The organism is Bowmanella yangjiangensis (assembly GCF_017255015.1).
Lineage (GTDB): Bacteria > Pseudomonadota > Gammaproteobacteria > Enterobacterales > Alteromonadaceae > Bowmanella > Bowmanella yangjiangensis.
The window spans coordinates 57,672-115,342 of the sequence record NZ_JAFKCS010000005.1 but is presented as its reverse complement, the minus strand read 5'-3'; the positions used below and the strand labels follow the sequence as shown (position 1 = coordinate 115,342).

General features: G+C 51.3%; 52 protein-coding genes (2 of these 52 cut by a window edge). 32 read left to right on the top strand and 20 right to left on the bottom strand.

The window, feature by feature from the left end; translation table 11 throughout:
* Both J0A65_RS07440 and J0A65_RS07435 read right to left on the bottom strand, forming a co-directional pair.
* Positions 1–216: the beginning of a hypothetical protein gene (locus J0A65_RS07440; protein WP_206593504.1), read on the bottom strand. Its footprint begins 471 nt before the window's first position; only the first 216 of its 687 coding nucleotides appear in the window; the start codon lies at positions 214–216; the stop codon falls past the left edge of the window.
* Positions 216–995, bottom strand: a complete 780-nt coding sequence (locus J0A65_RS07435; RefSeq protein ID WP_206593503.1) for a MipA/OmpV family protein — start codon at positions 993–995, stop codon at positions 216–218. The genes J0A65_RS07440 and J0A65_RS07435 overlap by 1 nt, the downstream gene beginning before the upstream one ends.
* Before the next feature lie 148 nt (positions 996–1,143).
* Here J0A65_RS07435 and J0A65_RS07430 point away from each other — a divergent pair, with 148 nt between their 5' ends.
* Complete coding sequence (locus J0A65_RS07430; RefSeq protein ID WP_206593502.1) at positions 1,144–2,277, top strand: sensor histidine kinase; 1,134 nt, start codon at positions 1,144–1,146, stop codon at positions 2,275–2,277.
* The gene (locus J0A65_RS07425) at positions 2,274–2,909 is read left to right on the top strand and encodes a response regulator transcription factor (protein ID WP_206593501.1); all 636 of its coding nucleotides are present in this window, start codon (positions 2,274–2,276) and stop codon (positions 2,907–2,909) included. Before J0A65_RS07430 ends, J0A65_RS07425 begins: the two co-directional genes overlap by 4 nt.
* Here J0A65_RS07425 and J0A65_RS07420 read toward each other — a convergent pair.
* Positions 2,881–3,531: a UPF0149 family protein gene (locus J0A65_RS07420; RefSeq protein ID WP_206593500.1), complete on the bottom strand. Its 651-nt coding sequence runs from the start codon at positions 3,529–3,531 to the stop codon at positions 2,881–2,883. The genes J0A65_RS07425 and J0A65_RS07420 overlap by 29 nt on opposite strands.
* Positions 3,515–4,387 (bottom strand): zeta toxin family protein, encoded by an 873-nt coding sequence (locus J0A65_RS07415; protein WP_206593499.1) that lies wholly within the window; start codon positions 4,385–4,387, stop codon positions 3,515–3,517. The genes J0A65_RS07420 and J0A65_RS07415 overlap by 17 nt, the downstream gene beginning before the upstream one ends.
* Positions 4,388–4,553: 166 nt before the next feature.
* Here J0A65_RS07415 and J0A65_RS07410 point away from each other — a divergent pair, with 166 nt between their 5' ends.
* Positions 4,554–6,773: a TonB-dependent receptor domain-containing protein gene (locus tag J0A65_RS07410; RefSeq protein WP_206593498.1), complete on the top strand. Its 2,220-nt coding sequence runs from the start codon at positions 4,554–4,556 to the stop codon at positions 6,771–6,773.
* A gap of 444 nt (positions 6,774–7,217) precedes the next feature.
* On the opposite strand, the gene J0A65_RS07405 is transcribed toward J0A65_RS07410, so the two are convergent.
* Together J0A65_RS07405 and J0A65_RS07400 are read right to left on the bottom strand one after the other, a co-directional pair.
* Positions 7,218–9,119, bottom strand: a complete 1,902-nt coding sequence (locus tag J0A65_RS07405) for an alpha/beta fold hydrolase (RefSeq protein WP_232849797.1) — start codon at positions 9,117–9,119, stop codon at positions 7,218–7,220.
* 135 nt (positions 9,120–9,254) lie between these two features.
* On the bottom strand, positions 9,255–10,202 hold the full coding sequence (locus J0A65_RS07400; protein WP_206593497.1) for a LysR family transcriptional regulator: 948 nt from the start codon (positions 10,200–10,202) through the stop codon (positions 9,255–9,257).
* A gap of 314 nt (positions 10,203–10,516) precedes the next feature.
* Between J0A65_RS07400 and J0A65_RS07395 the strand changes: the two genes are divergently transcribed.
* From J0A65_RS07395 to J0A65_RS07360, 8 genes are all read left to right on the top strand, one after another.
* Positions 10,517–11,977 carry a 2-hydroxymuconic semialdehyde dehydrogenase gene (locus J0A65_RS07395; RefSeq protein ID WP_206593496.1) on the top strand — a complete coding sequence of 487 codons (1,461 nt, stop codon included), beginning with the start codon at positions 10,517–10,519 and terminating at the stop codon, positions 11,975–11,977.
* Between the two features lie 9 nt (positions 11,978–11,986).
* Positions 11,987–12,784: a 2-keto-4-pentenoate hydratase gene (mhpD, locus tag J0A65_RS07390; protein ID WP_206593495.1), complete on the top strand. Its 798-nt coding sequence runs from the start codon at positions 11,987–11,989 to the stop codon at positions 12,782–12,784.
* 9 nt (positions 12,785–12,793) lie between these two features.
* Positions 12,794–13,576, top strand: coding sequence for a 2-keto-4-pentenoate hydratase (locus tag J0A65_RS07385; protein WP_232849796.1), 783 nt, complete (start codon positions 12,794–12,796; stop codon positions 13,574–13,576).
* Between the two features lies 1 nt (position 13,577).
* Positions 13,578–14,015 carry a RidA family protein gene (locus J0A65_RS07380; RefSeq protein WP_232849795.1) on the top strand — a complete coding sequence of 146 codons (438 nt, stop codon included), beginning with the start codon at positions 13,578–13,580 and terminating at the stop codon, positions 14,013–14,015.
* Position 14,016: 1 nt separating this feature from the next.
* Complete coding sequence (locus tag J0A65_RS07375) at positions 14,017–14,532, top strand: 3-hydroxyanthranilate 3,4-dioxygenase (protein WP_206593493.1); 516 nt, start codon at positions 14,017–14,019, stop codon at positions 14,530–14,532.
* A gap of 9 nt (positions 14,533–14,541) precedes the next feature.
* Complete coding sequence (locus J0A65_RS07370; protein ID WP_206593492.1) at positions 14,542–15,540, top strand: amidohydrolase family protein; 999 nt, start codon at positions 14,542–14,544, stop codon at positions 15,538–15,540.
* An 11-nt stretch (positions 15,541–15,551) separates the two neighbouring features.
* Positions 15,552–17,294, top strand: coding sequence for an LVIVD repeat-containing protein (locus J0A65_RS07365; protein WP_206593491.1), 1,743 nt, complete (start codon positions 15,552–15,554; stop codon positions 17,292–17,294).
* A 197-nt stretch (positions 17,295–17,491) separates the two neighbouring features.
* Complete coding sequence (locus J0A65_RS07360) at positions 17,492–18,154, top strand: DUF4097 family beta strand repeat-containing protein (protein WP_206593490.1); 663 nt, start codon at positions 17,492–17,494, stop codon at positions 18,152–18,154.
* A gap of 73 nt (positions 18,155–18,227) precedes the next feature.
* Here J0A65_RS07360 and J0A65_RS07355 read toward each other — a convergent pair whose 3' ends face one another.
* Positions 18,228–20,891: a TonB-dependent receptor gene (locus J0A65_RS07355; protein WP_206593489.1), complete on the bottom strand. Its 2,664-nt coding sequence runs from the start codon at positions 20,889–20,891 to the stop codon at positions 18,228–18,230.
* Between the two features lie 161 nt (positions 20,892–21,052).
* Here J0A65_RS07355 and J0A65_RS07350 point away from each other — a divergent pair, with 161 nt between their 5' ends.
* Positions 21,053–21,838 (top strand): glutathione S-transferase family protein, encoded by a 786-nt coding sequence (locus J0A65_RS07350; RefSeq protein WP_206593488.1) that lies wholly within the window; start codon positions 21,053–21,055, stop codon positions 21,836–21,838.
* 7 nt (positions 21,839–21,845) lie between these two features.
* Here the strand turns inward: J0A65_RS07350 and J0A65_RS07345 are convergent, their stop codons facing one another.
* Entirely contained in the window at positions 21,846–22,517 is a 672-nt protein-coding gene (locus J0A65_RS07345) for a malonic semialdehyde reductase (RefSeq protein ID WP_206593487.1), read from the bottom strand.
* A 122-nt stretch (positions 22,518–22,639) separates the two neighbouring features.
* Between J0A65_RS07345 and J0A65_RS07340 the strand changes: the two genes are divergently transcribed.
* The 7 genes from J0A65_RS07340 (at position 22,640) to J0A65_RS07310 (ending at position 29,999) form a co-directional block, all read left to right on the top strand.
* Positions 22,640–23,464, top strand: a complete 825-nt coding sequence (locus J0A65_RS07340; protein ID WP_206593486.1) for a sulfite exporter TauE/SafE family protein — start codon at positions 22,640–22,642, stop codon at positions 23,462–23,464.
* 156 nt (positions 23,465–23,620) lie between these two features.
* Positions 23,621–24,559, top strand: coding sequence for a fumarylacetoacetate hydrolase family protein (locus J0A65_RS07335; RefSeq protein WP_206593485.1), 939 nt, complete (start codon positions 23,621–23,623; stop codon positions 24,557–24,559).
* A gap of 16 nt (positions 24,560–24,575) precedes the next feature.
* Positions 24,576–25,112: a VOC family protein gene (locus J0A65_RS07330; protein WP_188690505.1), complete on the top strand. Its 537-nt coding sequence runs from the start codon at positions 24,576–24,578 to the stop codon at positions 25,110–25,112.
* 12 nt (positions 25,113–25,124) lie between these two features.
* On the top strand, positions 25,125–25,946 hold the full coding sequence (locus tag J0A65_RS07325) for an alpha/beta fold hydrolase (RefSeq protein ID WP_206593484.1): 822 nt from the start codon (positions 25,125–25,127) through the stop codon (positions 25,944–25,946).
* A gap of 23 nt (positions 25,947–25,969) precedes the next feature.
* Positions 25,970–27,595, top strand: a complete 1,626-nt coding sequence (locus J0A65_RS07320; protein ID WP_206593483.1) for a thiamine pyrophosphate-binding protein — start codon at positions 25,970–25,972, stop codon at positions 27,593–27,595.
* 1 nt (position 27,596) lies between these two features.
* Positions 27,597–29,051 carry an aldehyde dehydrogenase family protein gene (locus J0A65_RS07315; RefSeq protein ID WP_206593482.1) on the top strand — a complete coding sequence of 485 codons (1,455 nt, stop codon included), beginning with the start codon at positions 27,597–27,599 and terminating at the stop codon, positions 29,049–29,051.
* Between the two features lie 291 nt (positions 29,052–29,342).
* Positions 29,343–29,999 (top strand): GntR family transcriptional regulator, encoded by a 657-nt coding sequence (locus tag J0A65_RS07310; protein WP_188690517.1) that lies wholly within the window; start codon positions 29,343–29,345, stop codon positions 29,997–29,999.
* 97 nt (positions 30,000–30,096) lie between these two features.
* Here the strand turns inward: J0A65_RS07310 and J0A65_RS07305 are convergent, their stop codons facing one another.
* The 8 genes from J0A65_RS07305 to J0A65_RS07270 all read right to left on the bottom strand — a co-directional run bounded on the left by J0A65_RS07305 (position 30,097) and on the right by J0A65_RS07270 (position 37,588).
* Positions 30,097–30,903 carry an alpha/beta hydrolase family protein gene (locus J0A65_RS07305; protein ID WP_206593481.1) on the bottom strand — a complete coding sequence of 269 codons (807 nt, stop codon included), beginning with the start codon at positions 30,901–30,903 and terminating at the stop codon, positions 30,097–30,099.
* A gap of 229 nt (positions 30,904–31,132) precedes the next feature.
* Positions 31,133–31,363 (bottom strand): DUF2798 domain-containing protein, encoded by a 231-nt coding sequence (locus tag J0A65_RS07300; RefSeq protein WP_206593480.1) that lies wholly within the window; start codon positions 31,361–31,363, stop codon positions 31,133–31,135.
* Positions 31,350–31,688 (bottom strand): 2Fe-2S iron-sulfur cluster-binding protein, encoded by a 339-nt coding sequence (locus tag J0A65_RS07295; RefSeq protein ID WP_206593479.1) that lies wholly within the window; start codon positions 31,686–31,688, stop codon positions 31,350–31,352. The genes J0A65_RS07300 and J0A65_RS07295 overlap by 14 nt, the downstream gene beginning before the upstream one ends.
* Before the next feature lie 7 nt (positions 31,689–31,695).
* Positions 31,696–32,418, bottom strand: a complete 723-nt coding sequence (locus J0A65_RS07290; protein ID WP_206593478.1) for a sulfite exporter TauE/SafE family protein — start codon at positions 32,416–32,418, stop codon at positions 31,696–31,698.
* A 12-nt stretch (positions 32,419–32,430) separates the two neighbouring features.
* Positions 32,431–32,883, bottom strand: a complete 453-nt coding sequence (locus J0A65_RS07285; RefSeq protein ID WP_188690534.1) for a VOC family protein — start codon at positions 32,881–32,883, stop codon at positions 32,431–32,433.
* Between the two features lie 17 nt (positions 32,884–32,900).
* Complete coding sequence (locus J0A65_RS07280) at positions 32,901–33,713, bottom strand: aspartate dehydrogenase (RefSeq protein ID WP_206593477.1); 813 nt, start codon at positions 33,711–33,713, stop codon at positions 32,901–32,903.
* Between the two features lie 128 nt (positions 33,714–33,841).
* Positions 33,842–35,134, bottom strand: a complete 1,293-nt coding sequence (locus J0A65_RS07275) for an MFS transporter (protein WP_206593476.1) — start codon at positions 35,132–35,134, stop codon at positions 33,842–33,844.
* Positions 35,135–35,284: 150 nt separating this feature from the next.
* Positions 35,285–37,588, bottom strand: a complete 2,304-nt coding sequence (locus J0A65_RS07270) for a TonB-dependent receptor (RefSeq protein ID WP_206593475.1) — start codon at positions 37,586–37,588, stop codon at positions 35,285–35,287.
* Positions 37,589–38,036: 448 nt separating this feature from the next.
* On the opposite strand from J0A65_RS07270, the gene kynU reads away from it, so the two are divergent.
* The 6 genes from kynU to J0A65_RS07240 all read left to right on the top strand — a co-directional run bounded on the left by kynU (position 38,037) and on the right by J0A65_RS07240 (position 45,502).
* Positions 38,037–39,275, top strand: a complete 1,239-nt coding sequence (gene kynU, locus J0A65_RS07265; RefSeq protein ID WP_206593474.1) for a kynureninase — start codon at positions 38,037–38,039, stop codon at positions 39,273–39,275.
* Between the two features lie 65 nt (positions 39,276–39,340).
* Positions 39,341–40,726: a sodium-dependent transporter gene (locus tag J0A65_RS07260; protein WP_206593473.1), complete on the top strand. Its 1,386-nt coding sequence runs from the start codon at positions 39,341–39,343 to the stop codon at positions 40,724–40,726.
* A 13-nt stretch (positions 40,727–40,739) separates the two neighbouring features.
* Positions 40,740–41,624, top strand: a complete 885-nt coding sequence (locus J0A65_RS07255) for an acetaldehyde dehydrogenase (acetylating) (RefSeq protein ID WP_206593472.1) — start codon at positions 40,740–40,742, stop codon at positions 41,622–41,624.
* Between the two features lie 10 nt (positions 41,625–41,634).
* The gene (gene dmpG, locus J0A65_RS07250; protein WP_206593471.1) at positions 41,635–42,663 is read left to right on the top strand and encodes a 4-hydroxy-2-oxovalerate aldolase; all 1,029 of its coding nucleotides are present in this window, start codon (positions 41,635–41,637) and stop codon (positions 42,661–42,663) included.
* Positions 42,664–42,778: 115 nt separating this feature from the next.
* Positions 42,779–44,170 carry a winged helix-turn-helix domain-containing protein gene (locus J0A65_RS07245; RefSeq protein WP_206593470.1) on the top strand — a complete coding sequence of 464 codons (1,392 nt, stop codon included), beginning with the start codon at positions 42,779–42,781 and terminating at the stop codon, positions 44,168–44,170.
* Positions 44,171–44,278: 108 nt separating this feature from the next.
* Positions 44,279–45,502, top strand: coding sequence for an outer membrane protein assembly factor BamB family protein (locus J0A65_RS07240; protein ID WP_206593469.1), 1,224 nt, complete (start codon positions 44,279–44,281; stop codon positions 45,500–45,502).
* Positions 45,503–45,582: 80 nt separating this feature from the next.
* Here the strand turns inward: J0A65_RS07240 and J0A65_RS07235 are convergent, their stop codons facing one another.
* Positions 45,583–45,732: a hypothetical protein gene (locus J0A65_RS07235; RefSeq protein WP_206593468.1), complete on the bottom strand. Its 150-nt coding sequence runs from the start codon at positions 45,730–45,732 to the stop codon at positions 45,583–45,585.
* A gap of 98 nt (positions 45,733–45,830) precedes the next feature.
* Here J0A65_RS07235 and J0A65_RS07230 point away from each other — a divergent pair, with 98 nt between their 5' ends.
* Together J0A65_RS07230 and J0A65_RS07225 are read left to right on the top strand one after the other, a co-directional pair.
* Complete coding sequence (locus J0A65_RS07230) at positions 45,831–46,751, top strand: LysR substrate-binding domain-containing protein (RefSeq protein ID WP_206593467.1); 921 nt, start codon at positions 45,831–45,833, stop codon at positions 46,749–46,751.
* Between the two features lie 249 nt (positions 46,752–47,000).
* Positions 47,001–47,765, top strand: a complete 765-nt coding sequence (locus tag J0A65_RS07225; protein ID WP_206593466.1) for a substrate-binding periplasmic protein — start codon at positions 47,001–47,003, stop codon at positions 47,763–47,765.
* Between the two features lie 7 nt (positions 47,766–47,772).
* On the opposite strand, the gene J0A65_RS07220 is transcribed toward J0A65_RS07225, so the two are convergent.
* Entirely contained in the window at positions 47,773–48,606 is an 834-nt protein-coding gene (locus J0A65_RS07220; RefSeq protein ID WP_206593465.1) for a LysR family transcriptional regulator, read from the bottom strand.
* Positions 48,607–48,735: 129 nt separating this feature from the next.
* Between J0A65_RS07220 and J0A65_RS07215 the strand changes: the two genes are divergently transcribed.
* The 5 genes from J0A65_RS07215 (at position 48,736) to J0A65_RS07195 (ending at position 55,994) form a co-directional block, all read left to right on the top strand.
* Complete coding sequence (locus J0A65_RS07215) at positions 48,736–49,911, top strand: acyl-CoA dehydrogenase (protein WP_206593464.1); 1,176 nt, start codon at positions 48,736–48,738, stop codon at positions 49,909–49,911.
* Between the two features lie 18 nt (positions 49,912–49,929).
* Positions 49,930–52,155: a dehydrogenase E1 component subunit alpha/beta gene (locus J0A65_RS07210; protein WP_206593463.1), complete on the top strand. Its 2,226-nt coding sequence runs from the start codon at positions 49,930–49,932 to the stop codon at positions 52,153–52,155.
* Positions 52,155–53,195 carry an ACP S-malonyltransferase gene (locus tag J0A65_RS07205; protein WP_206593462.1) on the top strand — a complete coding sequence of 347 codons (1,041 nt, stop codon included), beginning with the start codon at positions 52,155–52,157 and terminating at the stop codon, positions 53,193–53,195. The genes J0A65_RS07210 and J0A65_RS07205 overlap by 1 nt, the downstream gene beginning before the upstream one ends.
* 294 nt (positions 53,196–53,489) lie before the next feature.
* A complete protein-coding gene (locus J0A65_RS07200) occupies positions 53,490–54,290 on the top strand; it encodes a PEP-CTERM sorting domain-containing protein (RefSeq protein WP_206593461.1) in 801 nt (266 codons plus the stop codon).
* 162 nt (positions 54,291–54,452) lie between these two features.
* Entirely contained in the window at positions 54,453–55,994 is a 1,542-nt protein-coding gene (locus tag J0A65_RS07195) for an amidase (RefSeq protein ID WP_332874309.1), read from the top strand.
* 59 nt (positions 55,995–56,053) lie between these two features.
* On the opposite strand, the gene J0A65_RS07190 is transcribed toward J0A65_RS07195, so the two are convergent.
* The gene (locus J0A65_RS07190; protein ID WP_206593460.1) at positions 56,054–57,085 is read right to left on the bottom strand and encodes a WD40/YVTN/BNR-like repeat-containing protein; all 1,032 of its coding nucleotides are present in this window, start codon (positions 57,083–57,085) and stop codon (positions 56,054–56,056) included.
* Positions 57,086–57,101: 16 nt separating this feature from the next.
* Positions 57,102–57,671, bottom strand: the 3' portion of a protein-coding gene (locus J0A65_RS07185) for a peptidase M42 (protein ID WP_206593459.1). Its footprint extends 486 nt past the window's final position; the window shows 570 of its 1,056 coding nt (coding positions 487–1,056); the start codon falls outside the window, past its right edge; the stop codon is at positions 57,102–57,104.

The following is a 57,671-nucleotide window of genomic DNA, read 5'->3' as shown; positions in this document are numbered from 1 at the left end:
GTCTCTTTCATCGCCGTCAAGTTCTGAGTTGGCCATGTAAAAATCCAGCTCAAGATTTGTGGCATTTACCAATTGATAGTCACTCTTGTAGTAGTCACTGCCAAAGTTGGCGGTTTCCACATCGTCACTGGAGCAGGCTGACAACATCAGCATCAGCATCAGCATCAGCATCAGCATCAGCATCAGCATCAGCGATATGCTAATGACTTTATTCATTACATTTTCCTATAGGTGAAAAACACCATGACTTTGCCAACACCGGACTTATCCACCAGCGGGCTGTCCTGTATGGTTTGATCCAACCATTCATAGCTGGCCTGCGCACTTAGGCTCCATTGACGATTGAAGGGGTAAATTAACTGCATGGTGAGCTGGTAGTTGGTTGCGGCTTCGGCTTGATAGGTAACACGGCCATACTGCGGCGCGATATTGTCGCCATAAACACCATACAGATAGTCACTGTATTTCTCACTCAGCCAACGTGCACCGCCGCCCATAAGGAACTGCACGCCGCGATCTCCCTGATAAAGCGGATGCATATAGGATAGATCGGCAACGGTTCCCGAAGAGTGGTCGGACACATCCTGGCTCACCGACAAGGATAAATGCTGCCACTTCGCGTTTAGCTGGGCTGTCACTTCCCCATCGGGCGACTGATAACCTGTGAAGACAGGATCATCGGACAGCTTATCGTTAAAACTAAACACGCTGTCATAGGTTTCATCGCGGTAATTCAGCCCGGCAGACAGGCTAACTGGCCAGTTGTCACCGCTCAGCCGATACTGAAAAATCCCATGTTTAACACCCAACCGCCAACGACCATATTCGGCATTGATGTAGGGTAGTGTGATGTATTGAATCGGCATATCCACCCAGGGTGTGTCATAAGCCGCCAGCCCTCCTCCGAACTCCAATTTCCATGTCTCATCTGCCTGCACCCAGCCTGAGAAAATCAGCAGTAATAGCAGTTTGCATCCGTAGAATAAGCTCCTCATGATCATAGTCTCCTTGATTAAACTATGGGCAGCTTAGCGAGCGTATTCGGTGCGTACATGTGACAAATGTCATGGCCTAATAACACCTCGAGGAGATCGTGACATTTGCCCTATTCGAGGCATACTGCGGTTATGCGATACTGCCGTCATGAAGTTATCGAACCGTTTGAACAGCAAATTTTTTGAAATCGGCCTGGGTTTTCTAACCTGGGGATTTATCCTTTGTTTCACCCTGTATTTCTGGCACCTGAACGATCCCAATATTCAGCATCGTTTTGCTCCCACTCCCGGTGCCGTGCTGCTGGTGTGCAGTTTGTTGCTACTGTTTCTGGCGGGGTATTTGTGGCGTATGTTGCGCTCCGACTACATTTGGCTGGGGCCGTTAGTCCAGGCCTTATGTCTCCTGCTATTAATGTGGCTGTTCCCCAATGGCATGATTCTTATCCTAGGTATTATGTTGGTGGCACACCTTAGCGAATTATTCAGGCCACTCATCTGCGTATTGGTTTGCTTATTGTTGCCAATGCTGAACTTTTTGCTTTCACCAGCCGAATATGGACTGGTCAACGCCCTGCTGTTTTCCACCTTGAACCTTTTTGCGCTTTTCATCGCCACACGCTTACAGGCCGAACGTCAGGCCAAGGAAGCCAACGCTCACTTGCTGAGAGAATTAAGGGCCACCCAAAGCTTGCTCTATACCACCACCCGTCGTGATGAGCGACTGCGCATAGCGCGAGACTTACATGATGTGCTTGGGCATCACCTGACCGCATTGAGTATCCAGTTGGAAGTCGCCAACCAGCTTAGTAAGGACAGTGCCAGTCAACATATTAAACGTGCACAGGAACTGGCCAAGTTGCTTCTCTCTGATGTTCGTGAAGCTGTAGCGGACATTCGCCGGGCAAATCAGCTGGATATCGTATCCGCACTGCAAGCTCTGATTCAGGATCTGGATGGTCTGGAAATTAACCTTGATATAGACCCTGACGTGGTGATCACCGATGCACGTGTTGCAGAGGCGCTTTTCCGCTGTGCCCAGGAGGCGCTCACTAATGTTCTCAAGCATAGTGGTGCCAACCAATGTCGATTAAGCCTCAACAAACATGAAGGAATTTTGCATCTGCAGGTGGATGATAATGGCCGCCATACAAAAGATATCACACCTGGCCATGGCTTAACTGGTATGCAGGAGCGGCTGAACAAACTGGATGGCGAATTGAAAATAGAAGCTGGCCCGGCTGGCTTCAGCCTGCTTGCGATACTCCCGGATAGCCGTACATGAACATTAAGATCTTATTGATAGACGACCAGAACCTGGTTCGTGAAGGCATCAAAAGTCTTTTACAGCTTAAACCTGGTTTAGATGTTGTTGCCGAAGCTGACGACGGTAGTGAGGCCCTGGCGCTGGTTTTGGCCCATCAGCCGGATGTCATGCTGTTGGATATCCGCATGCCTAAAGTCACAGGACTGGATGTACTTAAACAGCTTAAATCGGCCAATATTCAGTTACCTGTGCTGATACTGACCACCTTTGATGATCATGATTTGGTGCTTGAGTGCATTAAGTTGGGTGCCAAAGGCTACCTGCGCAAGGACGTAAGCTTTGACGCGCTGACAAACGCCATCATTAATCTGGCGAAGGGTAAAAGCTGGTTGCAACCCGCAGTGACCTGTCGGGTGGAAAAAGCCAGGGACAACCAGGATTCCCCAAGCGCACTGATAGAACAACTCACGGATATAGAAGTGCAAGTGCTCAGGCTGGTCGCCGCCGGGTACTCCAATCACGAGATTGCCGATGCGCTGCATCGCTCAGTAGGTACCATTCGCAATCAGGTTTCCGCTATTCTGGCCAAGCTGAATGTACGAGACCGCACACGTGCAGTGCTCAAGGCGCTGGATCTTGGCCTGATATAAAAGTTTCAAACTGGTGAGGAAGGTAAGCGGCTAGCTTGCCAGCCAAGCTCACGTACTGTCGCAATGCTCTGGGCAGGGTTTCAGCAATAGCCGCCAACTGAGCGGCAAGCTGTATATTACCACCAGCCGCAGCCTGCTCCAGCGCCATAGGTACATTGGCAAAAGTGCTAAACAAACGTAATAAGTGGCTAAGTTCTTTGGCGGCCTGGGGGGCATCATCAGGCGCTTGCAGTTGCATCTGTGACCAGGCCTGCTGCCACACTTTCTGCAGGTGCTGATGACCCAATAAACAACCGCTCATCCACTGGCTCAGGGCATCTTCCAGCGTTAATCCAGCATGATAAACACAAACCCTGGGTAATAAATTGCCTTCATCCCGCATGATTAACAACTGCGCTTTGAAGCAATCCATTAAGCTTTGGGTGAGCTTTTCAGCGACCTCTGCAGACATCTCGTCACTGATCAGTACCCAAGGCATCCATTGTTGAGGGGCTGGGATCTGCGGTGCAGCAGCTACCGAAAACAGCAGCCCACAAACCTCATGATAGCTGCGTAGCAACTGAGGATGATCTTCGCAGAGTGTTTTTAAGTCCTGCCCCATCACTTCAGATTTGCCAGTCATGCGTGTATTGCCCTTTGACGGCAGTGACCCGTCGATTAGCGTCCAGTTGGAAAAGCTGCCAAGCATCGCGTGCCGGGCTCTGTAGTTGATGGCAAGTTAATCGTTGATAATGCAGCATAAACCTGGCCAGTTGTTGCTCATTCATGGCCCTTCCACCTCGTTGCATCAATTTTTGCTCCTGCTCTGCCCGCCACGTCAGCACACTCTGCCAATCTGGTGCCTGCAATATGACTAATTTATCAAAGGTGGCAAACAAGCGTTGATAATCTCCAGCTAAGCAATGGTTCACATACTGACGCCAGGTGCCCGCTTTATCTTCCTGCTGTTCCAATTCATTAATGGCCTTGGTGAGTTCCAGTTCTTCTTGTGGGGTGGCCCCCAGGCACCAACCTTCGATAATGAGAATATCTGCGGGACCCTGCAGCCATTCACCTTCTACACGTCGGTCGTCCTGACTTTTATCAAACCTTGGCAAGCTAAGATCCTGGCCATTCCTGAAACGGCGAATCAGTTCCATCCCTAAACTGATATCATGGGTACCAGGCACGCCACGGGTTGCTAGCAGGGGATGCACATTTTCGGCTAGCCAGAGCCGGTGAGAGCGGGGGTAGTAAAGGTCATCCAATGACAATACCGCAACCTGCAATCCAAATGTTTGGCCTAACTCGGCTTGCAGATACCTGGCCAAGGTAGATTTACCACTCCCCTGTGCCCCACTGATAGCAAATACGCAAGGTTTCTTCTGTGCCGCCAACTGTTCAGTCAAAGGCCACCATTGCTGCCGAAGTGCATGCGCCTGGGGTTTCAGCAAATCCAACCATTTCCCCAGGCCAAGTGTAGAATAGGGTAACCTCAAGACAGTCCTTCCACTGAATACTTATATCTATTACAGCAGAAATTAGCCTAATAAGTAATAACGGATTGTTTGTCGCAAAAGCCGCTCTTTCTATCGGTCTGACCTTGACCTGCCAATGAACGGAAATGTTATACTATTACTAATTTACGATTATAGCGGTAACCCCATGAAAGTACGCTTCTCCCCTATTGTGCTGGCACTTTTGCCAGCATTTGGCTGGGCTAATGACAAACCCGTCCAGAAAGATGAACATGATATTGAAACATTGGTAATCAGTGCTTCACCATTAAAGCGTACGGTTCTGGAATCAGCCACGCCGGTATCCATTCTCAATGGTGAAGAGCTTGCACAGAATCAGGCTGCGACGCTGGGCGAGACCCTGAAAAACACCCCAGGGGTAAATAGCTCCTACTTCGGCCCAGTCTCCAGCAGCCCGATTATTCGTGGTCTGGACGGCCCCAGAATTAAGATTGTGCAAAATGGCTTGGATGCATCAGATGCGTCGCGTGTTGGCCCGGATCATAGCGTCGCGACTGAAGTATCTACGGCCATGCAGATAGAAGTATTAAGAGGTCCTGCCACATTGTTGTATGGCAGTGGGGCAATTGGTGGTGTAGTGAATGTGGTGGATAATCGCCTCCCGCAGCAAAATCAGGATGGCTTGAGCGGGCAGGTTATGGGTTTTTATGACACAGTCGCTAACGAGAAAACCGTTTCCACCGATTTAAACGGTGGAGCTGGCAGCTTTGCCTGGCATTTGGACGCCTTCAGCCGTAAAACCGATAATTTTGAGATCCCTGGCCCAGCCGAATTAGCTCATGATGAAGACGAGCATGATGAAGAAAACAGTGGGTACCTGGAAAACTCAGCTATCGACGCGCAAGGTTTTACCCTGGGCAGCGGCTGGATTACGGATGACTTCCGTCTGGCCCTTTCTTATGGTCGGATTGAGTCTGACTATGGCGTTCCCGGTCATGCCCATGAAGAGCATGGCGCAGAGGAAGAAACAGACGAACACAGTACAGAAACCGAAGAAGGCGTATACGCCCGTCTTGAGCAAGACAGGTTTCAGGCCATTGTTGACTGGAATAACCTAACCGGTCCTTTCTCTGCAGTGCACTGGCATAACGGCTATACCGATTATCAGCACAGTGAAATTGAAGAGGGACAAGTCGGTACCACGTTCCAGAATCAAACGCTGGAGTCCCGCCTATGGGCCGAACACAAGCCAATGTTCGGCTGGGAAGGGGTAATAGGTCTGCACTTCAATGACGTTGAGTTCTCTGCCATTGGTGAAGAAGCCTTTACGCCTCCCACGGATAGCCAAAGTCTGGCGATGTTCGTACTGGAAGAAAAACGCACGGGTGACTTGCTTTGGCAATTGGGGCTGCGTGTAGAGAAAGTTCGCCATCAGCCGGACAATGCTTTTTTTGATGCACTGGCCCACGATCACGAAGCCCATGACGCCGCCGAAGAGGAAGAGGAGCACGAAATCCACTTTGACGAGCAGCGTTACAACAGCTTGAGTGCCTCCGCAGGCGTGGTGTGGAGCTTAGATGAGCACCAGTCATTGGCCTTTAACTATGCTTATTCGCAGCGAGCGCCTTCCGCTTCAGAGACCTTTGCTTTTGGTCCACATATTGGCACAGGCACCTATGAAATTGGTGGTGGCTTTGCCATTCACCAACACGAGGATGAATATCTGCTGGAGCAGGCTGAAAGCAAGATGAACAAGGAGGTCTCCAACAACCTTGATCTCACTTACCGTTATCATGCCAGTCAGTGGCACGCGTCGGTTAGCTTGTTCTACAACCAGGTAGATAATTACGTGTTTCAGCAGGACACAGGGTTGGTAATCAGCGACGGACATCTGCACGCTCATGATGAAGAGGAAGACAGCGGAGAGTCGGAAGACGGACATGCGCATGGCGAGGATCTGCCGGTGTTCCTATTTGCCCAACAGGACGCCAAGCTGTATGGATTCGAAGCAGAGATGGACTGGCACTTCGCTGAAAACTGGCGCATCGATGCATTTACCGATTACACCCGTGCCAAATTGGATGACGGCAGCAATGTACCGCGCATTCCGCCACTGCGGATAGGCTCATCGCTGCACTTTGAATACGACAGATGGCATGCCGAAGCAGGTTTTACCCGTTACAGCAAGCAGGACAAATACGCCGAATTTGAAAGCTCGACAGAAGGCTATACCTTGGTATCTGCCAGCGTTAACTACTATGTGCCGAGCGATCTGGCGGATCTAACGCTGTTTATCAAGGGAGATAACCTGACCGACGAAGAAGCCAGAGTGCATTCCTCTTTCCTTAAAGATGTCGCGCCGCTACCAGGTCGGGCAATCCGATTCGGCATCAAAGGCCGTTTTTAAGCTCCACTCTGCGATCCATATGGGAGGATCCAATAAGCGATCCTCCCTATCTTTTAAGCCAACTTTGCCAGAAGATCACCGCAGGATCCCTGCAATTAAACGCACATCTTTAAACAACACCCAAATTTAAAACACAGCTTTTTCCACAGCTTTTTAAGTTTGCAGTGGATAAGTCATAAACCTGCTTTTCCGCTTCACTAAATCAATGATACATATGGGCCAATCGCTGTTCGAATGGACTATCTCTACCTGAGTAATTTAGAAATAAGACGTACTTGGAGGGTTAATAAGGACAAGCTAAGAAAATAATCCACAGCGACAAGAGAATAACGTCCGCCGCGACTTTATTACCAGATCGGAAGACGATCTAAGATCCTCTTAAAAAAGAGGATCTTAGATCTCAAAAATATAATGATGTAAGTATAATTACCGCCAATCAAGCCATCATAAATGCTTGGTTAAAAAACTATCTAATTCTCGAATAAATGTCAGGTTGCTTTCGTAGTCATCAAAAAAGTGTGTACCGTCTTTTATCTCGATATATTTAATATCTAAGCGGCTTTTAGCCTTGCTGTAAAAAGACCGAGATTGGCCATAGTTTACCCTTGTGTCTTTGGTGCCATGAATGAGTAACACCGGGCTCTTAATCTTATCGAGATAATTAATCGCCGAAACTTGGGCTAGCTGGTCAATGGCATTTTTGTCAGTAAGATCAACGATATTGCCAATAAAGCTGTCCTGCCTTTCTTCGTCCTGAACCAGCTCTTCCAGATCAGAAATTCCAGACACACTGACAACACAATCAAAACGCTCTGGATGCTGGTAAGCGGCAGTTAGCGCAACATAACCTCCGTAGCTAGCTCCTACAATACAGGCTTTGGTCTGGGAAACTCGACCTGACGCCAACAACCAGTCCATTGCCTCATAAACGTCCTGTTGCATACGTTTTCCCCACTGATAATAGCCAGCCGTTTCAAACGCCGTACCAAAGCCTTCCGAACCACGGAAATTAACTTGCAGCACAGCATAGCCCTTTGCAGCAAGTAACTGCACCTTAGGATCAAAATAGCGGTAATCACGAGCATGCGGGCCACCATGCGGGTAAACTATTAGCGCAGGCCTCTCAACCCCTTTTGGCATGGTGAGATAACCAGTAATTTTTTGGCCGTCGCTAGCATCAAAGGCATAGGATTCAACAGGTTGCATAGGCGTTCTGCTTAACTGTGGATACTGAGATACCCAAGCCCCACCTTTATTTTTTGACAGATCGAAATAGAAGTAGGCCGGTACTTTGTCATCTCGTACCGCCATCGCCAGCAGCCTCTTCTTATCAGCACTGCGGCTAACAACGGTAACTTCCAACCCTTTAAGCACTGCGGATATTGCAGCCTCCTGTTCGCCATCAGCTGGGTCAAAGTAGTAAGAGCGATAGTAATCATCGTAATAGTAGGAGCCTATTAATTCGCCTTGACTGTCAAGTAGTCCTCCATCCAGATCATATTCTGGATGGGTAAACAGCATCTCTTCAAATTCTCCTTTGCGAATGTCGTATAGCCATAAAGATTGAAAGCCAGTTTCGCGGTCAGAAAGCACATAGGCCTTATCACCTTGCTCATTCAATCCAATAAGATCAAAGGTCTCGCCGACCCCGTAAGTGCGGGTATGAAGCTTTTGCAATTCATCCTGTTCAGCAGCTCTATACCAGATGGTTCGGTTAATATTGTCCTCTTCTTTTTCAACCGCTATACCAACCCTGACTCTGCCCTTGCGGTCGGCATACCAAAAGTCGATATCATTGACATTGTTAACCGCTTTCTCGAATTTTGCTGTTTTCAAATTCACTTTGAAAACCGAATAACCTTCGTCGGTAAAGTCATAGGTAGACACTAAAATATGTTCTTCATCATCTTTAAGTGAGGATGTCAAAATATAACTTTGATATTGATACCAGGACTGGCTGCTGAAACGTCGGTTGGTGATTTCCTTGGAGCTACCATCTTTCACATTAACGGCATATAGTCTTTGCACCCTGAAATGGCGGCCTTGAAAATATTCAGGGTAGCTGGCGGAAATAATCAGGTACTTATTTCCGGACCAACGAATAAACTCCAACCTGTCACGATTTTTTTTCAGCTTAGCCAAGGTGGAAAATTCTAGTGTGGGAAATGGCGCAACTACTACCTGGGGACCGTCATCCAGGTTATATAAGGCTGCAATCATCTGACCGTCGGGGGAAATCTGAGGCTGCTCGACTAAAGGTAATTTAGCATAAGCGTCAACATCCAAATTTGCGGCCATAATCTGGCTACAGAAAAGAAAAGCGCATAAACAGAAAATATATTTCATCCCTGATTCCTTTATTTTATGTGTGTAGTTCCTTCAATCAGAGTTATATAAAATCATGCTATATTTGTCAGCCAAAATTTTCCCATGCCACAAACGATTCAGTAGTTAATTTCTGGGCTTACGTCCCTCGAACACTTAATTCTCAGTTAATTCCGCTGCCACCAATTTGAGGTCATCCACTAAACAGGCTGCGGCAGGCGTCAGGCCCCCTTCGGTTCGCATCGTGATCCCCACCGGCCCCTTGCGGGCCAAGGCGGGTACTGGCAAGCGGCATAACTCCCCAAGCTGTTCATAGGTGTGAAAGATCTGATAGGGCATGGCCGCGATCATATCGGTTTCCCTAAGCAAGGTACGATTGGTCAACACAGAAACCGACTCCACCACAGGGGCGGGTGAGGGCAGGCCCTGGTCACGGAAATTCTGATCCAGCTCACGACGCAGATAAGTTTGAGGAGAAGGTAAAATCCAATCTTCCTGCAACAAATCTTCCAGGCTCAAAACACCACGGTTACTCAGTGGATGCCCGGCCCTGGCGACTATCATGGTCGGCTCTTCATACAGCTCGATAGAGGTTAAGCCGTCATAGTCCTGATGCTCTGGGATCCTACCCACCACAAGATCCAGGTCGCCCTGCACCAGATTGGGCAAGAGCACATCCTGAGTCCCCTCCACCACAGTCACAGAGATATTCGGCCGTTCGGCCCGCAGTCTCACCAGCGCCTTGGGTAACAGAGTTAAACTGGCGGTAATCAGTGTACCTACAGTGACATGACCGGATAAGCCGCCCTGCAAAGAGGTGAGCTCCTCACTCACATGTTTTATTTGCGAGAGCACCAGTTTGGCATGTTTGATCAATACCTCACCATACAAGGTGGGCACCACGCCTCGGGAAGAACGCTCAAATAAGGTCAATTCATAAGCGGATTCTATATCACGGATAATCTTAGTTGCCGCTGGCTGCGCCATATTCATCAACTGCGCCGCTTTGAAGATATTGCACTGCTCCCCCACAGTAACGAGTAGCTTCAGGTGTTTAAGCTTCATGCGGGCGACCATATCGCGTTGCAGTTTTTCTGGTGTCATGTGCAATGTCTCGGACGGATTTGTTGTTATTGACGAGCCGCAGGCCCTTTTTTGCTATCAAATAAAGGCTATAGCAAAGCTAATTTGCTAACCCTTTTATTATGTCTTACCACATTTCCTACTGGATAATAAATACCCAAATCATGCATCTGAAATATTCACCCACTATTCGCCGTTCCCAATCCATAGCGGACTAAAGATATAACTTTTACCTTATAGCTGAGTCGGTAAATTCTATTTTTGTATTATGTTAACGGCCTGTAAAGTCAATCCAAGCCTCAGCGCTGCCCTGTGCAGCAATAAGAGAATCAGGAATGACATTGAGTATTTTGCATCACTACATCGCCGGGGAATTTGTCGACAGCAGCAAGCGTTTCGACAATATCAATCCCGTTAACGGCCAACGTATTTGCCAAGTGGCTGAAGCCGATAAAAAACAGGTAAATCAGGCTGTTATGGCTGCCAAAGAAGCTTTACGCGGCCCTTGGGGCAGCATGTCGGTGCAACAGCGCGCTGCCTTGTTACATAAAGTCGCCGACGGCATTGAGGCCAGGTTTGATGAGTTTGTCGCTGCCGAAATGCGCGATACCGGTAAATCCCTGCAGCAGGCTTCCAGCATTGATATTCCCCGCGGTGCAGCTAATTTCCGGGTATTTGCCGATATGGTAAAAACCGCTGGCAGTGAGTGTTTTCATACTGACACGCCAGACGGCAAAGGTGCACTGAACTACAGTCTGCCTAAACCTCTGGGAGTGGTGGCCGTTATCGCGCCCTGGAACTTGCCGCTATTACTGCTGACCTGGAAGCTGGCGCCTGCGCTGGCGGCGGGCAACTGTATCGTCGCCAAACCGTCGGAAGAAACACCGTCCAGCGCAACCTTATTGGCAGAAGTGATGCATGAAGCGGGTATTCCGCCTGGGGTATTCAACCTGATTCATGGCTTTGGCCCTAATTCAGCGGGAGAATATCTCACCAGCCATGCACATATTGATGCCATCACTTTTACCGGCGAATCACGTACCGGCAGCGCTATTATGCGCGCCGCCGCAGAGCACGTTAAACCGCTGTCTTTTGAATTGGGTGGCAAAAATGCCGCGATTATCTTTGACGACGCTGACTTTGATGCGGCCGTCGAAGGTACTGCACGGTCAGCCTTTACTAACGGTGGTCAGGTATGCCTCTGTACCGAGCGGGTATATGTGCACAGTTCCCTCTTTGAGCGCTTTGTGGCGGCGTTAAAACAAAAGGCCGAGGCCATGAAAATTGGTTGGCCCACGGACGCCGATACCGACATGGGGCCACTGATCTCCTTTGAGCATCGCAATAAGGTGCTGTCTTACTACAAACTGGCCGCCGAAGAAGGTGCCACTTTTGTCACAGGCGGCAGCGTGCCCGAATTTGGTGATGAACGCGACCAGGGCGCCTGGGTACAACCCACCTTAATTACCGGTCTGAGCGAAGACGCCCGCTGCGTCAAAGAGGAAATCTTTGGTCCCATCGCTCACATCAGCTCTTTTGACACTGAGGAACAAGCGGTGGCGCTGGCCAACAACAGTAAGTACGGCCTGGCTGCTGCCATTTGGACCCAGGATATTAGCCGTGGTCATAGGGTGGCCAGGCAAATGGAAGCCGGCATGATATGGGTGAATACCTGGTATCTGCGTGACCTACGCACCCCCTTTGGCGGGGTAAAAATGTCTGGCATTGGTCGTGAGGGTGGCCAGCATTCCCTGAATTTTTATGCTGAACCCAGCAACATCTGCATCAAGCTGTAAGAGGAAACTATGCAATCACAAGCTACTGACGCTGAACTTCGCGCCGCCTTGCAATTGCGCCAGGCTCAGGAGTGCGGCCAACCTTGTACTCCTGTGCGTACATTGTTGGCAGATAACGATCTTGCTAGTGCCTATCGGGTACAACAGCTCAACACAGAATATTGGCAACAGCAGGGCCGTCGTTTAGTTGGTCGGAAAATCGGCCTGACATCCAAAGTGGTACAAACCCAGCTTGGTGTTGACCAGCCCGATTTTGGTGCCCTGTTTGCCGACATGGCCATAGCCGAAGGCGAAGAGATCCCTTTCTCTGCAGTACTACAACCTAAAATTGAAGCCGAAGTGGCTCTGGTGCTGGAACAGGATCTGGCCATGGTTCAGCCTACCCTAGCGGATATTTTGCGCGCCACCGCCTTTGCACTGCCAGCGCTTGAGATAGTTGGCAGCCGGGTGGAAAACTGGGATATCCGCATAGTAGATACTGTCGCTGACAACGCCTCCAGTGGTCTCTATGTGCTGGGTGGCAAACCAACCCCCCTTAGCCAGATAGACCTCAAACTATGCGGTATGAGCTTAAGTCGTCGAGGTGAACCGGTTTCCACCGGTGCTGGTGTAGCTTGCCTGGGTCACCCTTTGAGTGCAGCGCTGTGGCTGGCCAAAACCATGGCACAGTTAGGGCAACCTTTGCGTGCCGGCGACACCATTCTGACCGGCGCACTTGGCCCCATGGTGGCAGTCCAGCCGGGTGATGTTTTTGATTGTGAAATCAGTGGACTTGGCTCGGTAAGAGCCAGTTTCAGCGCAAGATAAGGAAAGCCCATGGACAGTAAACAACATCAAACCATGCAGATAGCCGAGATTCTGGATAGAGCCATGCTGAATAGCCAGGCTACGCCGCAGCTAAGCCTGGACTACCCGGAAATTGGTTTGAAGCAGGCGTACCAGATTCAGGCCGCCGGTATTGAGAAACGCATGAGCCGCAACGAAAAGCTGCTGGGCATTAAAATGGGCTTTACCAGCCGGGCTAAAATGCTGCAAATGGGCGTGGATGACCTGATTTGGGGGCGACTGACCAGCACTATGCAACTGGTGGAAGGTGGCAGTGTCAGTCTCAAGCGTTTTATTCACCCCAGAATTGAGCCGGAAATTGCCTTTCGCCTGAATAAAACTCTTAAGGGCAAAGTGAGTCTGCTGGAAGCCATGAATGCCGTAGATGCCATTGCACCGGCGCTGGAAATTATCGATTCACGTTATGCCAACTTTAAGTTCTCGCTGGCCGATGTGGTCGCAGACAATTCTTCCTCTTCCGGCTTTGTATTGGGCCAGTGGCGCTCCCCAAAACAGGATATCGGCAATCAGGCTATGGTGATGGAAATCAATGGTAAGCCGGTACAGATAGGTTCATCCTCGGCCATTCTTGGCAATCCGTGGCGCTCATTGGTGGAAGCGGCGCGCCTGGCGGCAGAGTCCGATATTTGCCTGGAAGCCGGTTGGATAGTGCTGGCCGGCGCGGCCACGGCGGCGCATCCGCTCAGCACTGGCGATCATGTTTGCTTGCATACCAGCAGTATGGGTCAGGTCCATCTGCATGCCGGAGAATAATATGACTAACCGTTCAACCCTGGTCAGTGGTAAAGCCACACCAAGAGGCAAATTTCCGCACATTAAGCGGGCCGGTGATTTTTTGTTTGTCTCGGGCACCAGCTCGCGCCTGCCGGATAACAGCATAGTGGGCGCAGAAGTGGACGCCATGGGCACCACCAATCTGGATATCCGCGCCCAGACCCGTGCGGTGATTGATAACATCAGCGATATTCTGGCCGCCGAAGGGGCAACCCTGACAGACTTGGTAGAAATCAGCACCTTTCTGGTCAATATGAATGATTTTGGTCCTTACAATCAGGTATATAGCGAGTACTTCGATGCCAACGGACCAACCCGTACCACAGTAGCCGTACATCAGTTGCCACACCCGCACCTGCTTATTGAAATCAAGGCGGTGGCCTATAAGCCGCGGTCCAGCGCGGTCAAGGAGAGCTAACATGACACAACTCAAAGCCTTTAACTTCCAGAAATGGCTGGATGAACATAAAGATAAGCTGCAACCACCGGTCAACAACGCGTTGATTTGGGAAGACGCAGACTTGATGTGTACGGTAGTGGGTGGCCCTAATCAGCGCTTTGACTACCATGTGGACCCGGTGGAGGAGTTCTTCTACCAAATGAAAGGCAATGCGTACCTGAACATCATGGGGGAAAACGGCCCATATAAACTGGAGCTAAAAGAGGGTGACGTATTTTTGTTGCCAGCCTATGTACCCCACTCTCCGCAACGCCCGGAGGCTGGTAGCTTGTGTCTGGTTATTGAGCCCAAACGCCCAGAGGGCAAGCACGACGCATTTCGTTGGTACTGCCTGAGCTGCAACCACCTGCTGCATGAAGTACAGGTGGAACTGAAATCCATAGTCAAAGATCTGCCGCCCCTGTTTAAAGCCTTTCAGGAAAATGAGCAATTGCGCACCTGCAGTGCCTGCGGCGAATTGCACCCCGGCAAATAGGAGTTGGCCATGAAGTTAATCGACATGCATGCGCATTTTTTTCCAGCAAGTTTGCCGGACTTCGCTGCGCGTTTTAACAGCCAGGGCTGGCCACAAGTGGTACATAAGAATGCCGAGCAAGCAGACATTCTGATTGACGGCAAACTATTCCGGCCTATTACCCATGCCTGCTGGGACAGCCAAAAACGCCTGGCAGATATGGATAAGCTTGGTATCGACATCCAGATTATGTGCGCCACACCCGTGCTTTTTGCCTACCACCGCCCCGTGGAACAGGCTTTGGCGCTGGCCGCCTGGCTGAATGACCAGGCACTGGAACTTTGCACTCCGGATAGCCAACGCCTCAAAGCCCTGTGTCAGGTGCCCATGCAGGATATCGACGCGGCCTGCGCTGAGGTTTCCCGCTGTATGGCCAATGGCCATGTGGGGGTGCAAATTGGTAACCATGTGGGTCTGAAGAATCTGGATGACGAAGGTATTGTGACCTTCTTGCACCACTGCGCCGATATTGGCGCACCTGTGCTTATCCATCCCTGGGATATGATGGCCCCCGAGCGCATGCCTAAATATATGTTGCCCTGGCTGGTCGCCATGCCAGCCGAAACGCAACTGTCGATTTTATCCCTGATTTTATCGGGTGCCTTTGAACGTTTGCCCCGCAGCCTGAAAATCTGTTTTGCCCATGGTGGTGGCAGTTTCCCTTATTTGATTGGCCGCGTGGATAACGCCTGGAAACACAGAGATATCGTGCGCGAAGACTGCCCTAACTTACCCTCCAGCTATATGGACAGGTTCTATGTGGACTCGGCGGTATTTCACCCCGATGCCCTGGCCTTACTGGTCAAAACCATGGGCGAAGAGCGGGTGATGCTGGGCTCAGACTATCCCTTTCCCTTGGGGGAGCAGGTCATAGGTGAACTGGTAAAAAGCCACGATGAGCTGGGCGCACAGACTAAGCAACGAATTCTGGCGGACAACGCCGCTGAATTTTTTAACCTTAATCAATAACGGAGACCGACATGAAGAATTATACAAGGCTCCCGCTGAGTGCCATAGCCGCTGCGCTGGTTGTCAGCACGGGTTTAATTGCCAGTCCTTGGGACATAAGTAAAGACACGCCGGTTAACATCAAAGATCCTATCGTTAAGCGTCAGGCAGAATTGGGTGGTGATCGCACCCCAAAAAATCCTGAGCCCGGTAGTTATGGTATGCAGGCAGATGGCAGCTTCGTGCATCCCAAGGCGACTCCAGAGTCTCATGATGCCTTTCCTTTCGAAGGGCAACTGGACTACTGGGATCCCAACAGCTACATCAAGAATATGAAGGTGGAAGCTTACTACCCCATTACGGTAGAGCCCTTTCATACCTGGCAGAATATTGTTGATTTCAATGGCCGCCGCTATCTCTACCAATATGTGCGCCGTGATCTGAAGATATTTGATATTACGGACCCCAAGAAAGTTGAACTGCTTCTGACCCGCGGCCACACCTGGGGCGCTAACGGCCCTGACGGTGAAGAACAAAATCCGTATGCAGAAAACGACATGATGGGCGCGGCCAGTATCCAGTGGAGCAAAAAGCTGGGCAAATATGTGATGGTGCAAGCATTTGAGATTCGCCGTTTCGGTTTGCTACGTGATAAATACCGCCAGCCAGATAAAGTAGAAGCGATTCGCAACGCCAATCATCTTAAAGGCTTTAAAGTCTACGAGATGAATGGGCCGCTCCCCAAAGACTGGAAACTGATTGCCGAGCGGACCACTGACATCTTGCATGCGGATGCCCCTGTTGGACAGCAGCAAGGTTCAGGGGTAAGGGATATTCCCGCTTATTTCGGCGACGACATTATGTATGTCTCCGCAGCCCCGGATAAGCGCTGGGGTTTGACCGAATACCCCAATGACCTATACAGCGCAGGCTATCAGGCCTGGGATATGTCTGATCCGACTAACCCCAGATTCCTGGATATGCTAGGTTTGCCTGGGCAAATCGTCGGCAACCCGGAGCATGAGGCGGTCTTCAAAGCAGATCCGCGTGCAGGAAACCGTACCTCCTGGATGGGCTCTCGTATGCCACTGTTTATTCCCAAACCGGCTTCCCAGGGTGGTAAGTATGGTTATGGCGCCATGGGCGGGTTAGGTTTTGTGGTAGTGGATATCAGCGACCCGTCCGATATGCAGGTGATCAGCAACCTCAAGTTCCCGGCCAATATTGCCGGTACCGAAGGGGACTTTGTCGATGTGTCCCAGGTTGAAGAAACCGGTCTGGTGTATTTCAGTGGCTACCCACTCAACGAAGACTGTTACGAGCCTTACAAAGATATCCATATTATTGATGTATCTGACCCGGCCAATCCCAAGGTAAAAGGTGTGATGCCACGTCCTAAGCCGCCTGCCGATGCAGCCTTTACAGATTTTTGTCAGCGTCGTGGTAGCTTTGGGCCAAAACGCACTGGTGCCTATCATCAACCGGGTAGCCACAAAGCCGGTATTCTGCCGTTTAACTTTTATAATGCTGGCTTGCAGGTGTTTGACGTGAGCAACCCGGATAAACCACAAATTGCCGCTTACTTCGTGCCGCCTTTTAAGGAAGATAAAGTAGCCAGCTATGCCATGGGTAATTTGTCCCACTCGGTGTATGTGGAGTATGACCGCAACCTGTTCTGGCTGTTTACTAACCATGGCTTCTACGCCCTGTCCAGCCCACTTTTGGGTGAACCCAGCTTTGCCCCACCTAAGCAGGCATGGCCGCCAAGACCCTAATCAGAAAAAGGAGCCGCAAGGCTCCTTTTTTATTGAGTGGCGTGTTTTTCAGCAAAAGTGGCGAATTCTGCCAAAGTTTGGCAAAGTAAATTTATCCATCTCTACAAAAATATAATAACCAATTGATTTGCAATGATTTTTACATTTGGCCTGAGGATTGCTTTTAAATATCAAAAAGCAAAATCAACAGGATTAACATGAAAAAACATACTCTCGCTCTGCTGGTGCCACTGTTCAGTGTCAGCTTACTTTCCGGCTGTATTATTCACGTGGGTGGTGATGTTGATGAGCATGGAGATTCAAGCACGGTATTTGGTGGCATTGATATTCAAAGTGACCGTCAGGTAGGCGATTTGAGTACGGTCAACGGCGGAATTGATATTGGTCATCGCAGCAGCGCCGGAGATGTCAGCACAGTCAACGGTGGAATTGAACTGGGCGACAATGTATCAGTGGAAGAAGCTGAAACCGTCAACGGCAGCATCACGGCAGGTAAGAACTTGCGAGTGAGTGACGACCTTGAAACCGTAAATGGTCGCATCAGTCTGGAACGCGGCGCTCAGGTAGCTGGAGATATCAGCACAGTGAATGGCGATATCCTGCTGGATGACGCAGAGGTTGGCAAAGATCTGGAAACCCTGAATGGCGATATCGTGTTGAAAGGCAGTACCACCATTAAAGGTGATGTGGTGTTTAATCATCGCAAAGATAAAAGCTGGGGTGACGATGACGAGCCGACCTTGTTTGTCGACAAAAATGCCCGCATCGAGGGTCGTATTATTCTGCATAAGCCGGTAAAGCTGGACTTGGAAGACTCGACCCTGCTGAATAAAGTTGAGCGCCGTTACAGCGCAGAATAAAAGTCCAGGCGTCTTAGTATAAAAACCTTAATTAAGGCGGGCCTAGCCCGCCTTATTGCCAAGCTGACGTAGGTTAAAACGCCTGTTTTATATTGACATACACCATGCGACCACGGGGATCGTGCACCGTGGCATCGTATCCAAGCGAGTTACGCACGGTAGGGGCGGCGCGGTCAAACAGGTTCTGCGCCCCCACCATTAACCTTGGGCCCTCCCCCGTACTTAGCAAGGGATCCATCTGATAGCTGTACTGCATATCTATCTTGGTCCAACTGGCAACTTTGGCGTTGTCTTCATTGTCATTCTGGTAGTCACCAATATGGCGAACATAAAGATTGCCACTGTGCTTACCGTTACTCCACAGCAAGCCCAGATTAGCGCGCAGCTCAACGGTGGATACGCCAAAGTTTTCATCGTTGACATTGCCCAGACCATCGATGGGGCCAAGTAGCGGATCGTCCAGGTCATAGCTGAGCACATAAGTACCATCCAGCATGGGGCGCAGGTTCCCCCATTCACCCATGTCCAGATCCGTGAACAAGCTGAAATCTATGCCATCGGTTTGCACCGAGCCGGCATTGCGGTAGTAAGTGGTGATTTTCACCGCTTCGCCACCCGGGCCGCGCTCAATCTGACTGCTGGTCGGGTCAACGGCCAACAACGCCGCAGCGGACTCAGGCGTAATAAAGTTCTTATAATCAAAACGCCAGTAATCCAGATTCAAGGTGACATCTTCGGCGAAGGTCCAGCTCATCCCCAGGTTCACAGCCTCAGACTCCTGTGGCTTCAATGGGCGCACAGGATCACCGGTCAGCAATGAAATAAAGCTCACTTCATCACCACCGGCCAGCGGATCATTGGCGGTTTGCGGCGTAATAAACTGGGAATCATTCTGAAACACGGTAGCCACTCTGAATGACGTGCCGTAACTGGCTCTTAGGCTAAAGTCCTGGCTTGGGGTCCACAGCAGGGCTACTTTGGGGTCAGTGGTACTGGCCAGGTCAAAATCCTCGTAACGTATCGCGGTCTGCATCGTCAGATCGTAAGTCAGCGGAATGGAGAATTCGGCGAATGCCGCCCACACTTTCTGTTCCCCGGTAAAATCTTCGCCGCCACCAAAAAAGTTAAACACCAGATCGTTAGATAACTCGTTAAAATCGTATTCCAGCTTATCGGTACGATGTTGCACACCAAAAGCAGCCCCTAGCGCACCGGCTGGCAGTTCAAATAAATCACCGGTGACATGGGCGTCAAATACGCTTTGGCTGGATGTAGCCTGATAACCAAACTCGCCGAAGATAAAGTCATACATCTCAGGGGTATTTTTATCCTGGCTGCTCGACAGCCAATAATAAAATGCATCGCCGTTTGGCCCACCCTGGCCATTCAAGGCCGCTTGCAAATTGTTGGTAATCACATCTTTGCGGGCGTTTTCTGCTTCATTAACACTGGTTGTCCAGGTGGCTTTCCAACTCCAGTCATTGGTCAAATCGCCTTTCAGGCCGAGTTGATAGCGCCAGCTTTGGTAAACTTTGTCATCTTTGTTGGGCTCGGAACCGGCTCCCAGGGGTCGGATAAACAGCACGCCGCTGTTGGAGGCACTGCCGGGAAAGGGGTCAGGGCCTCCTACTTCGATTGCATCTGGATGATACTCAGGTACCCGTACTGCATCCAACTGGGGTTGGCTAGGAACCGAATTAATCGTGGTCTTATTGCGGGCTACCACCAATTCACTGAACAACTGCGTGCTGTCGGTTAAATCAAAGTTCGCTTGCGCCATGGCCTGTGTTTGTTCGGCGGCGGCAATGATGTCGCCGTAATAACCGTAGTTCAGTTCGCAAGCACCGTCGCTGGGGAACTCACCATCTGGCTTGCGGCGCACCAGACCCGGATATTTTTCAAAAGCACTACCATCCAGGCAGCTTGGGTCAATCAGTTTGATCGGCGGTCCCGGAGGGCCGTCAAACGCAATCACCTTGCCGGGGAAGCCGTAACCACTCCAGGAGTCCTGATTGTCGGCATAATCATCGCGTCGCGCAGAATTTGGCACATTGGTACGCTTTAAGTAGTTCACGGCAAACATCAGATTGCTGCGTTCACCTGCTGCGCCCACAATAGCGCCCAGGCTGATTTCGTCTGAGCCGTATTTATTGTGCTGGTAGTTGGCATCCAGCTCGAATCCTTCAAAGGTGGAACGGGTGATAAAATTCACTACCCCTGCCACCGCATCAGAGCCATACAAGGACGACGCGCCATCTTTGAGTATTTCCACCCGCTCCACGGCGATGGCGGGTACCAGTGTGCTGAGGTCAACAAACTGATCACCGGCTTCGGTAACCGCCGGTGACAAGGTATGCCGCTGACCGTTTAGCAAAACCAGCGTAGAGGTAACGCCCAAACCGCGCAGGTTGATATTAGTCGTACCGGCTGAGCGGGCTTGTTCGAAACTGTCCGAGTAAACCTGCGCTCCGGTATTGATGGTCAAGGTATTGACCAGATCGGAAACACTGGTGGCCCCGATATTATTCAGATCATCTTCACCAATTACGGCAATAGGCGAAGCGCTGGTGCCCTGCTCTTTGCCTTTGATAAACGACCCCGTGACGACGATTTGCTCGACATTCCTGTCCTGGTTGGCTGGCGCATCTTGCGCCATCAGGCTGTGACTGGTTGCCAAACCGGATAGTAGGCAACTGGTGCATAAGCCCAGATTGGTTAGGTTGGTGTGTCGTGTCATACCCGTCTCCTCTTTCGTTCTTGTTGCTGTGCGGTTGATTGAGGTTGTTTATTTTGCACTCACTTTTTTTACATATAATTCAATGTTAAATATTTGTATATATTTTTAATCAATTTAAATACATTTATATTTTCATGTATACAAAATAAGGGGTAATGAAAATGCTCTGGCTTTATCAGGATTGGGATTCGTTGATGTCTTTTAAGGTGCGCGCCTGCTTGGCCGCAAGGGCCCTGAGTTGGCAAAGCCGACGCGTGGTGCTACGGGACTTTGAACATCTGCATCCCGATTACCTGGCGCTTAATCCGGCCGGCGTGGTGCCGACGCTCGTGCATAACGGCCAGGTTATCCGCGAGTCCAGCATCATCAATGAGTATCTGGACGAAACTTTTGTGCCCAGCTTGGTCCCCTCACAACCTATGGCCCGGGCTAATATGCGGATGTGGTGTAAGTATTTTGATGATGTAATCCACCCCACGCTGAGAGTGGCATCTTTTCAGCTTATGATTCGCCAGCGCTTTACCAATATGACCCATGAAGCGCTAGAAACACTGATCGCCTCGCACCCGCAGCCAGCACGAGCGGCCGCCTTTCGTAATCTGGTGGGGACTTGTGTGGATTACCAGGCGGTGCTGGCAAGTATTCAACAGCTTGTTGCGATTGCGGAGTTGATGGAGCAACGGCTGACCCAGCATACCTGGCTGGCAGATGAAACCTTTACCCTGGCGGATATCAGTACGATGGCATTTGCTGACAGGGTAAGTCGTTTAGAGTTTGATTTTATCTGGCAGGACAAGCCAAAAGTGCAAGACTGGCTGGCCCGCATACGCATACACCCGGCCTATAAGCAGGCCATGTGTCCAGCACAATACAGGATGCCCAGTCCCAAAGCCGAAGATTTGGAGCAACTGGGCAGATTACTGAAACAACAAGGCCTGAAAGAGTAACCAGCCTCTAGCTAATCTGGCAGGCTTCATCAAAATCCAAACGCGGCAGGCGCTGAAACAGTTTTGTGGTATCGCCGTAACCCAGGCAGCACAAAAAGTTACTGCGGATACGGGTACCGGCAAAGAAAGCCTCATCACAGGCCTGATTATTAAAACCCGACATTGGGCCTACATCCAAACCCAGGGCGCGCGCCGCAATCATCAGGTAAGCGCCTTGTAGGGTGCCATTTCTAAAAGCCGTGATTTCAGCAGCCTTGGCATTGTCGGCCATCATCTGACGAGCACCGGGGTTGTGGGCAAACAGCTTGTCCATCTTCTCGTAAAACGCCAGATCATGGGCAACGATCACGGTAACAGGTGCGCTCAGAACCTTGTTGACATTGAGTGGGGCCAGGCAGGCTTTGAGCTTTTGCTTGGCCTGTTCACTTTGTATAAACACGAAGCGGGCCGGGCAACTGTTCATACTGGTGGAGCCCATTTTCACAATCTCGTAAAGCTGCCTGAGGGTTTGCCCGGCAACAGGTTTATCCAGCCAACCGTTATGGCTACGTGCTTCACACAGAATCTGGTTCAGCATCTTCGGGCTTAAGGGTTCAAATTCCTCTCGAAGCTTGGTGGCGGCGGCCTGTGCCATATCAATAGCCTGCTGTTGTGCATGACTAATAGCCGGTGAATTCATCTTGGCGTCCTCCCAATAGACATGGTTGAGTTAAAAAAACACTAGATCTGAATGCAATCTAGATTTAATGTATACAATAACATTATCAAAGTATACCTAGATAGGTTTAGAGATCTGAGACTATGGAGTTAATCGACGCTGTTTTTCCATTGGCCGCCATGATGCTGGCCACAGGAATCGTCGCCGGTCTGCTGGCTGGTTTGCTGGGAGTAGGTGGCGGCATTGTGATAGTGCCAGTGCTGGACACGGCCTTGGGTTTGTACGGTATAGAGCCGGCTATTCGTATGCATGTGGCCGTTGCCACGTCGCTGACCTGCATTATCTTTACCTCGATTTCATCCACCCGGGCACATCACGCCAAAGGGGCTGTGGACTTGGGTCTGGTAAAAGTCTGGGGCCCGGCGGTGCTGATGGGCTCACTTTTAGGCGCCATCGGCGCAGCCTTTGTGGATAGCCAGGTTCTATCCGCGGTGTTTGGCGTGGTGGCACTACTGGTCGCCCTAAAAATGCTATTGCCACTGGACAATCTGACCCTCAGCCGAGATGTGCCACGTGGGCTGGCAGCACCTTTTCCCCCACTGGCCATAGGCGGCTTGTCGAGCATGATGGGTATAGGCGGCGGCACCCTGAGCGTGCCGGTGCTAACCCTGATGAATCAGCCCATCCACCGCGCGGTGGGTACAGCTGCGCTGTTTGGATTATTGATCAGCTTGCCTGGTGCTTTTGGTTTTGCCTACTCAGGCTGGGGGGATGCGCGCCTGCCACCAGGCAGCCTGGGTTATATCAATCTGATCGGTGTGGCACTGATCGCACCTGTCACTGTGGTAATGGCTCCCTTAGGCGCAAAGCTCGCCCATCGCTTGGATAAACGTAGGCTCAGCATGCTGTTCGGCTTTTTCCTGCTGTTGGTCGCGGGGCGCATGCTGTACCGCACCTTACTGGCTTAAATAAGTAAAAACAGATAACAGAGCTTATTGATATTCAATTTTAGATATATCAGGCAGCTATTTAATTAGTCGAATTTCATCGGTAAGACCCGCAAAGTGGGTTTGATGAATTACAAGAGTTAAGCCCCAGCGGGGCACAAAATAAGAGAATTCTGTATGACAACATTCGCATTAGCTACTTACCAGACGCAAGGTCATGAACGCACGGCTATGCAGATCCAAGGCAAGTTTTTCGACCTGGAGAGCTGTTTTGAATCCGTTCACCCAGCGCAGCACAGCAAACCACGCTGGGTATTCAGCAGTACCGATGCAATTTGCCAATGGGAGCAAACCTCGGCTGAATTGCAGGACCTGGCTGAACAGGTGATTCTGTTAGTCGAGCAGGGCAAGGTAGCACCACTGGCTGAGGATTTGCAGTTGCAGGTGCCCTTTCGCCCCACCACCATTTTTGGTACCGCTTCCAATTATCATGAACATGCAGCCGAGATGAATACCATTCTGGCCGCCAAGCCAGATAGCTCCCCATATGTGTTTATGAAAGCCACCACCTCAGTAACCGCAACCCGGACAGATGTGATTCTGCCGCCGGAAACCCAGCAATTGGACTGGGAAGTGGAACTGGGCGTAGTCATAGGTAAGGCCGCCCGCCGGGTAAAAGCCGCTGATGCTCTTAACTATATTGCAGGCTACACCGTGGTGAATGATATTTCTGCCCGGGATCTGAATCGTCGTAGTGACTACCCCTTTAAGCACGACTGGTTTCGTGGCAAAAGCTGGGACACCTTCTGCCCCATGGGGCCGGTCTTCGTACCCAAGCAAGCTATCGCCGACCCGCATCAGATTAAGCTGTCGCTGTTTTTGAACGGTAAACAAATGCAAGACGGCAATACCAGCGAACTGATTTGGAACGTATTTGAACAAATCGAATACCTGTCCAGCATTTTGACCCTGCGCCCAGGAGATTTGATTATGACCGGTACCCCGGCCGGGGTAGGCAAAGGTATCGGCTTATATCTAAAGCCGGGCGATGTACTGGAAGCCAGCGCCGAGGGCGTGGGTTGCATTAAAAATACCGTCAGAGCCGAAGTGCTCTGAACCAGAGGAGAGCAACATGTACCAACCCAAGCCAACTAAACTGGGCCATCTGGTGCTCAAAGTGCAGGACATACAACGTTCGGTGCAGTTTTATCAGGAGGTGGTCGGTCTGACCGTGTCTGACTGGATAGACGATCGCATGGTGTTTTTACGTGCCGGTCAGGACCATCATGATCTGGCCTTATTGCAGTTGCCTGCTGATCAACTAGGCAAGCAGGACCCGGCCCAGTCACGTATCGAGCACTTCTCCTATCACGTCGACAGTATCGAAGACATCAAACAGATCACCAAGATGTTGCTGGCGCGCGGAATTGAAATTGACCGCGGCATCGGTCGCCATGGCCCCGGCGACAATACCTTTATCGTGTTTAAAGACCCGGATGGCAACAACGTAGAATTTTACTCCGACATGCTGCAAATCACCGAACAAGCTCCCTATGCCGCTTCAGTCTGGCCAGGTACCGAAATGGGCACCTTTGATCAGTGGAATTTGGAAAGCTTTGTGGTTGAACCGCCAGCGCGGATCAAAGCCATTATTAAAAATGATAAATAAGGGAGAATCCTGATGCCCTTTATACAAATTAACCAAGACAGCTTTTATTACGAAGTGCATGGCCAGGGCGAGCCGGTGGTACTGGCCCATGGTTTGGGCGGCAATCATGCCAGTTGGTACAAACAGGTGGCCGTGCTCGCTAAAGCCTATCAGGTGATCACCTTTGACCATCGTGGTTTTGGCAATTCCACCGACCAGGCAGGCCTGGGGCGTAGCGGTTTTGTCAGCGACCTGCTGGCTTTGCTTGATCACTTGCAACTGCCCAAAGTCGCACTGGTGGGTCAGTCCATGGGCGGCGGCACCGCCATTCAGTTTGCCAGCCAATATCCTGAGCGAGTTGCCGGGTTGGTAATTGCCGACTCCCTGCATGGCTTACAGGAAAGTGCTGAAGTCGCGGCCATTATGGACAAGGCGCGGGCCGACACCGCCCACCTGGACCAATTGCAACGGGTGCTGGGCGAGGCGTTTCGCCAGGCAAACCCCGAGCAGTGTCTGTTATACCGCCAGTTCAACAGCTTTAACCGCACCGACCGCAGCAATCTAAGCGGTGAATATGCCGCCACAAAAGTGGATCCGGCCACCTTGGGTAAGCTTGGTTTTACCGTGATGTTTCTGGCCGGTCAGGACGATATTTTGTTCCCCATTGAGGCGATTCGCCTGGTGCAGGAGCAGGTGGACGGTTCCTTTATCGTGGAATTTGACGCCTGCGGTCATTCGGCCTTTTTTGAAAAGCCGGTGGAATTCAACGACAGCCTGCTGAGCTTTCTGCAGATGGCCGGGCTTGCGCCCTGCGCCGCCGCACATAGCAACAGTGCGGGTTACATTCATCCATAATCAGATTTAACGGGTACCCTATCATGACTAATAAAACCGTAGCTCAACAGGTCGTCGATGCGCTCAAGGAGCTGGGCGTCAAACATGTGTTCGGCGTACCCAGCGGCGGCTGGGTGGATTACATGGAAGCCCTGCGCACCACAGACGGCATCGAATTTGTTCTCGCTACCCATGAAGGTGGCGCGGCCTTTATGGCTGACGTTTGTGGCCGTATTACCGGTGTGCCCGGCGTGTGTTTCGGCACCTTTGGCCCTGGCGCCACTAACCTGGCCACCGGCGTGGGCAGTGCCTATCTGGATCGCTCGCCAATGATTGCCCTGACCGACGAAATGCCCGCAGCCAAGCGTGGCCGCATCGTGCAGATGGCTATTGACCATCAGGCGCTGTTTGCCCCTATCACCAAGAAAACCACCCGTCTGGAAGCCGAGCGTGTGCGCGAAATCATCTTTGATGCCGCCCATGTAGCCACTTCCGGCGTGCCAGGCCCGGTACATATCGGCCTGCCCGTGGGGATGAGTGCCCTGCCAGCGGTGGCAGAAAGTGCCATGCCGATTCCAGTGAAAATTGCCGAGCCCGCCGCCCAGGTGCTGCTGGACAAAATGCGCGAATTGTTTGTGCAGGCCGATAAACCCGTGATTGCGCTGGGTATGCGTGCTATTACCAGCGGCGTGCAGGAGCAGGTTATCGCCCTGGCCGAAAAATTCCAGGTGCCAGTGGTGTTAAACCCCATGGCCAAAGGCATGCTGGCCGAGTCGCATCCTAACTATGCCGGCGTGTTGTTCCATGCCTTGAGCGATGTGGTAGGGCAAACCCATCAGCAGGCCGATTTGGTGGTCAGCATCGGCTATGACGAAGTGGAATTTAACTACGAAGACTGGATCCCTAATGCACCGCTGGTCAGCCTGGATATCGCTGCCACCGATCTGGATACCAGCAAATATACCTTAGCCTGTGATGTGCTCGGCAATATCAAGCATTCTGTGGAATACCTGCTGGCCAGTGACTGCGCTGCTAAGAACTGGGATTTAGATGCGCTGGCAGAGCGTAAGGCCGAGATGTTTGCCCGCATGTCTCCCAATAATGACGCCTTCGGTCCTTGTGCTGCGCTGGATATTTTGCGCGACAAGTTCCCACAACAAGGCATTATGACCTGTGATGTAGGTGCCCATATTCACCTGATTGGGCAAAAGTGGCCAACTCCTAAACCTGGCCTGCAAATTATGACCAACGGCTGGTCGGCCATGGGCTTTGCTATTCCTTCGGCTATTGCCGCCAAGCTGTGTAAACCCGATACGCCAGTCTGTTCGGTGGTGGGTGACGGCGGTTTCTTGATGACGGCCGGTGAACTCGCTGTGGCCGTCAGGGAAAAACTGAATATCGTGTATGTGCTTTTCACAGACAATGACCTGGCGCTGATTCGTATCAAGCAGGAGAAAAAGCACAACCCTATTTACGGCACCCCGATTCGTGAGCGCGGCACTATTGGCGGCGACAACATCTTCGGCGTACCTGTACTGAAGGCTTACGATAAGCAGGAGTACGCACAGACACTGGAGAAAGCCTTTGCCATGCAAGGGCCGGTGATTGTCGAGGCGATTTTAAACTCCCGCGAGTATGACAGCCTGGTGCTGCGTAAGGACAAACCCTGATATGCAGGCCGCCATTTTGTATCCAAATGCAGCGGCCAGCTTGCTGATCAATGGTCAGTGGCTGGCCAGTGGCGCCAGCATGCAGATCCACAATCCCTTTAATAATGAAGTGGTAAGTGAAGTCTCCTGCGCCGATGACCGCCATGTATTGCAAGCGGTGAAAAACGCCAGACAGGCGTTTGAGAAACATCGTTTTTTACCCAGCGCTGAGCGCGCCGCCTGGTTAAAAGGTGCGGCCAATCTGGTTCAGCAGCGGCTAGAAGATTTTGCCCGCACTATCGCGCTGGAAACCGGCAAGCCCATTCAGGCCGCGCGTAAGGAAGTAAGGCGCTGTATCAATACGCTAAACCTGTCGGCCGAGGAAGCAACCCGATTGTGCGGCGAAACCCTGCGTTTCGACAGTTTTGCCGGGGGTGAAGAGCGCATCGGTTACTACGAACAGGTGCCGCTGGGGGTGATCGCCGCGATTACCCCTTTTAATGACCCGCTAAACCTGGCCGCGCACAAATTGGGACCGGCCCTGGCCGCTGGCAATGCGGTGGTGCTGAAGCCCTCGCAGCAAGCGCCTTTATCGGCTTTGATGCTGGTGCAAGCCCTGCTCGAAAGCGGCCTGCCACCAGGCCAGGTGAATGTGCTGACCGGTTATGCCCGGGAGTTCGCTCAGGCGCTGGTAAGCCATAAGGATGTGGCGATGGTAACTTACACCGGCGGCGAAGCCTCGGGAGAAATCATCGCCAAAAACGCCGGGATAAAAAAGCTGGCCATGGAACTGGGGGCTAACAGCCCGGTACTGGTGATGGACGACTGCAATCTGCCAAAAGCTGTGGCCGCTTGCGTGTCTGGCGCCTACTGGGCGGTAGGGCAAAATTGTATCGGGGTGCAGCGAATTTACATTCAACGCAGCCTGTACAGCGCCTTTAAGCAGGCCTTTATCGAACAAACCGCCAGGTTGAAAGTGGGCAGCCAGCTTTTGGATGACACCGATATTGGCCCCATGATCAACGAACGTGAAGCCATGCGTATTGAACAATGGGTTGAACAAGCAGTCGCCAACGGCGCTAATTTGCTGGTAGGTGGCAAGCGCGAAGGTGCCTGCTACTATCCCACCGCCCTGGACAACCTCAAAGACAGCGATCGGCTGGTCTGTCAGGAAGCCTTTGGCCCGGTAGTCAGCCTGTTTGCCTTTGATGATTTGGATGACGCCCTGGCCCAGGCAAATAGTGCGGAGTTCTCTATTCACGGTGCAGTATTTACCAGTAACCTGAATACCGCCATGAAGGTGAGTCGGGAACTGGACGTGGCCGGTGTGATGGTTAACGATTCCACCGACTATCGCCTCGATGCTATGCCCTTTGGCGGCGCCAAACGCGGCAGCCTGGGACGCGAAGGGGTGAAATTTGCGGTTCGGGAAATGAGCCAGACCAAAGTCATGTGTATGCAGCTCGACTTCGACTGATTGGTGCTAGTAAAGCGCTCTCTTCGTGTCCTTCTGTTCTTCGTGGTGATATAGGTAGTTTAAGTATTTATTTACCACGAAGGTCACGAAGAACACGAAGGGGCTAATAACCACCTGACTTAAGAGGGTAATCTTTCGGTAATCTGCGTATCTAGCGGCACTGCAAGACACCGTTTTGTATTCAAGAACTTAGAGATTTGTACACAATAAAATACCCGTGTATATATCGCTTGAAACTTAAGGGATATCTTTTAAACTGACCCGAGTTTGGCTGCGTTTGAAGCAATAGGAATGTCCACTCTGACTATCTCTGACAAAATTTATAACCAACTGTCTGCGCAAATTATCTCGGGTGAAATTAAACCCGGACAAAAGTTGGAAGAACAGGAAATTGCCAATCAATTCGGCGTATCCCGCACCCCTATTCGCGAGGCCTTTCGCCTGCTGCACACCAGTGGTTTAGTGGAAAGCAAGGCCCATAAAGGGGTGACGGTAATCGAGCTGGATATCGATCAGCTCAGCGATATGTATGAAGCCCTGCAAGAGCTGGAAGCCCTGTGCGCGCGCTTAAGCGCCGAGCGCATGACCGCCGTTGAACGCAAGCAAATTCAGCGTATGCATCAGTTGTCGGAAGAAGCGGTTCACAGCGAAGATGTAGAGCGTTTTGCCGAACTTAATAACCAAATTCATACCGCCATTCATCAAGGCTCGCGGAATAAAACCCTGCAGGAAACTATCGCAAAACTGCGCAAACGACTGAGTTTGTATCGCCAACCCTGGTTGTTTGAAAAACGTAATCGTTTAGAAGCCTCATACCGTGAACACGCTGAGTTGGTAGAGGCAATTATCGCCGGCGACCGCGATCAGGCGTTTGACGCCATGCGCAACCATATTTCCAATACCAGCCTGGGCACTATTGATTATCTGATTAGTCAGAAGCCGCTGTAAATCCTACTGGCTGAGTCATGTACTCTGTTCAGTAGGCTATTGCCGACCAGCTTTGTAACGGTCAATCAACAGTCCAAAATGCAAAAACAGAGCTCAGCTATTGCAGATAGGTCTTCAACCAGCTCACCACTTCACTGATCATTTCCTGCCGATGTTTGGTTAGCCCATGATTGTCGCCTGGATAAATCACCAATTTATGCGGACGTTCAAGGGACTCAAGAATCTCGGCTAGACGCGTGGAATGCGTTACATTGACCCGTTCGTCCTGATCGCCATGCAACAGTAAAATAGGCATATTTGCGGGCAATTCATGGGCCCATTTAGCCACCGAGCGCTGATCCTGAACATGCTGCCTATTGTTGGTAAAGTCGGGCGCCCGTTTTTTATATACATGTTCCATCGCCGGTCTGTCTGCCAAGGCCTGCTGCACATCAGAGACCCCGGCCACCGCAATCAAGGCTTTAATATTCGCTAGTCTTTTTGCCGCCAAATAAGACTGCATGCTGCCGCGGCTCCAGCCCATCATGGCAATATTTTCGCTATCTGCGTCGGGTATTTGTTTAATGATATCCACCAGGGCGACCACATCGTTCACATCAGCCCCACCAAACTCATCAAAACCATTGCTGTCGATATGCTTGCTGGCGCCACGGTATTGGCTGCCAATCACAATAAAGCCCTGGCTGGCAATCTCAGCATGAATGTCCAATTTTTTGCCAAACACTACGTAACCAAAATCACCATTGCCACCACGATTATAGATAACTACGGGGAGCTTTCTGCCCGGCTTGGCCTTTGGTTTCAGGTAGTAACCTTCGACATTAAAACCATCCACCTGATAAACAAAATCAACACAATCCAACGATTGCTTCAGGCGATTAAATCGCTCTTCTGGAAAGCGCATAGCGAATCTTTCCCGATTGAACTTAGGGCTCTTACTTGCCAATTTCATAAGCCATTGATCATATGACTCAAAGGGTCCGCTAAAGCAGGAATGTTGGGATTGAATGCTCTGTTCAGCCAGGGCGAAGCATGAGGAAAGCGTAAGCAACAGTGCAAAGGCAAGGTTAAGCGGCATAGGTTAATTCCATTTAAAACACGCAATTAACATAGTGCGCCGTGCCAGGTTCAAGTCAAGAATTTTGCGTCAGTAAACTGTCGACTAATCGCCGTACCAAGGGCGTTAGCATTAACACGGTCGGAAAGGCCACCATAAAGCTAAAACGCCAGGCACTAAGCCAGATTGACAAGATATGCTCGTCCCATCCGAGATTATGCAAGCTGACCACCAGCGACATAATGCCCGACATACTCAGGGACATAAAAAAGGAGTACAAATAGGGTCTGAATTTAGTCGCCAGCATGTTTGCCCGGCCGGCTTTTACCGAGCAGCGTGATTTGCCCGCCCGCAAGTGTGCTATTGACCATCACCTGGCAGGCCAGCCTGGTTTTTTCCCCGGCGCTAAGTTTAGCCAGAATCTGCTGTTCCCCAGGGTAGCAGGGCGACAGATCCTGCTCGCTTACCTGGTCAATACGCACCAAGCAGGTTCCGCAACTGCAACAGCCGTTACAAACGCCCGGCAGGGCATCAATGCCCGCATCCTGCACCGCCACCAGCAAGCTGAAACCCGGCTCGGCTTGCACCTCTCGCACATCGCCACTCGGCAATATCAACGCTAATCTCAGCATGGTGTTATCACTCCCATAACAGGCTCTTCAATAAGGTTGTCAGGGCCATCAGGGTGAGGAGCCATTTCAGCTGCAGCATAAAGGCCTGCGGCGCAATGCGGCGGCGCAGCAAGCTGCCAAACAGCGAACCCAAACAGGCGCCAGCTACCGTCAGGACCAGCGGCCACCAATAGTCAGCAAAATGAAAACCAAGCCACAGAAAGGTTCCTATCTTAAACAGGTTGCCGCATAACATCATCAGCGACGCCGTCGCCACTATGCTTTCGCGGTTTTCCAGACGGCGGCTTAGCATCGTCAGCGCTATCGGGCCTGGCGCACCGACCACCAGTCCCAGCCCGGTTTGCAGAAATCCAGCCAGAAAGAAATTTTCCAGGCGTCGCAACACCTGAGTAAAAGGGACGCACCACAGGCTTAACAACAGATAAATGGCAATAAATGGCGGGATAAGTTCAAAAGGCAAAGACAGCAGCAGGGCCGCAAATAAGCTGGTACCTGCCACCGAGCCAAATAGATAAGGGCCGATGGCTGGCCAATAAATATGCTCAAAGGCAAAGACAAGCCTGGAACTGTTACTGGCCAGTTGCGTAACCGCATGCACAGGCACCACCGCAATGGCAGGCACAAACCAGGGCAACACCAGCACCATCAGCATACCGCCGCCCATCACAAATACCCCGGCCAGGGTAGAAGCCAGGGTGGCAAGTAAGAACAGGCTGATATCACCAAGCATGGGCTAACGATTTTAGTCCAAGGTTTTGTAGGTGCTGGTACCCACCCAGCCACGCTCGGAGATATCAATCATAATATTCTCCGGACCAGACATCTTATACTCAGCGTTATCCTTTGCCGGGTTCATGCCCAGCCCCTGAGCCAGATTCACATCATGGCGCGGTTCATAGCCGTTGGCCTTGAAGCTGTTGACCATGTCCTGAATATCTTCACATTGAAAGCCTACGTGGTGCAGGCCGACATACCCCTGCGGAAATTCTTTTCCGGCTGCCGGGCCATTGCGAAACTTCAGTATGGCCAGATTGATATTGCCATCGGTCATATAAAAGCCGTTGGCATTACGACTGGCCACCACCCCTGCCACGCTCCAGCCTAAAACATTTTCGAAGAACTCCCGGCTTTTATCCGGATCATTGGACGCCATGGCCAGGTGTTTAAGTTGAATAGGTTTTTCAGGTTTAGACATACAAATTTCCTCTCAGATTAACTTCCGACCCGCAGAGCCGCGGTCAGGGATTCCAGCGCCGCCAACACGCTAAGCGCGGTAATGCGACCCGTGCCGGGATTTTCCACTGTAGGTACATTTTCAATGGTCATTTCAAAGCTGGCGCTGTCGGCATCCACTTTGATGGTATGGGTATTGCGGGTTTTGCCAGGGTCGGCCCAAATTTCCAATTGGGTTTGCTCGGCACCAAGCCCGGCCAATCCAAGGGACGCGGCCACGTTAACATTGGAAGGAAACTTCTCTGCACCTTCCCGGGCACTGCCTTTAAATACCCGCAGAGGTTCTTCCAGGCCCAGCAATTGAATGTTGTTTTCCACAATAAACTTGGCTTTGGTCAGCGATGTGGGTGGCTTACGGGTCACCATAGTGACTGAATGAATAGTGCCTTTGGCCGCAGCACGCACGGCATCGAGGCCAAGCAGTGCACCAGTCGCCAGCAGGATCTGAGCGCCATGACGTTTAGCCAATTCCACTACCTCGGGATGCTGTAATATGGCCGCGCCGCTGACCGTGACCAGGGTGCGCCCCTGGCACAAAGCGGGCTCAGCAATGTCCATAAAAGCAGCGGTAGGGGCACATTCCACTATCACATCCGCCAAACCGGCCAATTCTTTGGCACTGACTACTGGTACTGGCTGCGACAGCCCGGCCATGGCCGCTTTGGCCTTATCCGGATTGCCCGAGGCAATAGCCACCAATTCAAGACCTGGCATGCCCTTATCCAGCGCCAGACCGACAACCTTGCCGATAGTGCCAAAACCGGCAATACCTACTTTTAATGTTTTTCTCATACTGGTTTCTACCACCCCATAAACACAGACAAAGAATACATATTAAACACTATGTATACAATAATATTTTTTGGAACACATCTAACGTTGATATGATAACGGCGGCTTAATTGCCGCCGTTTTCGCGCCTATTTGGCCGGGCGTGAAGGTAATTGCGGATAGCGCCCCATCATCAGGATCAGCACACAACTGAGCAGCATCACCACTGACATAGCCCACAACACTTCGGTGTAGCGGCCCAGTGCGTCGTACGCCAGCCCCATAATTAAAGGTCCGACGCTGGCGCCAATTTTAAAACCGGAGTAGCCGTAGCCATAAATAGCGCCAAACGAGCGATGGCCAAAGTAACGGCTGGTAAAGTAAGCCATCACATCAAACTCAGCGCCTATGGCGATACCAATAAGTGCCGTGCAAAGTGCCGCTGACTGACCACTGGCTCCCATGGCAAAAGCGGCCAGGCCAATTACCGGTCCAAGCATAAAAAACACCACCACATAGGGAGCAAAGAACTTGTCCATCAGATAACCCGCCAACAAGCGACCACCAACAATGGAAATACCCAGATAGGCAAAGGTTCCCACCGCTTCCTGTAAGTTCATCCCCCGGTCCATCATCATAGGTACCAGATGCACTAAAACGGTGGAGGTTGTCAGGCCGGTAATCACAAAAGAGGCGACCATCAACCAGAAGGTGCGCTGCCCTAATGCTTCCTTGGCGGTAAAGCCAATCAGAGGTTTAGCGGCGCTTGAAGTGACAGCCTCAGTTTGCTGCTCAGCCACACCGTCTACCGCCAGGCCCATGTCGGCCGGCGTTTCCCGCACCAGAAACTTGGCAATAGGTAATACCAGCAATACAACGATGACGCCGATAGCGATGTAGGCTTCACGCCAGCTGTAATGACTCATAAAGTAAGAGGCAATAAAGGGCACCAAGGTAGTACCCAGCCCCACACCGGACAAACCTATGCCCAGTGCCAAACCACGTTTCTTATTAAACCAACTCACCAGCAAACGCGAATAGGTTAAAGGAGCGGTACCAGCACCCAGGATAGGGATCAGCACGCACATGGCATACAAATGCCAGATTGAAGGTGTCAGCAAAGACATGGCCGCGATGGTAAAGCCAAACAATAAGGTAGAGGGCACCAAAATGCGCTTCACCCCATATTTATCCACCAGTGTGCCCACATAGGGAAAAAACAGAATAGCGGTAATGCCAATCACGGTAGAGCCGAAAGAGATCTGGCCGCGACTCCAGCCAAAATCAGCTTCAAAGGCTTTGATAAAGGTGCCAAAGGACATGGCGATTACGCTGTAGCCAAAAGCCAGACCTATTATAGCGGCTAGCACTATCCACCAGCCGTAGTAGAGATTTTGCTTGGTGCTCACGCCACTTTCGGCGCTTATGGTTTTTTCATTCATCTTGTTGCCTCCAGGTTAACAATTTGTGAATGCAAACCAAATTAATTGTATACATAACTATATGTCAAGAATACTTTAAAAGGTTTGGATGATCCGTCAGGTAAAAAGAAGCCGGGCCTGGCCCGGCTTAAACACGAGAATGCATAATGCTTAGAATTGATAGGTGGCAGAAATACCGAAGGTGCGAGGCGCCTTATAGGAGCTAAATACAGTGTTATCCCAGGCCGCATAAACAGTAGTAGAGGCGATGTTCTGCTCATCGGTAAGATTCTTAGCCCATAGCTGTACCCGCCAGCTGTCATCCACAGACGCCAATTGCAGGCTGGCATTGACGGTATATTCTGAATCCACTTTGGTCAGTGGATCGTTGGAGTTATCAAAGAAATACTCATCCTGATATTGATAATCCAGGCGGGCAGCCCACAGTCCCAGATCCGTTTCCCATTCATAGGCAGCAGCCAGATTGAGAGTATGTTCCGGGGTGCGGCGCATGCGATTGCCGTTGAGGTCATTGCCATCCACCTCAAAGGTGTCGGTAAACTCCGAGTCGATGTAACCATAAGCACCATTTAAGGTCAGGTTGTCGGTCAGCAGCGCGGTAAATTCCAGCTCCAGTCCCTGCGCTTCGCCAGTACCGTTGCGTACTTCCAGATCCGCTGGTGTGTTAGGTCCGGTTTCAACCCATACCTGGCTTTGCAGATCGGTGTACTTGGTAAAGAACAAGGCACCGTTGAGTCGCAGTCGGTCATTAAAGGCCTGAGATTTAAAGCCTAGTTCGTGGTTTAGGGCAAACTCAGGAGCAAAAGAAGCCAAGGCTTCCTCAGCACTTTCCGGTCCTTCACCATTGAAGCCACCCGCCTTATAACCGCGTGCCAGGGAGTAATAGAAGAACAGATCCTGACTGGCTTTGTAGTCCACCACCAGACTGGGAGTCCAGGCATCCCACGAGCCTTGAGTGCTGACATCGTAACCTTCAACCCTGTTACCGTCTAAATCGCCGTGCATATTGTCCCAGTTATCAAAGCGACGACCACTGGCGACGGAACGGAAGTCTTTTTCGTCTTCACTCCAACGTAAACCGGCAGTCACTCGCCAGGCGTCGGTAAGGTTATAGCTGGCCTGACCAAATACCGCGTAACTGTCGGTGACGGCATAAGTACTGTTGTAAATCTTGCCGGTGGTTGTGCCCCAGGGCGTATGGAACCAATAGTTCACCATTTCGTGGCGGTCGATATCCTCGCGCATATAGTAAGCGCCCATCTGCCAGTCCAGCTTGTCATGTACACCAGCCAGGCGGAACTCTTGTGAGAACTGCGAGGACTGCTCTTCCTTGTGCTGGTACCACATATCATCCACTTGCATTGCCGCCAGGGCATCATCATCGGCTACATTGTTGTTAGCCGGGTCACCCCAGGGATCAAAGAACAGGCTGTCATCCACCATGCCGGCTGCGGCATTTTCATAAAAGCCGAAATCGTTATCTCGATATGCCGTAATAGAGGTAAATGTCATGCCATCCAGGTCATAACGGATATTGGCACTAAAGCCTTTGACTTCGGTATCTTCAAAGCCATCAAACTCGTTGTCCGCTTCCCGGGGAGCAGCACTGATAAAGGCCGCATTGCGCCCTTCACTGTAACTGATATGACGCACGGTAGGCATCGAATCAGACTTGGAATAATCGGCACTTAGCAGGATTTCCAGCTCATCGCTGGGGTTGATCAGTAATTGACCACGTACGCTGTAGCGTTCCAGCGTATCCGCATCATTGCCGGTGTGGGTATTCTTGCCAAAGCCGTCACGATCTACCGCACTAAACGCCAGCTTGGCACCAACATTGTCAGACAGCCCACCAGTTACATAGCCACGGGCCTGTAATAAGCCGTAGTTACCTGCGGTTAGCTCAACTTTACCCTCGGGATAAGCCATTGATGGCTTTTTGGTAATAAAGTTGATTGCCCCGCCCACCACGTTTTTGCCGTATAAGGTACCCTGTGGACCACGTAATACTTCCACACTGGCCAAATCATACAGGTCCATGGCAGCAGCCACACCGCGTGAGATATACACGCCATCCACATAGATCCCAATGGCGGCGCCAGCCCCGGCACTTTCAATATCACTGCCAATACCACGCATAAACAGCTCAGGCTCGGCAGCGTTATATACGTTCATCTGAAAACCCGGCACCCGCTCGGCGATACCGTTTAAGGCTTCGATGCGGGAGTTGGCCAGTTGGTCGCCGCTGAAGGCAGAGATGGCGATGGGGGTTTCCTGCAGACTTTCCACCTTATGCCTGGCGGTAACCTGGATCACTTCAACACTTTTATTGCTCTGTCCTTGGGGAAGCGCGTCTTGGTCTTGTTCCTGCGCCAATGCCGATCCTGACATGGCCAATGCAATACCGACGGCCAGGGCACGACGGTGGGTTTGGGGTATTGAGGTTGACTTCATTGTTGCTAGCTCCTTCCCAATCAAGGATGTGATTATTCTTCGGGGACGATTCCCCTGAGCACTGAATTCACCCTAAGGGAGGGCCAGCTATAATAGAAATAGTTTGTTTTGACGCCGCTATAACATATTTAACATATCCGCAACAATCCAAGTACTTCAACCGCCGCTGTGGCAACACAGTCACTTTGCCAGCTGCTAGCCTATCCAAGCTTAAAACCTTGGCAGCCCAACAAGCATCAGCATTAAAACAGCAAAGCGAGCAGATAATGCCATCCACTATCCAGCCTTGTTATACCCTTCCTCCTTGTTCAAACCCAATTAGCTATATAAATTACATTATAACCAGGCAATTTATTATTATTTTTAACAAAAGATACATATACCTAACATGACATCATCCATTGAAGGCAGCACTGCTGGCTGTCTCACAGAACAAGCAGGTATTTCAATGACCTATACAAAAGCATTTTTTGAACAATTAGATAAACAGGATCCATTGGCGCCTTTTCAGGCCCAATTTGCCCTGAATGCCGGTGAAATTTACCTGGACGGTAATTCCCTGGGGGCACGTCCCAAGGCCGCCCTAGCCCGCGCGCAACAAGTGGTGGAGCAGGAATGGGGGCAGGATTTAATCCGCAGTTGGAACAAACATCAGTGGTTTGAATTGCCTTATCGCATCGGCAATAAAATCGCCAGCCTGATTGGGGCAGAGGACGGTGAAGTTGTCTGTACCGACGCCACCGGACTCAACTTATATAAGGCGGTCTCCACTGCCCTGCAGCTCAATCCGTCGCGCAAAATCGTGCTTATGGAAGGCAGTAACTTCCCCACCAACAACTATATGGTGCAAGGTTTACTCAGTCAGTTGGGCGACGAATACCAGGTCCGTTTTGTGGAAGAGGCACAGTTGCTCGAGCAAATCGACGAACAAGTGGCCGTGGTGTGCCTGACTCAGGTGCATTACAAAACCGGGCGAGTACTGGATATGCAGGCCATTACCGAGTACGCCCAGCAAAAGGGTTGTCTGGTGGTCTGGGATCTTTGCCACAGCGCCGGTGCACTGCCGGTGGATTTAAATGGGGCCAATGCCGATCTGGCGGTAGGTTGCACTTACAAGTATCTGAATGGTGGCCCAGGCAGCCCGGCCTTTATTTTTGTCGCCAAACGCCATCACAACCTTGTGCAGCAACCGCTGAGCGGCTGGTGGGGACATAAAGCACCTTTTGATTTCAATCGTGACTACCAACCAGGCCAGGGCATCAGCCAAATGTTGTCAGGCACCCAGGCGATTATCAGCCTGGCGGTGGCCGAAGTGGGGATTGACCTGATGTGTGCTGCGGATATGCAGGAGCTGCGCAAGAAGTCCCAGGCGCTAACCCGCTACTTTATCGAGCTGCTCGATCAGGAATGCGGTCAATATGGTTTTGCACTGGTCAGCCCGCGAGACGATGAAAAGCGTGGCAGCCAGGTCGCACTTAGCCATGCTCAGGGTTACCCCATTATGCAGGCGTTAATTGACGCTGGTGTGATTGGTGACTTCCGCGCACCAGATATTCTGCGCTTTGGCTTTGCGCCCTTGTACAACAGCTACGTGGATATCTGGGAAGCGGTACAACGCTTTAAAATTATCATGGATGAAGAGCGCTGGCGCGAAGCGCAGTTTAATCAGCGCCATGCCGTTACCTGATCAGCCATAATTCGGCCCGCCACACCGTGGGCCACTCTACTTTTTCGTCAGTTTCAGGAGTTGCTATGAGCCAACGCCAGGCCCCTATGTGGTCTTCTCATTTTGCTTTTTTGATGGCCTCCATCGGCACGGCGGTGGGCCTGGCCAATATCTGGCGTTTTCCCTATACCACAGGTACCAACGGCGGCGGCGCCTTTGTGCTGATTTATATTCTGGCCGCCCTGGTGATTGCCATGCCGGTGCTCATTGCCGAGCTTATGGTGGGGCGCCGGGGTAGAAACAGCCCACCACAAGCCATTGCTACGGTCGCCAAAGAGTCTGGTGCCAGCCCTTGGTGGCGACATATGGGAAATCTTGGGGTATTAGGAGCCATGTTAGTGTTGTCGTTTTACGCCATAGTCGGAGGTTGGACACTCGCCTACGTACTTAAACTGGCCAGCGGCAGCATGCAGGGGATGGATCCTGGGGCGATTTCTGTGGTGTTTGACCAGCTACAGTCCTCGCCCGGCTTGATGCTGTTCTGGCATTTGTTATTTCTGGCGCTAGTGATCGGCATTTCCTCACTGGGCCTGGCAAGAGGCGTTGAGCGGGTAGTCAAACTGGTGATGCCCATGCTGTTTATCATGCTGTTGCTACTGGTGGGCTACGCCGCCTGGATTGGTGATTTTACCCAGGCGCTGCGCTTCTTATTTACCCCGGATTTCTCCAAAGTCACCGCCAATGTCGTGTTAGAGGCCGTCGGCCAGGCGTTTTTCTCCATCAGTGTCGGGCTGACCAACCTCATGGTGTACGGTGCTTATATGCAGCGCCAAACATCGATTCCACGTTCTTCGGTGGTGATAGTAGGCGCTGACACACTAGTCGCTTTACTGGCGGGTTTGGCCATCTTCCCGATTATTTTTGCCTTCGGTTTAAATCCCAGTGAAGGACCGGGCCTGGTGTTTGTTTCCCTGCCCGTGGCCTTTGCACAAATGCCTGCCGGAGCCTTGTTAGGGGCACTGTTCTTCGTACTGCTGTTTTTCGCCGCCCTGACATCCGCCATTTGCATGTTGGAAGTGCCGACCTCCTGGCTGATGAATAAAACCAGCTGGTCAAGACGACAAGCCTGCTTGGTTGCCGGCAGTGTGGCCTGGGGACTGGGTGTCTTATCTGCGCTTTCCTTTAACCTGCTGGGGGATGTGCATCCACTCGGCTTTATCCCGCTGTTTGCAGATAAAACCTTCTTCAGCCTGTTTGACTACTTCACGTCCAATATTGCCATGCCTTTGGGCGGTATTTTTGTGGTGCTGTTCGTCAGCTGGGCGCTGAAATCCCGCTTCACCGCCGATGAGCTGGGTTTTACCCAGCAGAGCCTGTGGTTCCGTTTATGGCTCTGGACCTCCAGGCTAATTGCGCCGGGCGCCTTATTGTTGGTGTTTATCAGCAAGCTCAGCCCTACTTTCCATCTATAACCAAGAGGCCATTATGAGTCAGAAAATTAAAGCCGCCATTATTGGGCCGGGTAATATAGGTACTGATCTGCTCTATAAAGCACTGCGCAGCGAACAAATCGAGCCGGTGTTAATGATTGGTGTTGACCCGAATTCTGAAGGGCTTAAACGCGCCGCCGCGCTGGGCTTGCAGGTCTGCGCTGAAGGCGTGCCGGGTGCGCTGGCGCAAGTCAGGCAGCTTGGGGTTCAAATCGCCTTTGATGCCACGTCAGCCTATGCCCACAAAGGAAACTGTGAATTACTGAACCCTTTGGGCGTCACTATGGTGGATCTGACGCCTGCGGCTATTGGCCCATTTTGTGTTCCGCCAGTTAATCTCAACGCCTTGAATCCGGCCCAGTTAGATAACGTCAATATGGTCACTTGTGGCGGCCAGGCCACCATTCCCATGGTCGCAGCAGTCAGTCAGGTCCAGAAGGTCAGCTATGCTGAAATCATCGCCACGGTATCCAGCCGCTCGGTGGGCCCAGGTACCCGCCAAAACATCGATGAATTTACCCGCACCACCGCCAGTGCCGTGGAGTCCGTGGGCGGCGCAGACAAGGGTAAGGCCATTATTATCATCAATCCGGCCGAGCCACCGCTGATTATGCGCGATACCGTGCATTGTCTATGCGCCGACACACCTGACCAACAATCAATAACCCACTCCGTGCTGGCTATGTTGGAAAAAGTCCAGGCCTATGTGCCAGGTTACCGGCTGAAAAACGGCCCGGTGTTTGACGGTAATAAAGTGTCTATTTATCTGGAAGTGGAAGGTCGTGGAGATTTCCTGCCGCACTATGCTGGCAACCTCGACATTATGACGGCGGCGGCGCTGCACACCGCTGAGCTTATCGCCAAATACAAGCAGGCCTGAGGAGAACAGCATGAACCTGAAAGACAAATCCGTGATCCTGCATGACATGAGCTTGCGTGATGGTATGCATGCCAAGCGTCATCAAATCTCCCTAGACCAAATGGTGAATATCGCCACAGGATTAGACGCCGCCGGTATGCCGCTAATTGAAGTCACCCATGGTGATGGGCTAGGCGGTGCGTCACTAAACTACGGCTTTCCGGCCCACAGCGATGAGGAATACTTGTCTGCGGTAATCCCTAAGATGCAGCAGGCCAAGGTTTCAGCACTGCTATTGCCCGGTATAGGTACCGTTGACCATCTGCGCATGGCTAAGGACTTAGGCGTATCCACCATTCGCGTAGCCACCCACTGCACCGAAGCGGACGTATCTGAGCAGCACATTGGCCTGTCCGCCAAGCTTGGTTTGGATACCGTTGGCTTTTTAATGATGGCGCATATGGTCAGCGCCGAAAAGCTGCTGGAACAAGCCAAACTGATGGAGGCCTACGGCGCGAACTGCATTTACTGCACTGACTCGGCAGGTTATATGTTGCCCGATGAAGTCAGTCAGAAAATTGGCCTGCTCAGGGCTGAGCTTGGCAGCCACATAGAGATCGGTTTTCATGGCCATCACAACCTTGCCATGGGTGTCGCCAACTCACTGGCCGCCATTGAAGCTGGCGCCAAACGTATTGACGGGTCAGTGGCAGGCTTAGGTGCTGGCGCTGGCAACACCCCGCTTGAGGTATTAGTGGCGGTGCTGGAACGCATGGGAGCCAGACATGGCATCGACTTGTACAAAATCATGGACGTGGCCGAGGATCTGGTGGTGCCTATGATGGACCAGCCCATCCGGGTTGACCGCGATGCCCTGACCCTGGGTTATGCGGGTGTGTATTCGTCATTTCTGCTGTTTGCCAAGCGTGCCGAAGCCCGCCATGGCGTCAGCGCCAGAGATATTCTGGTGGAACTGGGTAAACGCGGCACGGTCGGCGGACAAGAGGATATGATTGAGGATCTGGCACTGGATATGGCCAACCAAAGAAAGCCAAACTGATCTAAAACTATCTATATTTTTAATGATTTAAGCGGCCGAGGCTTTACCCCCGGCCGCTTTGTTTATCTAATGCTAAGTAAATTAATCTTACTTAAGCTATATGCAGGACTTCATATTGGGCGAATGGCAGGTATGCCCCACGCAAAACAGCCTGACCCGAGGTAACGAGACCAGACAGCTTGAACATACACCAATGCAACTGCTGTTATTTCTGGCCCAGCATGCCAATCAAACGCTCAGTAAAGAACAACTGCTAGCGCATATCTGGACGGGTAAGGTGGTGAGCGAAGAAGTATTGACGGTTGCCATCAGTAATATTCGTAAAGCGCTGGGAGACAGTGCACGTACACCCAAGTACATTAAAACCTTACCGGGTAAAGGCTATTGTCTGATTTGTCCCCCAACAGCCCTGCCATCAGCCAATACCCCCGTCGAGAAGAAAAGGCCGTTGTGGCACTTTGCGCCACTGTTGCTGCTGGTCCCACTCCTGTGGTGGTTCTGGCCAAATATGGCACAATTAACAGTGGCGGGCGCGGTGCCGTCCTCGGCCGGACAGGATTTATATAATCAGGGGCGCTTTTTGCTATTTTCGCAGGAAGATAACCATCTTTTACGTGCTGATAGCTTATTTGACCAGGCGCTACAGCAGGATCCCCAGCTAGGCAGTGCCTTATGGGGTAAAGCTATGGTACTGCTCCTCAAGGCTGAGAATACTTCCTTGGAACAGGCTGCGCCGCTTCGCAACCAAGCTATGCAACTATTGGAAGAAGCCGAACAACGAGAATCAGACAATGCCGCGGTGCAATTGCAGTTAGGTTGGCAATACTTCACCCACCAAAGGGACTTCAGGCTGGCCAGACAGAAATTCGAACGGGCCATAGAGCTGGATGGTCGTGACCCCATTCAGCATTTTCTATACGCCCAGTTTCTGATGGCTATGGGCGAAAATGATGCGGCTCTGTTGGCGACCCGCCGCTATATCGACCTGGCGCCTCAATATTATGCGGTTCCCGTTGTTGCCTGGATTTACAACACTGCCAGACAGCCACAGCAGGCCCTGTCGGAACTAGAGAAAATTGCCGCACTGACCGAGCCAGACCTTTCCTTTCATCACTCGGCAATTAAAATCCTTGAGAATCTTGGTCAGGATCAGCGTGCCTTTCATCATGTTTTGCAAAGTATGCAGCTTAGCGGCTTTACGGCCGAGCAAATCAGTCAAACGCGTGCTCAATTCACTGCCGGCGGCCTGACACAAGTTTACGCTTGGTTTATTGAGCAAAAGATTAGCGATAATCTGGGCCACTATGCCGCCCCCTTGGCTTATGCCCGCTATGCCATCAAGGCTAATCAGCCGGAACAAGCCATCAAGTGGTTACAGCAAGCACAGCAGGCGCGACAAATTGAGCTGCTCTGGATGGCTGTTGACCCCTACTACGACCCACTGCGCTTACACCCGGATTTTCACCTAATTCTCAATCAACTGGGGTTAAAGCCCCCCTCTCAATAAATTGATTAGAAAGGAATTTAAGCTTTCTTTAGATTCCTTTGCCGGAAATTCAGGACTTAATTGCTGGACTTTGTCAGGGTGCCGGTTTTAGCTAATCCGGAAACGCTGATGAAAACACTGTATCTAGTTGTATTTGCACTACTGGCTCCGCTTTCAGTTCAGGCCAAACAACTTTGGCAAATACAAGCCGAGCAAGGGGTATTCGCATCTCCACTTGCTCACCAAGATAAGCTGTATCTGGCTAATGGCAACACCTTATGGGCCTTAGACCGTCAGGGTAAAACCCTGTGGCAACAATCCTTATCTGCTCAGGCTCGCAGCACACCAGCCATTACTAATCAGACGCTGCTAGTGCATACCGAGCAGGGGTTACAGGCATTTAATCTGCACGGCCTGCCGCTCTGGCAGCACAAAAGTTCAGATGGGCCTCGTCGGGTAAATGGTGAGAGCTGGGGCTGGGGGCAAGGCAACGTTATCGACCCTTGGAGCTGGTATAGATCATCAGTCACCCTGTCTAACGGCATTGCCTATTACGGTAGTCAAACCGGCACTTATGCCGTACGCGTATCTGACGGGCAACGACTTTGGCAGCAATATACCGGCACCACCCATACCCAACCAGCGGTGTCTCAAGATGTGGTAGTAGTCGGCAGTTGGAACAATCACCTGTATGGCCTAAACGCACAAAATGGCGCTATCCTCTGGCAGCTTGAAAGCCCCTTACCCCAGGGGGAACTGGGCGGATGGGATGGCTGGCAGGGTTTTAACCTAAATCCCGTCATCAGTGGCGACTATGTGTATGTTGGCAGCCGCAGCACCTGGTTCTTCAAGCTAGGCCTAAAAGATGGCCGTGAAGCCTGGAGTACCAAACATGCCAGTAGTTGGATTGGCTCAGCGGCGATAGTACATAAGGACCATGTCTATTATGGACTATCTGATGGCTTGGCCCTGATCGGCCAGCATAGGCAGTCAGGGAACATCGAGCATTTAGTTCGCGCACCGCATTTGATCTTTGCCACTCCGGTGCTCGTGGGCGAACAACTCTACTTTGCGACCTTATCAGGTGAGCTGTTCAGCTATCAACCGAGCAGCCGCGAGTTAACCAAACGTTATCAAACCCAGAGCAGTCAAACTCACTACCAGAAGCATGTACAACAGGGAGGTGGCCCCAACTATCAACCGCTGGATCCATCGCTGTCAGTGCACCAAGCGAGCATTAAACAAGTAACAGAAATGCTGGAGGATATGGACAGTATTGTCAGTCTGAGCTCGGCAAATGGCGTACTGTATCTTGGTTTGGCCGGTGGCAGGCTGTTGGCCTGGCAACCTTGAGCTAGGCTAATGGCAGAAAAAAGCGGTGTGTAGGCAGTCAGTCTACACACCGAATCGATAAGTACAGCTTAACGAATACATTACTTGAAGTTAACCATCTGCGCATAATTCATGGTTTTGGCCATTTGTCCAAGCCAATGCCACAAACGCGCACGACGTGAAGCTAACGCTTGCTCACACGCCTTGTTACTGTCATGATTTACCGAAACTTTTGCAGTAGCAACCAACATAATCCGCACCCTTTTTGTGTTTCAACCCGCGGATATTATTGAACATTTATCGAACGATAACGAACGACAAAATCTTAAGTATCGGATAAGTTTAACTAATGGACAAAAGACTACGACATTTACCCGCCTTGCGCTGTTTCGATGCGGCGGCCAGAAACCAGAGTTACCGTCAGGCTGCTGATGAGTTAGCCATTACTCAGGCGGCCGTAAGCCAGCAAATTCGAGCGCTGGAAGAAGGACTGGGGGTTAAACTTTTTTACCGTGACGGTCGCAGAATGCGCCTGACCGCACGCGGCCAGACCCTGGCCAATTCGGTAGAGCAAGCCTTTGCCCAACTAGTGCGTGGCTTTAATACCGTGCAATGCGAGGAAGCAGCCGGTGTGCTGACCGTGACCACCACCGGCTCATTTGCCTCCATGTGGCTTATGCCCAGGCTCTGGAAGTTTTCCGTTGAGCATCCTCAGGTGTCTATTCGGGTGATGGCTTCACCTTATATAGAAGACCTTCGCCATGGCGATATCGACATAGCGATTCGACAAGGTAACGGCGTTTGGAACGAGCTTTGTCAGGAAGTGATAATTAGCGACCCGGTGTTTGCCGTATGTTCAAAACGCATGGCCGACGAGATGCAACTGACAGACCCGGCTCAGGTTAACCAATGCCTGTTGGTAGAAGGCCATGATCCAGGCTTGTTTAGTTGGCAAAACTGGTTTAGCCAGGCAGGGTTGGAGTTTAATCGCAAAGCGTTGCGCTGGGTGGAGGTCGCTACCTGGGAAATGAGCATTAACGCTGTGGCCGCCGGTCACGGGATCTGTCTGTCCACCAGCACACTGGCAGGTGAGCTGATAAAGCGCGGCACATTAGTACGTCCATTTGAAATTGAGATCACGCCAGGGCCGACCTTTTCCATTCTGCATAACCCCGATTCACCTCGTCTTGCCCGTATTAAGGTGTTCCGCGACTGGCTGAAAAAGGAACTGGCAGAAAATAATTCACCTGCCACAGAAAACGGACGTTGAATAAAACAACGAATAGATATCCCATTTCATACCTATATAACAAAATCCACACAACATTCTCATATGCCGAAGGATGGATTCCGCTATCCTGCAAAAACTGAGGCACTTGCTACAGCCCTTTAAAAATAAGGCAGAAAGCAAATGTTGAATTAGAATAATAATTAACCGTCACGCGAAGAGGGCTCCAGGTTATGCATAGCAATAACATGGCATCAACTGCACCGTTTTATATATTCACGGTGTAACCTGATGATACGCATGTTAATACTCCTAAGCCTAATCTCTTCACCCGCATTCAGTGAAACATTCTGCCAACACCCAATCCGTATCGTTTTCAGCGGTGATTGGTACCCTTACTTCTATCAGGACAAGCAAGGACAATACACAGGCGTCGATATTGACCTGTTACGTCAAGCGCTCAACAACATGGGCTGCAAGCTCAATATTATGCACCTGCCTGAAAAACGAGTTACCAACGACCTGTTAAGTGGACGTATTGATGTCGCCATAGCCGCAACAGAGACGGAAGAACGGCAAGCGCAGTTTATATTGTCAGTTCCATACCGCCAGCAGACAAATGTATTGGTCTATCGAAAAGCAGATAAAAGAACGTCCGCCTTAAATACCGTCAGCGAGATGGTACAGCAGAACACGTTAATTGCCCTCAATCGCGGCGGCTGGTTCGGCCCTGAGGTAGCCGGCCTTCTTGACTCAAAATGGGCCAGACAATTAATGCATGTAGAAACTTTTGCCTCTCGCCTTGAGCTTCTGCGAAGGGGCAGGGTGGATGCTTTTATTGATGATCAGGAAACCGTGCTGGCAGAAATAGACAGACTGCATCTTAATGATCTTTGCATCATTCCCCGGCCGGTCGATGTGGCTGATCAGCACTACATGTTCAGCAAAATACGCCTGGATGACCGCTTTATCTCCGAATTTAACCGACAACTATCCCAGCTATTACCCAACCGACCAGATATACCCAAACCAGCGGCAACAGATCACCTTTATTAATTCTTTCTCACAGTCCAACACTGTCGGGTCTTAACAACAACCTGAGAAGCTGTACCACCTCACCATCACGACGCCAAGCCAGGCCAATTTCCCGGTTTAACTGCAATTCCTGCAAAGGTTTAAACAACACATCATGTTGTTGCAACTCCGCATGAACCGGAATCAAAGCACATCCCACCCCGGCACTGACCAGCCCCACCGCATATTCAATGGTTTGAATACGGGCACGGATATCCACACTCACAGCGGCTTCTCTTAACAACGTTTTCAGGCTATTCCATGCATCACAAGGAGTACGCTGAATAAAGGCCACGTCGGCAAGATCTGTTATACAAACCTTTTCTAATAAAGACAGAGGATGTCCTACCGGAATCGCAAGTTGATACTCCTCTACCCAGGTAGGCAGAAACTGCTCCCCCGGCAACAACAGATCGCGGGTTATCAGACGGGCATCACAGGCCTCTTCTGGTGGCACCAGAGTCAGTTCCAGGCTATCTCTTGTGGACGTAAACTGCTTCAGCAAGGTGCTCATACGCGCGACCCCCAGGCCTTTAATCAAACCCAAACGAAAGGGCTCTTTAACCTGACGACCACTAAACATGGCCTGAATGGCATCCGCCTGTCCCAACAACTGTTTGGCCAGCGGGTACAGCTGTTCAGCGGCATCGGTGGCACGCACACCACGGGCGTGACGAACAAATAGCGGCCGCCCAAGCTCATCTTCCAGTTGTTTCAGCGCCGCAGAAAGTGACGGCTGGGCAATAAAGCGGCTACGTGATGCCGCGCTAAAGCTACCTTGTTCATATACAGCGACAAAATGCCCCAATACCCGCAAGTCCATGTTTTCCCTCAGTAAAGACCACAACAAGCTATAGTTACAAACTATAGCTATTAAAGATATTTGATACTATTGCTTTATCTAAATTCAGCCTATTATCGATCCGTTAACAACCAATTAGCAGGTGTATACATGTCTCGTCCCGCATTCAACTGGCAAGATCCTCTCGCCCTGGATTCCTTATTAAACGAAGAAGAACGCATGGTGCGCGACAGTGCCCATCAATATTGTCAGGAGCAGTTGCTGCCCCGGGTACTGGAAGCCAATCGTCAGGAAATCTTCCATCGTGAAATTATGAATGAACTGGGCGAGTTGGGCCTGCTGGGTGCCACCCTGCCCGAAGAATACGGCTGTGCAGGGGTGAACTATGTCACCTATGGCTTGATTGCCCGCGAAGTGGAGCGTGTCGACAGCGGCTATCGCAGCGCCATGAGCGTGCAGTCCTCCCTGGTTATGCACCCTATCTATGCCTACGGCACCGAAGCACAAAGGCAGAAATACCTGCCTAAACTGGCCACCGGCGAGTGGGTGGGTTGTTTTGGCCTGACCGAGCCGAACGCGGGTTCAGATCCTGGCTCTATGGCCAGCCGCGCAACGAAAGTGGATGGCGGCTATCGCCTGACCGGCACCAAAATGTGGATCACCAACTCCCCCATCGCCGATGTATTTGTGGTGTGGGCCAAACTGGACGGTGAAATTAAAGGCTTTGTGCTAGAAAAAGGCATGGAAGGGCTGAGTGCGCCGAAAATTGAAGGCAAATTCTCCCTGCGCGCGTCCATTACCGGTGAAATCGTCATGGACAATGTGTTTGTACCGGAAGACAACCTGTTACCTAATGTCAGTGGCTTAAAAGGCCCATTTGGTTGTTTAAACAAAGCCCGCTATGGCATTGCCTGGGGGGCGCTGGGCGCTGCCGAATTCTGCTGGCACGCCGCGCGTCAGTACACGCTGGACCGTCAGCAATTTGGCCGCCCTCTGGCCGCCACCCAGTTAGTCCAGAAAAAACTGGCCGACATGCAGACCGAAATCAGTGTGGGCTTACTCGCCTGTTTGCAAGCAGGTCGGTTAATGGATCAAAACCTGCTGGCACCGGAAGCTATCTCGCTAATTAAACGCAATTCCTGCGGTAAGGCATTGGACATCGCCCGCATTGCCAGGGATATGCACGGCGGCAACGGCATAGCCGATGAATTCCATGTTATCCGCCATGTGATGAACCTCGAAGCGGTGAATACCTATGAAGGCACCCACGACGTTCACGCCTTGATTCTGGGTCGCGCACAAACCGGGCTTCAGGCATTTTCCTGAGCGCAGTAGGAGGTTGCTATGCTGGATCGCAACGCCATAGTCAGGCATAACCTGCTTCGATGGCTGGAAGAAGATAATCTGCCCCAACCGGTATTGGATGTATCTCTGGCCGAAGCGGGCCTGACCGAGACCCAACTGGTGGATTTATTTGAAACTCAGGTCATGAGCCGCCATCTGGATTTGCAATCCAGACAGATGCAAAAACAGGGCAAGAGTTTCTACACCATCGGCAGTGCCGGGCATGAAGGAAACGCGGCTATTGCTGCCGCCTTGCGTCTTGATGATATGGCGTTTCTGCATTACCGCAGCGGCGCTTTTGCTATCCAGCGTAGCAAACAAAAACCCGGCTCTACGCCGCTTTACGATATGCTGCTGTCCTTTGCTGCCAGTAGCGAAGATCCCATTTCAGGTGGCAGGCATAAAGTGATTGGCAGCCATGAGTTGTTTATCCCACCGCAAACCAGCACTATTGCTTCACACTTACCCAAAGCCATGGGTGCAGCCTACAGTGTTGCCCTGAACAAAAAATTAGGCACCGACGCCAAACTGCCGGATGACGCCGTGGTGGTATGCAGCTTTGGCGATGCCTCGGCCAACCATTCCACCGCACAAGGTGCCATTAATGCGGCCTGCTGGGCGGCATTTCAGTCCATTCCCATGCCGCTTATATTTATCTGTGAAGACAATGGCATAGGTATTTCCACGGCCACGCCCCAAGGTTGGATTCATGCCAACTTTGCCAATCGTGCCGGACTGGAATACCGCTATTGCGACGGGCTGAATTTGCTGGATACCTATCGCACCGCCAAGCAGGCGGCCGATTGGGTGCGTAAACGCCGAAAGCCCTTGTTTCTGCATGTTCGCACCGTGCGCCTATTAGGCCATGCCGGCTCTGATTCAGAGTTTGCCTATCGCAGCCAGGCCGCCATCGAGGCCTCAGAGCGCCAGGATCCTATCGCTCACAGTGCCAGTTTATTGCTAAGCAACAAGGTGATGACGGCCGGGCAAATTGCGGCGTTGTACCTGCAAATGGAAAGCCGTATTGCCCGCATCAGCGAGATGGCGGCAGCGCGGCCGAAGCTAACCAATGCGACACAAATTAAGGCCTCGATTGTGCCGCCCAGGCTTGAACTGCCCAAGCTGGAAAAAATTGACAAGTCCCAACGGGACAGCCTGTTTGCCCATGAAAAACACAATCTGGCTAAACCCCAGCACTTAGCCAAGCTGATCAACTGGGCATTATTGGATTTAATGGCACAGCACAAAGAGATTGTGATGTGTGGTGAGGATATCGGTCGTAAAGGCGGCGTATATAATGTCACCGCCAAACTTTGTGACAAGTTTGGTCCATCACGGGTCATTAATACCTTGCTGGACGAGCAGTCCATTCTGGGCATGGGCATTGGTATGGCACACAACGGTCTGTTACCTATCCCGGAAATCCAGTTTCTGGCTTATGTACATAACGCCGAGGACCAAATTCGGGGCGAAGCCGCTACCTTGCCGTTTTTCTCTAATGGTCAGTATGCCAACCCTATGGTGATCCGCATTGCCGGACTGGCCTACCAAAAAGGTTTTGGTGGTCACTTTCACAATGACAACTCCTTTGCCGTATTTCGCGATATTCCCGGCTTGATTCTGGCTTGTCCCTCCAATGGTGCCGATGCCGTGGAAATGCTGCGCGAATCTGTACGTCTGGCCCGGGAAGAGCAGCGTCTGGTGGTATTTCTGGAACCCATCGCCCTGTATATGAAAAAGGACCTGCACGAAGAGGGTGACAACCTGTGGTCATTCCCTTACGTGCCGCCTGCCGAAGCCAAACCTATTGCCCTTGGCGAACTCGCCGTGCATGGCAGTGGCAAAGATCTGTGTATTTTCAGTTACGGCAATGGCTACTACCTTAGTCGCCAGGCCGAGAGGCAACTGGCTGAGCAAGGTATCCAATGCACAGTGATTGATTTACGTTGGTTAGCCCCCCTGAATCAAGACGCCATTTTGCAGCAGGTTGCCGGCCACCAGCAGGTATTGATAGTGGATGAATGCCGGCAAACCGCGTCCATCAGTGAAGCACTGGTAACCATGCTGAGCGAAAACCAAGCGGGGATGCACAATATTCAGCGGGTCTGTGCCGAAGACTGCTTTATCCCTTTAGGTAGCGCCAGCTATGAAGTCCTGCCCAAAACCCAGGACATTGTTGATGCCGCCCTTAGCATGCTTAACAAAACCATAAGAGAGGCAAGCTGATGACCAAACAAACAGCCGTGGTCATTTGCCCCGGCCGAGGCACCTACAACAAAGAAGAGCTTGGCTATCTTAGTCGTTATCACAGTGACAAAAAGGCCATGCTGGATGTGATTGACCGTTATCGGCAGGCCCAGGGACAGCCAAGTGTAACCGAACTGGACGCCATGCCTGCCTATAAGCTGCCCGTGCATACGGCTGGCGAAAATGCCTCAGCCCTGATTTACGCCTGCGCCCGTGGCGACTTCGCCGCCATCGACAGGGATAAATATGACATTGTTGCCGTTACCGGAAATTCCATGGGCTGGTATATCGCCCTGGCTATGGCCGATGCACTTGATGAACAAGGTGCCATTGAACTGATCAACACTATGGGTTCGATGATGAGCGGCGGTGTGATTGGCGGCCAGATGATCTACCCCATCAGCGACGACAATTGGCATGAAGACAGTGCGCAGAAAGTGCAAATCATGCAATGGATGGAAGAAGCTAATCAGCTGCCAGGCTGCGAAGTTTACCCTTCTATCTGGCTTGGCGGCTATCTGGTGCTTGGTGGCAACGAGGCTGGCCTTAAAGCCATAGAGCAGCGTTTACCCAGGTTGCAGGACCGTTACCCCATGCGCCTGTATAACCACGCGGCCTTTCATACTCCGTTGCTGGCGTCCGTTTCGCAAAAAGCCTTTGAACAATTACCGGCCCGTTTATTTAAACGGCCACAGTTACCTTTGATTGATGGTGAGGGACGCATCTGGCAACCCCATAGCACTGACACCGCGGCTTTGCATAGATACACACTGGACACCCAAGTGGTAGCGCCTTATGACTACAGCAAGGCCATCGAAGTGGCGATTAAAGAGTTTGCCCCGGATAAGCTGATTATTCTCGGCCCTGGCGCCACCCTGGGAGGCGCAACAGCGCAAGTACTGATTAAACACCAGTGGCATAACCTGCAAAACAAACAGGATTTTATCCAACAACAGCAACAGGAACCGCTGCTCCTGGCCATGGGCCTTGAGGGGCAGCGCCAGTTGGCCACTAAATAGTTCAATCCCGGCGCCGCATTATTCGCGGCGCGTCACCGTCCAACTATTTAACATTTATCCAACAAGCACATCAAAATAAAAACCTATCCAATTGAAATTTATGCATTTATTGTTTCAGGTATAGTTATTGCTTAGAACTCCTCCTGTGGCGTTTATGCTTAGTAGCGCCACAAAAAACAGGTCACGGACGCGCGCCATTACTATGGCTGGCCAAACTCCCAGGAGGTTGTTTTGCAAGAGCAAAGCAGGATTGGATGGCAACTTTGCATATTCGATTACCTAAAGGGAATAACAATGTATAAGACAACGTTAAACGCACTTGCAGCCGCATCAATGCTGGTCGCAAGTGGTGCCTATGCCGGCATTATTTACAACGGCAACGTAACACCAGACGTCATTTTTGGCAGTGGTAACGCTAATGGCAGTTTTACCCTGGATCAGCAAAACGGTATTGAACTGGGTTTACGCGGCAAGTTACGCCATAACGCGGCTGGGCAACCAGAAAACACCTTCAACAGTAATGGCGATGGCACATACCGCTTTGCTGCCGGCGTAGCCCCCACCCAAGCATCACCTACTGCAGTATGGAGCTTTGAATGGGCCATCAACACCAATTTTGAGAACAGCACCAACCTCAATCTGTCTGATTTAAGCTTTGTGCTGGGACTGGACAGCAACCCCAGTTTGTCAGCCACCTATACAACCTTCGACCCAATCAATGGCACTAATCCAGGCCTGGGTATTCTTTGCTGGGATCATGCCTTAGGGGATAACAGTACAGGCAACGGAGGCGGTATCAAAACCAATTGCGGCTTGGGCTCAGCCGAAGTTGACTATGCCACCAACCTTAGCGATTTCAATGTGGCACAGAACTCCTGGAAACCTCATTGGTATATTCCAGGCTTCAATCCTGAGGTAGACGGTACTTACAATATCTTCTTGTCTGCTATGACCAAAGCAGGAGAGGAGCTGGCCAGAACGGAAATTCAAATTATTGTAGGTCAGGGTGGACGTATGGAAGTGCCTGAACCGGCTTCATTGCTATTAATCCTGGGCGGCCTACTTGGCCTTAGCAGATCTTCGCGCCGCCGCTAGCAAAATGGATGGCGCACAGGCTCAGCCTGTGCGTCAATATATCGCTACATTGCATCCTTTCCAGCCCTATCCCTGTGGGTGAAAAGCGAGCCAAAGGCTAGCATCTTTTTACCAGATCAGGTTTACTGTAGTTCCTATAAATCAAATAGTTAAGGAACCATAGTGCGCTTCGTCAGCCTAATCGCCGCACTGGCACTTACCCTGAGTGCCTGCACCGCTACGCCACCTTCAGCACCTGATTTGTTAGAAGCCAATACCGCTCAGTTGCAAAAGCAAATGACAGCGGGGACCTTAACGGCTGAACAATTAGTCCAATACTATCTGACCCGTATCCAACGCTTGGATGATCAGGGGCCACAGCTGAACGCTGTGATCAGTGTTGACCCAAGTGCCCTGGCACAAGCCAAAGCCCTGGATAAAGAACGACAGGCAGGAAAAATCCGCGGCCCTCTGCATGGTATTCCGGTGCTGCTCAAAGACAATATTGATAGCTTTGGGGTAGCCAATACCGGCGGCTCCGTGCTCTTCCAGGATAACCTGCCCGCCGACGATGCGTTTTTAGTAAAAAAGCTGCGCGAAGCGGGTGCCATCATCCTGGGTAAGGCCAACCTAAGCGAATGGGCAAACTTCCGTTCCACCCGCTCTAGTTCAGGCTGGAGCGCAATGGGCGGGCAAACCCGAAACCCTTACGACCCCAGCGTTTCCACTTGTGGTTCCAGTTCTGGTTCAGGCGCTGCGGTTGCGGCTAATTTAACCGCACTGGCGGTAGGCACAGAAACCGATGGCTCACTGGTTTGTCCGGGAGCCATTAATGGCATTGTCAGTATCAAACCTACGCTGGGCTTGGTTAGCCGCGACGGTATTATTCCTATAGCCCACAGCCAGGATACCGCGGGCCCCATGACACGCACATTAAGCGATGCCGTGTTGCTGCTACAGGTCATGGCAGGCGAAGATACCAGCGATGCTGCCAGCTACACAGATAGCCGTGATTTTACGCAGCACCTTATAAAAGACGGATTGCGCGGAAAACGTATAGGTGTAGTGCGTAGCCTGATGGGTTATCACCCTCTGCTGGACAGCGTTTTTGAGCAGCAGCTAGAGGTATTGCGCGCACAAGGTGCCACACTGGTTGATACCGAACTGGATGAGCAATGGGGAGATGACGAGTTCACCATCTTGCTGCATGAATTTAAAGCGGATATGGCTGCCTATCTGGCCACCACAAAACTGCCCTACCGCAGTCTGAATGACCTGCTGGAAGCCAATCTCCAGCATCAGGAGCAGGAACTGGCGATATTCGGTCAGGAAATTTTTGCCATGGCAGTAGCCCGTACTGATGAACAACAAGCAGAGTACTTGGAAGCGCTGGCGCGCGCTAAACGCTTGGCCGGAGCGGAAGGTATAGATGCGTTGCTGGCCAAGGATAAACTGGATTTACTGATAGCACCGACAGTGGGACCAGCCTGGAAAACCGACCATATCAATGGCGATCACTATCTGGGCGCGGCCAGCTCCGCCGCAGCCGTGGCTGGCAACCCACATATTACTATCCCCATGGGCTTTGTTGAGGTACCGGGCAGCCCGGCCTTGCCTGTAGGAATGAGCTTTTTCGGCGCAGCTAAGTCAGAGCCGGTGCTGATAGAAGCCGCTTTTGGTTACGAGCAGAGTAGCCAGAAACGCCGTCCGCCACCGCTAAACTAAGCGCTATCAGGGCGCCTTGTGGGCGCCCTGTTTTAGATAAACCCTATCTTGCAGGGGAGTTATCGTTGAGGTTTGAGTTGGTTGAGGTTTAGTATCCCTACCCGACCATCATGACCAGCTCCGACAAAAGTCTGTTTATCCGCTGCCAGGGTATAAAAACCCTGTTCAGAAAATGCCTGCCAGCTAATGCCGTGATCATAGGAAATATCCGTACCTGTCTTACCCGTTGCCAGGCAAATTGCTTCAATACAGGCCATCGCCGTGCGCAGCCCTCTCTCACCGGCATCCAACCGTTGCGCACCTTGCGCAGTGAGTTTTGCCAGGTTTGGATACTTGCCCGGTCTGTCCTGAAAATCACCGCCCAGGGCAAATACTTCATTATTGCTATTCAAACCTATAGCGTAAGCGCCGCCGGTTTGCCCCAGTTGATGTATAGGTAGCGAAACACGCTGCCAGTGCTCGCCCCCATCATCGGAATGATAGGCCGACGCTGAAAAGCCGCCGGTAGCGATCCAGACGTTATCTTTGTCCTGAATTTTCAGGGTATTACCACTGGCAGCAAAAGCTGCTTCCTTGTCGAGTATGGCCGGTAACTGCGCTTTCGGAATACGTCGCCAGGATTTACCACCATCCGCGGTTTTCATTACTACATAAAAACCATCCACGGGATCGCCAAACAGCAAACCCTGGTTCTGATCCCAAAAATCGATGGCGTTAAAAAAGCCTTCAGCCTGTTCATTTTGCAACCACAGTTGCCAACTCAATCCACCATCAGTGCTGCGGTACAAACCTGAACTTTGACCAGGTCCCACCGTCATGGCCAGTACACTGCCGTCGGCAAATTGCTGTAAGTCGCGAATATCTCCCTCAGGCTCAGAGGAAATAGCCACAGCTTGCCAGGTATTTCCCGCATCCAGACTCTTATAAACCTGCCCCTGGGTACCCGCCACCCAAAGCTGACCAAAATTGGCACTACTGGCCCGTAAAGACGGCGTGTTGGGTAAGCTTTGTATTTGCCAATCCAGGGCCAATACCTTTGCCGAGCAGAGCACGGTCAATATGGATAGGGCGATAGTGGGTAATCTCAACATGGTTTTTCCCTTATGCTCAGTGTACTTCGGCAATGCGCTTTAACACGGTAAGAAATGCCTGACAGGATGCAATCGAGGCCGTTTCTTCCATGGTGTGGTAGCCAGTGGTAGGTATTTGCAGGGTGGAGCCTGTAACCATGCCATTAGAAGCGGCAATAATCCGTCCCATTTCGGTACTGCCGTAGGACTGCGGTGTTAGCCCCTGCAATAGCAGTTGAGCATTCTTCTGGTCGATGTACTCATCCTTATAGCTGCAGGTATGGCCGTAAACTTCACAAATAGCCTGAAGCTGTTCGGTAAGTAAAGCGTCAAACTCGGCGTTAGCGTCTTTATGGCGTAACACCAATTGCTGCTTATCCGCCTCATCACGATCTGGATAGGGGCTAGTGTCTACCACAATCAGACGGTTGGTTGTGCTGCCAAAGCGTCTGAACCACTCCAGTAAATAGCGCCAACTTTTACCTGCCTCTTCCTGAGCGGTGAAAAATGCCGTGCCTTGAAAACCAAGACTGAATAAATGCACCAAAAACGCAGCAGTCAGCACATTATCGAGTTGGCCGCTGATGGTGTCCTCTTTTACGCTCAG

What these genes read in the sequence shown, in the direction of transcription:
- J0A65_RS07435 (WP_206593503.1), bottom strand. Translation starts at nt 995, where the DNA reads ATGAGGAGCTTATTCTACGGATGCAAACTGCTATTACTGCTGATTTTC.
- J0A65_RS07430 (WP_206593502.1), top strand. Translation starts at nt 1,144, where the DNA reads ATGAAGTTATCGAACCGTTTGAACAGCAAATTTTTTGAAATCGGCCTG.
- J0A65_RS07425 (WP_206593501.1), top strand. Translation starts at nt 2,274, where the DNA reads ATGAACATTAAGATCTTATTGATAGACGACCAGAACCTGGTTCGTGAA.
- J0A65_RS07420 (WP_206593500.1), bottom strand. Translation starts at nt 3,531, where the DNA reads ATGACTGGCAAATCTGAAGTGATGGGGCAGGACTTAAAAACACTCTGC.
- J0A65_RS07410 (WP_206593498.1), top strand. Translation starts at nt 4,554, where the DNA reads ATGAAAGTACGCTTCTCCCCTATTGTGCTGGCACTTTTGCCAGCATTT.
- J0A65_RS07405 (WP_232849797.1), bottom strand. Translation starts at nt 9,119, where the DNA reads ATGAAATATATTTTCTGTTTATGCGCTTTTCTTTTCTGTAGCCAGATT.
- J0A65_RS07400 (WP_206593497.1), bottom strand. Translation starts at nt 10,202, where the DNA reads ATGACACCAGAAAAACTGCAACGCGATATGGTCGCCCGCATGAAGCTT.
- J0A65_RS07395 (WP_206593496.1), top strand. Translation starts at nt 10,517, where the DNA reads ATGACATTGAGTATTTTGCATCACTACATCGCCGGGGAATTTGTCGAC.
- mhpD (WP_206593495.1), top strand. Translation starts at nt 11,987, where the DNA reads ATGCAATCACAAGCTACTGACGCTGAACTTCGCGCCGCCTTGCAATTG.
- J0A65_RS07385 (WP_232849796.1), top strand. Translation starts at nt 12,794, where the DNA reads ATGGACAGTAAACAACATCAAACCATGCAGATAGCCGAGATTCTGGAT.
- J0A65_RS07380 (WP_232849795.1), top strand. Translation starts at nt 13,578, where the DNA reads ATGACTAACCGTTCAACCCTGGTCAGTGGTAAAGCCACACCAAGAGGC.
- J0A65_RS07375 (WP_206593493.1), top strand. Translation starts at nt 14,017, where the DNA reads ATGACACAACTCAAAGCCTTTAACTTCCAGAAATGGCTGGATGAACAT.
- J0A65_RS07370 (WP_206593492.1), top strand. Translation starts at nt 14,542, where the DNA reads ATGAAGTTAATCGACATGCATGCGCATTTTTTTCCAGCAAGTTTGCCG.
- J0A65_RS07365 (WP_206593491.1), top strand. Translation starts at nt 15,552, where the DNA reads ATGAAGAATTATACAAGGCTCCCGCTGAGTGCCATAGCCGCTGCGCTG.
- J0A65_RS07360 (WP_206593490.1), top strand. Translation starts at nt 17,492, where the DNA reads ATGAAAAAACATACTCTCGCTCTGCTGGTGCCACTGTTCAGTGTCAGC.
- J0A65_RS07355 (WP_206593489.1), bottom strand. Translation starts at nt 20,891, where the DNA reads ATGACACGACACACCAACCTAACCAATCTGGGCTTATGCACCAGTTGC.
- J0A65_RS07350 (WP_206593488.1), top strand. Translation starts at nt 21,053, where the DNA reads ATGCTCTGGCTTTATCAGGATTGGGATTCGTTGATGTCTTTTAAGGTG.
- J0A65_RS07345 (WP_206593487.1), bottom strand. Translation starts at nt 22,517, where the DNA reads ATGAATTCACCGGCTATTAGTCATGCACAACAGCAGGCTATTGATATG.
- J0A65_RS07340 (WP_206593486.1), top strand. Translation starts at nt 22,640, where the DNA reads ATGGAGTTAATCGACGCTGTTTTTCCATTGGCCGCCATGATGCTGGCC.
- J0A65_RS07335 (WP_206593485.1), top strand. Translation starts at nt 23,621, where the DNA reads ATGACAACATTCGCATTAGCTACTTACCAGACGCAAGGTCATGAACGC.
- J0A65_RS07330 (WP_188690505.1), top strand. Translation starts at nt 24,576, where the DNA reads ATGTACCAACCCAAGCCAACTAAACTGGGCCATCTGGTGCTCAAAGTG.
- J0A65_RS07325 (WP_206593484.1), top strand. Translation starts at nt 25,125, where the DNA reads ATGCCCTTTATACAAATTAACCAAGACAGCTTTTATTACGAAGTGCAT.
- J0A65_RS07320 (WP_206593483.1), top strand. Translation starts at nt 25,970, where the DNA reads ATGACTAATAAAACCGTAGCTCAACAGGTCGTCGATGCGCTCAAGGAG.
- J0A65_RS07315 (WP_206593482.1), top strand. Translation starts at nt 27,597, where the DNA reads ATGCAGGCCGCCATTTTGTATCCAAATGCAGCGGCCAGCTTGCTGATC.
- J0A65_RS07310 (WP_188690517.1), top strand. Translation starts at nt 29,343, where the DNA reads ATGTCCACTCTGACTATCTCTGACAAAATTTATAACCAACTGTCTGCG.
- J0A65_RS07305 (WP_206593481.1), bottom strand. Translation starts at nt 30,903, where the DNA reads ATGCGCTTTCCAGAAGAGCGATTTAATCGCCTGAAGCAATCGTTGGAT.
- J0A65_RS07300 (WP_206593480.1), bottom strand. Translation starts at nt 31,363, where the DNA reads ATGCTGGCGACTAAATTCAGACCCTATTTGTACTCCTTTTTTATGTCC.
- J0A65_RS07295 (WP_206593479.1), bottom strand. Translation starts at nt 31,688, where the DNA reads ATGCTGAGATTAGCGTTGATATTGCCGAGTGGCGATGTGCGAGAGGTG.
- J0A65_RS07290 (WP_206593478.1), bottom strand. Translation starts at nt 32,418, where the DNA reads ATGCTTGGTGATATCAGCCTGTTCTTACTTGCCACCCTGGCTTCTACC.
- J0A65_RS07285 (WP_188690534.1), bottom strand. Translation starts at nt 32,883, where the DNA reads ATGTCTAAACCTGAAAAACCTATTCAACTTAAACACCTGGCCATGGCG.
- J0A65_RS07280 (WP_206593477.1), bottom strand. Translation starts at nt 33,713, where the DNA reads ATGAGAAAAACATTAAAAGTAGGTATTGCCGGTTTTGGCACTATCGGC.
- J0A65_RS07275 (WP_206593476.1), bottom strand. Translation starts at nt 35,134, where the DNA reads ATGAATGAAAAAACCATAAGCGCCGAAAGTGGCGTGAGCACCAAGCAA.
- J0A65_RS07270 (WP_206593475.1), bottom strand. Translation starts at nt 37,588, where the DNA reads ATGAAGTCAACCTCAATACCCCAAACCCACCGTCGTGCCCTGGCCGTC.
- kynU (WP_206593474.1), top strand. Translation starts at nt 38,037, where the DNA reads ATGACCTATACAAAAGCATTTTTTGAACAATTAGATAAACAGGATCCA.
- J0A65_RS07260 (WP_206593473.1), top strand. Translation starts at nt 39,341, where the DNA reads ATGAGCCAACGCCAGGCCCCTATGTGGTCTTCTCATTTTGCTTTTTTG.
- J0A65_RS07255 (WP_206593472.1), top strand. Translation starts at nt 40,740, where the DNA reads ATGAGTCAGAAAATTAAAGCCGCCATTATTGGGCCGGGTAATATAGGT.
- dmpG (WP_206593471.1), top strand. Translation starts at nt 41,635, where the DNA reads ATGAACCTGAAAGACAAATCCGTGATCCTGCATGACATGAGCTTGCGT.
- J0A65_RS07240 (WP_206593469.1), top strand. Translation starts at nt 44,279, where the DNA reads ATGAAAACACTGTATCTAGTTGTATTTGCACTACTGGCTCCGCTTTCA.
- J0A65_RS07235 (WP_206593468.1), bottom strand. Translation starts at nt 45,732, where the DNA reads ATGTTGGTTGCTACTGCAAAAGTTTCGGTAAATCATGACAGTAACAAG.
- J0A65_RS07230 (WP_206593467.1), top strand. Translation starts at nt 45,831, where the DNA reads ATGGACAAAAGACTACGACATTTACCCGCCTTGCGCTGTTTCGATGCG.
- J0A65_RS07225 (WP_206593466.1), top strand. Translation starts at nt 47,001, where the DNA reads ATGATACGCATGTTAATACTCCTAAGCCTAATCTCTTCACCCGCATTC.
- J0A65_RS07220 (WP_206593465.1), bottom strand. Translation starts at nt 48,606, where the DNA reads ATGGACTTGCGGGTATTGGGGCATTTTGTCGCTGTATATGAACAAGGT.
- J0A65_RS07215 (WP_206593464.1), top strand. Translation starts at nt 48,736, where the DNA reads ATGTCTCGTCCCGCATTCAACTGGCAAGATCCTCTCGCCCTGGATTCC.
- J0A65_RS07210 (WP_206593463.1), top strand. Translation starts at nt 49,930, where the DNA reads ATGCTGGATCGCAACGCCATAGTCAGGCATAACCTGCTTCGATGGCTG.
- J0A65_RS07205 (WP_206593462.1), top strand. Translation starts at nt 52,155, where the DNA reads ATGACCAAACAAACAGCCGTGGTCATTTGCCCCGGCCGAGGCACCTAC.
- J0A65_RS07200 (WP_206593461.1), top strand. Translation starts at nt 53,490, where the DNA reads ATGTATAAGACAACGTTAAACGCACTTGCAGCCGCATCAATGCTGGTC.
- J0A65_RS07190 (WP_206593460.1), bottom strand. Translation starts at nt 57,085, where the DNA reads ATGTTGAGATTACCCACTATCGCCCTATCCATATTGACCGTGCTCTGC.